Raw genomic sequence first — 57,452 nt, 5'->3', positions numbered from 1 at the left:
GCCGCGGAATCGGCCAGTATCTCGAAGGATCGAGTGACGTCGGAAAACAGACGGTTCCCGGCATTGGTTAGGGTGATCTTGCGATGATCGCGCCGGAACAGGATTACCCCCAGCGATGTCTCCAGTTGTTTGATCGAGGCGCTGACCGCCGGTTGCTGAACGTTCAACTCATCTGCAGCTTTGGTGAAAGACCCTGTGCGTGCGGCGGCCTCGAAGACCACAAGATGACGGGGGGATGCGAGCAGAGACCAGAGTTTTAGCATAATTTCAGATTATGCAAAACATCACTATTTTCAACCGTCACAGAATACCAGATCATTATTATGACTATGCGCGGAACATTGGGGGAAAGGGTCAGCAATGGCACGTCGCGCGCGGAATTCCAGAAACCGTCAGAACACGCAAACAGCGGCCCCCTATATCCAACGTCAGGCTGCGTATTATGATCTGTTGGACGAAGAGCAACTGGTTCGCCTGGAACAGCAGGTGGACTGGATATTGCAGGATATCGGCATCGCGTTTCGCGACGATCCCGAAGCGCTGGACCTTTGGCGGCGCGAGGGTGCCCGGATCGAAGGTGACATCGTGCGCGCGCCTGCGGACTGGATTCGCAACCTGTGCGCCAAGGCTCCGTCTGGATTCACGCAGCTGGCCCGCAACCCCGAGCGGTCGGTTCGGATTGGCGGGCGAAATCAGGTCTTCGCGCCCATCTACGGCGCTCCTTTTGTGCGCGATCTGGAAGGCGGGCGGCGCTACGGCGACATCGCGGCGTTTCAGGATCTTGTCCGCCTGACCTATCTGCACCCAAATCTGCATCACGGTGGCTTTGTCACCTGCGAGCCCTGCGATATTCCGGTCAGCAAGCGGCATCTGGATATGCTGTTGGCCCATATGACCCTCAGTGACAAACCGCATCTGGGCGCCATCACCGAGATGAGCCGGGCGCAGGACAGTGTCGACATGGCCGAGATCGTGTTTGGGGCCGATGTGATGGCGGAAAACTGTGTCATCATGGGCAATGTGAACACCAATTCTCCGCTGCTGGTGGACAAGGTCGTGACCGAGGCGGCACGGGTCTACAGCAGCCGGGGGCAGGGCATGGTCGTGGTGCCGTTTATCCTGTCTGGCGCGATGGGGCCTGTGTCGACGGCGGCCTCGGTGGCGCAGGCGATGGCCGAAGCGATGATGGTCTGTGCATATATTCAACTTATCCGACCCGGTGCGCCATTCGTTCTGGGAAATTTCCTGTCGTCGATGTCGCTCAAGTCCGGCGCACCGACATTTGGGATGCCCGAGCCTGTGATCTCGAACTATGCAATCGGCCAACTGGCGCGCCGCGCGGGTCTGCCCCTTCGCTGCGGCGGCTCGCTCACGGCGTCAAAGATCGAAGATGCGCAGGCCGCCTATGAAAGTGCGGACTCGATGCATTCGACCATGCTGGCAGGCGCGAATTTCGTGCTGCATTCGGCAGGCTGGCTTGAGGGCGGGCTGTGCACTGGTTTTGAAAAGCTGATCATGGATGCAGATCGGCTTGGTTCCTATCAGAAGGTGCTGAGCCTCGGGCTGGATACCTCGGACGAAGCGCTGGCCCGCGATGCCTATGCCGAGGTAGGCGCGGGAGGTCACTTCCTGGGCTGCGGTCACACCATGCGCCATTATCAGGACGCGTTCTACGAACCCGCGCTGAGCCACAGTGAGAATGTCGAAAGTTGGGAAGACGAAGGGGCCAAAGACATGCGCACCCGGGCGTATGAGCGCTGGAACAAAATGCTCAGCGAATACGAAGAACCGCCGATGGACATAGCGCTGCGCGAAGCGTTGGAGGAGTTCGTCGCCAAACGCAAAGAAAGCCTGCCCGACGCTTGGTACTGACCGAAATCGTATGTGCGAAGCATGGGCTAAATGCCTTTGACCTAGGGCGGATGAGCGTCGCCTTGTAGCAGTTATTGCGCAACTCAGTGATTCTACTTTAGGAAGAAACGCTCCGCCCGCATCAACGCCTAATTGTTGCCGTATTTCTTTGCCAATCAAATCTGAATTGATTGATTTGAGGGAGTTTTCGCATGCCCAAGCCAAACAAGGGTGGAGACAGCAATTACATTTCCGGCAACAAGCGTGACAATGTTCTGACCGGCACCAATGCTGACGAGGTTCTGGACGGAAAGGGCGGCGATGACCGCCTGATCGGTGGCGGCGGCGACGATACTATTTTGGGTGGATCTGGCTTTGATACGGCCGTGTTCGCGTATACCCGCGACGCCTATGACGTTACTTTGCTCAGCGATGGGCGCATTCAGATTTCAGGCCCCGAGGGGACCGACACGATCTCGGATGTGGAACAGTTTGAGTTTGCCGATATGACCCAATCTGCGGCTGAGGTCATTCAGCCTCGGCTGGCCAATCTGACCGTTGAAAGCCTGATGGTAGATGACACTATCCTGTCACCCGGAGAAACGACCGCGATCAATGTGAACATCACATCGGACGGCGTGATCGACGCGCCCGAGGCTACGGTCGATCTTTTGATCGCATCCGCCCCGGATGACGGCGCGGTTATTGGTACCTTAGACACTGCTATGCTGGGGTCGACCGCCACTGGCAGTACAGGCGCAGTTTCATTCTCATTTGACCCTGGGACGCTGGAGCCGGGGACTTACTGGGTTGCGGCGCGTGTGGACAGCGCCAACGATCTGGACGAAGAAAACGAAGCGGACAATCAAACCGAATGGGTACAGATCACCGTCGAAGCGCCGAAGGCCGATCTGCAACTTGTGTCCGCAACTGTTAACGGCAGTTCTGATTTAGAGCTGGAAGGCGGTGCCAGAATTCAGATGGATTACGTCATCCATGATGCCTCAAATATGGATGTCGCGGGCTATACCGTCTCAACCTATGTGTCTGCCGATGCCACCCTTTCCGCCGATGATCAGCAGATCGCGGTTGTCACGGGCGGCAGTGATCCCGGAATGACAACAAGCCCCTCCGCAACGCATTGGCTGCCCGAGGATTACGCGCCGGGCGACTACTATTTGATCAGCGTTGTGGAATGGCACGACGGCACCGCGGATACACACCCCGACAACAACACGATCGTGCAAACAATCACTCTGACGCCGCCGCCCGAACCTGTGGTGGACATCGCCGTCAATTCGGTCAGCATCGGCAACTCATCCGATCTCGATCTGGGGCCGGATGGCGATTTCTGGGGGCCGACCGGAGCGCAGCTTGATCTGAGTGTTGAGGTGTCCAACCTGGGCAGCGATCCGGTGTTCAACGCCGGGTTCACCGCTTACCTCTCGACAGACGGAACCCTGTCGGCTGATGACATCGCTATCTGGAGCGGGTCTACAACCTTGCATATCGGCGGAACCGCAACACTCACAGCGGCCGTCAATATCGACGGCAACGTCCCGGCCGGAGATTATCAGGTCATTCTGGTGTCAGATACGGAACCGGACATTGATCCCAGCAACAACAGCGCCAGTGCCGGTGTGACCTTGGTAGGCGGTGTCGCAACCGGGACTGAAGCAAACGACATTTGGACCAGCAGCCCGGGCGGAGACACCTTGGACCTGCTGGGCGGCGACGACATTGCCTTTGCCGGGCCGGGCTTTGACAGGGTAGATGGCGGCGCAGGTTACGACACGCTCGACTTTTCTTCCAGCAGTCAGGGTGTGGGGCTGTATTTTGCCGAATTCAATTCGCAGGAACTGATCGAATATTCAATCGACCTTGGTCCAACGCTCTCGACCTATTCAAATTTTGAGCAGATTGTCCTGAGCGATCATGATGATCAGGTGGATCTGTCTGGCAGTGCCGTGCGCGATCTGGATGCTGGAACCGGCAACGACCTGATCATCGGAAGTTACGGGAATGACATCATCGACGCCGGTGCGGGTGATGACTTTGTTTTCGGGAATGCCGGGGATGATTTGTTGATCCTGGGCGAAGGAAACGATCAGGTCGGGATCATTCGGCACACGTCCGGCGACGGGGTCTCGGGCTTTGGGCATGACGTTGTCGACGACTTCGATTTCAACTTTGACACGGTGGTCATTCAGGTTGATTTCGGGGAAACATATGACCCCATGCTGGACCTCGTTCAGACGGATGAGGGCGCATTGCTGCAATATGCAGACGACTCCAGCCTGTTGCTCAGCGGCGTTGATGTTGACGATCTGGACATCAGCGATTTCCTGATCATCGAAGAACAGGGGCCGGTTTCTGTCGGTGGTTTCCTCTGATCAGGCCACGCCGCGCGTGACCCGGAACCGGTTATGGGCCTGGCGGTCATTGCGCGGCGTCGACCCGAATTGCTCGGCATAACGTCGCGACATGGCGGCTGCATTGGCATAGCCGACCGCATAGGCAATCGAGGTGAGCGTTTCCTGTGTGTGGATCACAAGCTGCCGCGCCGTACGCAGGCGAAGCTGGCGATAGTATTCGGCGGGGCTTTGGCCCAAAGTCTGACGGAAACTGCGTTCCAGGTGGCGGGCCGACACACCCACCTGACGCGCAACCTCGCGGGTTGTCAGGGGGAAGGCAAGGTTTTCGGAAAACAGAGCAATTGCGCCCGAGACGATGTTTGGCAGATGATCTGCCGTATCGTCAGTCTGGAAGGTCGGCGTCTTTTGCGGAATGTCCGGGTTGCGGATCGCGGAATGCTGAAACCAGCAGGCGACTTCTGTCATGATGGCGCTGCCAAGGGTGGCCTCGACCATATGCAGGGCAAGATCAAACGCCGAAGCCGCGCCCGAGGCGGTACAGCATCTGTCAGTAATGGCGATCACATCATCCGTGATGTCAATCTGTGGAAACTCAATCTCGAACGTGGTGCGATACAGCCAGTGAACCGAGCAGGTCTGACCATCCAGAACACCCGATCGTGCCAAAGGAAACACGCCGCCGCTGACCGCGCAGAGCGTGGTGCCATGCCGAGACAAGTACCGTAGCTTGCCGGTTGCGGCCTTGAGATCAGACAACACTCCGTCGGGTTCCGACAGGATAACCAGAAAATCAACCTGCGGCAGGTCAGACAGGGCGGCATCCACGTCGAACTCAATTCGGGCGCTGGAGCAGACCCGCGCGCCATTCTCTGAAACCAGTGTCCAGGAGAACATGTCCCGCCCCGAGATCTCGTTAGCAGCCCTCAGCGGTTCGATCACCGAGGACAAGCAGGCCATCGGGAACCCGGGCAGCAGAAGAAAGCCAATGGAAATCGGCGCGCGACCGTTGTCTTTCAGGGGTATTGAGATCTGGTGCATGCCAGCCTCTGAAATATGCGGGTTGCAGATATATGGTCATCGAAGCCCGCGCTCTTCAAGAGTTTATCTGCAAAGCAGGTTAGTGGTCTTTCAAAATGGCCGCGATTTTTTCGAGTGTGGCTGTGCTCACCGCCACGCCGTTGTCCTGCGCTGCTCGACGTTTTGCGCTGCGGCCATCTCCGGGCAGGTGCGCGTTTTCCTGCGCACGAATGACCTCGACGAGGCTGGTTATATTGGAGGCGAACCCGTCCGACGCTGTTGCGTTCGGGTCAATGGCAAGGAAGAATTGACCGGTTCTGGGCGGTCCTCCGGCAGTGCCGGAAAAAGGTGAGGCATAAGCGCCCAGCGTTGCCCCGGTCAGGGCCGCGGCCATGACCTCGGTCAACAGGGCAACGCCAACGCCTTTATACCCGCCAGAGGGTGCCATTGATCCCTTCAGCCCGACCTCGGGGTCGGTTGTAGGGTTTCCGTCCGGGTCCAACGCCCATCCTTGGGGGATTGGTTTGCCTTCGCGCGCGTGTTTCATCACCTCGCTTTTTGCGATGGTACTGGCGCTTTGGTCGATCAGCAGAGCAGGTGTGCCGTCGGTGCCGGGAACGGCAAGCGAAAATGGATTGGTGCCGACCACGGGTTTCGACCCGCCTGACGGCGCGATCGAGGCTGGAGCGTTGGTAAAGCCCATTCCGACCAGTCCAGCCTGTGCCAGACGGTGGGTATGATAGCCCAGAACACCGCAGTTATAGCTGTTCCTGATGGCCAGAGCCGCAACCCCCTGCGCCTTTGCAGCGGGGATCAGGGCATCAAATCCGATGTCGATTGCGGGGTGGGCAAAACCGGTGGCCGCGTCCACTGTCACAACACCCGGACGGGGCGTCGCCAGAGCTGGCATTGCCTGACCGTCAACCTTACCGCAAAGCACATGTTCGCAATAAATCGGGATATAGGCCAGTCCATGGCTGGCCACCCCATCCGCCTCGGTCGCTGCGGTCCCGCGGGCAAGAGGGCGGGCATTGGCCTCGGACGTGCCAACGGCGAAGAGGGCGCGAAAGGACAGGTCCTCGATTTCCTCCAGCGAAAGTGTTTGTGTCTGGCTCACAGCCGCGTCTCCTTAGTCATTGTCGGTTTTGCCGCTGCCCGCCCCCAAACGGCGGGACTCTTCTGTGGCGGGGGCATAGGTGCGATGGGCAAATCGATTCAGCGTTTCCCAATGTACGGGATCGGGCGTAGCGCGTGTGTGGTGGGGCAAAGCAGAAGCCACGGTGTCGCAGGGTTCAACGTGAAGATCACTGACCGGGTCCGTGGGACTGCCGGTTATGTTCAGATTGTGGCCATCCGTCTCCGCCGTCCATGTGCGGGCAGTGATGCGCAAGGGGGCTCTCATCCTGCGGGCGGCCATTGCGGCAAAGGGCAGGATCAGTGCCGGCTGTGACACGTTCAGCATCTCGGCACTTGGTCGCGTCATGTGATTGGCGCTGTCCGACAACCCCGACCCAGCCAGCAACGGGCAGCGCGGCCCTTGGCCATCATGGGAGCCGTTCGGGCTTTCGTTTGTCGTGAGCCCCTTCTCAAGTAGCAAAGCCAGTTCTGCCACACCGTCCAGACCTTGCATGCAAAGCCAACGCGTGGCTTTGCCAGCCTCTTCGGCCAGCCCCCAGCTATAGCCACCGCCGCGTGCAGCACGTTTGGCGGTCGCTTCGACCTCGTTCAGCGAGAAACTCATTGCGGCAGCTCCGGGTAGACCCACAGGTCCGCGTTCTCCGGCGTCAGTTCTTCGGGGTAGGGCGCACCGGCATACATGCAGATCCGCACCCAACGGTCCGAGCGCGGATCGAAATGCGTTGCACCGAAGAACGACAGCTTGGCGCGCAACATGTCGATAGGCAGAACTGAAGCGCTAATCGTGTTGTCGCGCACCTCGCCATAGGGCGCGATGCGGGACATCTGGGCGCGACGGATGGTGTGTCGATGTTCGGGGTGGTGCCGCAGGAACTCCGCCACCGAGTCGCCCGCAAAATCCGACAAAGCCCCGTATGCAGCGGCAGCATCCCGGGCCGGGGCCAGCGGTTGTTCATAATCGGCGATGGGTTCTTCGAACCGTTCGCCCATCCGGGGTTCCAGCTTTTCCTCAGACACATACCACGCCCGCGCGCAATTTTCCGGGGCTGACCAGTCGAGGCTCAGCGCCCAGCCAAAGCTGTCTTCGATCAAAGCACACGCGTCGCGCACCGGCATGGAGCCGTCGATCACAAAGGCATCGCCGTTGCTGTCGGCCATGCAGCAGGCCAGCCCGTCGACATCCTCCGGGAAGGGTTCAAGCATCAGTGAGGCGATCAATTCCTGACCCTCTTCGCTGAGTGCGGTTTCTGACCAGTGCCACAGATGGTCCCACGGGGTGTCCTGTTGCAAAACACCGGTCCCGAGGTGGGCGCGGATCGCGTTCAAATCTGCCTTCAGGTGCTTCAGTTTCTCAATCTGGATGGGATGAGCTGACTGCCAGCGCTCAACAGAGATCGCGCTGCGCTCGAAGAGGTCGCGAAAGGCTTTAATTTGTGTCTCTGTCGCTGCGGGGTGGTTACGCACACGGGCGATGGCCTCTTCCCTGGCCATGATCCAGTTGTTCAGCAGGATCGGGTGGTTGATGATAAACGGAGCCATGCCCAGACCCGTGGAATTGCCGATGCCCAGTTGGCGCGAGGTGGCTGTGTCGAGACGCGCGGCCTGATCTCCGCCCTTGACCCGCGCCATGTGTTCAACGAGATCGCGGACGAAGGCGCGGGTGAGGTAGACCGACAGCATCTCGACCTGAAACGGAACCTGCAATTCGGGTCGGTCGGCCAGCGTTTCCCGATCCGCCGCCCCGAATTTGCCCGAGCCATAAACCGCAGTGGTCCGCATCAGGTAACCGACGGCCCCGATCTGTTCCGAGTCAGGTTGGCGACCGGATGCCAGCTGCTCGACCACATGCGACCAAAGGCGAACCGAGCGATTTGCCCGTGACAGGGACAGCTCTTGCTCGGTAATCCGACCGGCCTCTTGCAGCGGCACGTTTTGCGCAAGACGGTCGAGGTCGGCTTCGGTCGGGACGCCGTCAAACAACGTAAAGGTCGCGTCCCAGGCTTCGGCAATTACTCGATCTGACCGCAGCTCATCGGGCAGGTCATGGGCAAAGGCCACCAGTGAATATGCCCGATCCGGCCCTTGCGCTGTATAGACCGCGCGGCCCACGCCAGCTTCGCTGATATCAAAAACCGGCCGTGTGAACTGCCAGCTATCCTGCGCCATACGTCGCGTCAGGATCCGCATGAAGCTTAACCGGCATTGATGCAAAGACCCCAGCCGTTTCAGCCTCATCACCTGTGCCGGATCGCGGCGGGGGATATATGCGCCGGTTTCGGTCATGCGGAGGCCGACCCAAAGTTATCGGCAAAAAAGCGTCGCCAGTTGCCGCCCATGATCCCAGTGACTTCTTCATCTGACAGGCCTGTCGCGCGCAATCCGTTCTCGATCTGACCAAAGTCCCGGTTATCGCGGAACCAATCCGGCATGGGCGGGAAACCGGGCGCTGCCGCCGACCCCTCGCCATAGTCGATCTCTTTGCTCCACCGTCCCACGCGCATCCATTCCACCACGCTGTCCGGCTGATCCTGACACAGATCGGTGCCAATCCCGAGGTGTTCGGGCCCGAATGTCTCAGCCGTTCGGGCAATCATCTCGCAGAAGCTTTGCAAGGTGCAGTCGGATTTGTCCTTCAGATGATGCGGATAGACCGAAAAGCCGAACATACCGCCATTCTGTGTGACCGCCCGGATCACATCGTCGCGTTTGTTACGCAGGGCAGGGGCCCATTCATGTGGATTGGCATGCGTTATCGCGATAGGGCGTTCCGAAATTTCGGCGGCTTCGATGGTGGACCTGTCGGCCGAGTGGCTCATGTCCACGACCAGACCCACGCGGTTCATCTCTTTGATGACCTGCCGCCCCATGCGTGTGATGCCGGTGTCTTCGGCCTCGTAACATCCGGTCGCCAGCAGGGACTGGTTGTTATAGGTCAGCTGCATGAAACGCGCGCCGAGCGTATGGACGATCTCGACCAGCCCAATGTCATCTTCGATGGGGGAAGGGTTTTGAAAGCCAAAGAAGATCGCGGTGCGCCCGGTTTCGCGGGCGATGTCGATATCGCTGGCCCATTGACCCTTCATGATCAGATCTGGGAACTGCTCGAACCAGCGGTTCCATTGCTCAAAGTTCAGCACCGTTTCACGGAAATTCTCGTGATACGCGATGGTGACGTGAACCGCGTCGACGCCACCTTCGCGCATTTGCCGAAAAATCTTTTCCGACCAGTTGGCATATTGCAGCCCGTCTATTCTGGGGTCGGGCCGCATCAGTCAGGGACCCCTGCGCTGATATAGGCGGTTTTGACCGTGGTATAGAACTCAGCCGCCGCCTTGCCCTGTTCGCGCGGCCCGTAGGAGCTATCGCCTCGCCCACCGAACGGCACGTGATAGTCGGTTCCTGCGGTGGGCAGGTTGACAGTCACAACCCCGGTGCGGGCATTGCGTCGGAAATGGGTGGCACGGGCGAGCGATTGCGTGACGATACCCGATGTCAGGCCAAAGTTCGTGTCGTTGACGACGCTCAACGCCTCGTCATAGCTGCCCACCTTGATGACGCTGGTGAGTGGGGCAAACATCTCTTCCCGGTTGATCCGCATATCATTTGTCGTGTTCAGGAACACACCCGGAGACATATAGTACCCCTCATGCGGCATCTCCAGGCGTTCGCCCCCACAAGCCAGGTCAGCACCTTCGGACTTGCCCAGATCAACATAGGCGAGGTTCTCTGCAAGCTGCTGCGCACTGACCACTGGTCCCATCTGTGTGGCTTCATCCAAAGCGTGTCCGACCTTCATCGCCTGCGCGCCCTGCACCAGCTTTTCGACAAACGCATCGTGGATCGCGTGATGCACCACAAGCCGAGAGGAGGCAGTGCATTTTTGTCCCGACCCGCCAAACGCTCCACCAAGCGCCAGTGTGACGGCAAGATCGAGATCAGCGTCATCCATCACCGCCAGCGCGTTTTTCGAGCCCATCTCCATTTGAACCTTTGTCAAATTGCCGATCGCTGCCGTGGCGATTTTCTTGCCGACAGGCACCGACCCAGTGAACGAGATCGCGTTGACCTTCGGGCTTTCGGCAAGCCGCTGACCAACAGAGCCGCCTGACCCCATCACAAGGCTGAACAGACCTTTCGGAATATCCTGTTTGGCGATGATTTCGGTCAGGGCCACCGCTGATGCCGGAGTAATATTGGCCGGTTTCCACACCACCGCGTTGCCATAGCAAAGCGCCGGAGCGATCTTCCACGAAGCGGTCGCAGTGGGGAAGTTCCACGGGCTGATCACGGCCACAACGCCAACTGGTTCGCGCCGCACGTCAACCTCGATCCCATCGCGCACGCTGTCGGCATTCTTTCCGATCTGGCGCAAGCATTCGGCGGCGTAATAGGTGAAGAACTGCCCGGCACGATAAACTTCGCCCTTGCCCTCGGCCAGCGGTTTGCCTTCTTCGCGGCTCAGTAGGGTGCCGAGTTCTTCGGCGCGGGTCATCAGTTCGGTGCCGATATTCATCAGGACGCTTTGCTTGCGTTCAATCCCGTACCGCGCCCATTCAGCCTGAGCGGTCCGGGCCTGATCCAGCGTCGTCTCAAGTTGATCGGCACTGGCTTGGGCAAATGTCCCGACAAGATCGCTCAGATCCGATGGGTTGCGATTTTCGATCTCGCTCTCTCCGGCACACCAATCACCGGCAATGAAGTTCAGTTTGGTCAAGACACGCCCCGCAGCCAAATTCAGATTGCGATGAGAATGGACTTCGGCGATTGCATCAGTCAAACTCAAACAACTGAAGTGCGTTTCAGGAATTCTGAAGTATGGCCATCAAGATCGAAATGCTGCGCAGCTTTTGCGCTGTGGCCCAAAGCGGCAGCCTGTCTGCGGCGGCTGACCGGCTGGGCCGGACGCAATCCGCGTTATCCATGACGCTCAAACAGTTAGAGGATCATCTGGGCAAACCGCTTTTTGCGGGTGAGCGGAAGAACCAGCTGTCACCGCTGGGCGAGCAGGTCTATGTACTGGCCGCCACTCAGGTGCGCCAGTTCGATGAAACCCTTCGAACAATTGACGACGTGGCCAAAGCCGATCACGGCCTGATCCGCATCGTGTCCGTTCCGTCCGTCGCAGCAATGATCTTTCCGCAGATCCTTGAACATATGACCAATCGTTTCCCCGACCTCAAAATTGAGATGCGTGACACGGACAGTCAGCAAGTGCTGGAGGCTTTGGTGTTGGGCAAAGCCGAGATCGGAATCGCCTCGGGTCTTCATGCGCTGAACGGGATCGAGGCCGAAACCCTGTTCGACGACAGCTTTGGTCTTGTCTGTGCAGCTGACCACCCCCTGAATCTGCAAGACCCCCTACCAACGATTGATGAGGTGGTTGAGGGCAAGTTCATTCGGAACGCCTTGTGTGACCTGATTGAAACGCCGCACTTCCGCTCTGCTGCGGACGGGGTGAATGTCACCATTCACAATACGCATTCGCTGCTGTCGATGATCCGCACCGGGAATTGGGTGACGGTTCTGCCGCAATCGGTTGTGAGTTTTTCCCCGGACGCCATCGCGTTTCGTCCCATCGCCGGGCTGCCTGACAAACGTCGTGCCTGTCTGTATGTCAAAAAGGAGCCGAGGTTTCCGCGCATGGTTGAGGAATGTTGCCGGTTCATCCGATCCTGCGACATCGGTTGATCTCAGGTAACGTCGTGGCTCAGAAACTATAGATCGCAGCTCGTGCCGGGTGGTGCAATGTAGCCCGACACGCGGGTTGTCTTATGCCTCGGCTCATCGCGCGTATCTGCGTTGTGACCCCTGTCCAATCAGCTTGCCCGTACTATTCAGCCGGAATGATCGCCCCGGAGTGGCCGACAATCCGGCAGGCCAGTTCGTGGCCGCGCGCCAGCGCCTCAGATTGCGTACTGCCGGTCAATATTGCAGCCAGATAACCGCCGTTAAAGCCATCACCGGCGGCTGTGGTATCAACCACGTTCTTGGCTGGGTCGAACTTCTGTTCCGGGGAACTCAGATTGATCGAGACAGGTCCTAAAAACCCGCGTTTCAAAGCGCCGGAGCAGTTTTCATAGGTGCGAAATCTCTCGAGAACATCTTGATCGGATTGCTCACCAAACAGCGCTAATTCATCATCGACTGAGGGCAGGGCGATATCGCAAAGCTGCCAACAGGCCGAGATGGTCTCGCGTGCCGCTTCGGGGGACTCCCAAAGTTTGGGGCGGTAGTTGGAATCGAAAACGAATGTGCCTCCTGCCTTGCGAAAGCCCTCAACCCAATTCAAGAACCCGTGCCGCACTTCTGCTGGCAGAATTGCGAGAGAGATGGCCGAGATATAGACGACGTCGAAGCCAGAGAGAGAATCGAAGGACAGCCCGGCCCCGTCCTGAAACTGCAATCTGGCTGCCGACGCTTGGCGCCAATACTGGAAGCTACGTTCGCCTGCGCTGTCCGTCGTGATCGCATAGACACCCGGCAGCCGGTCTTCGATCTGACCAAGACATGCAGTGTCGATGCCTTGAGAGGCGATGTATCTTGTCATGTCGTCCGACAATCGGTCCTGCCCCAGCAAGCTGACGAAACTGACGCCATGCTCTGGCGGCAACATGCGGCGCAGGTAGATGGCTGTATTCAGAACATCCCCGGCAACGCCTACCTCGGCCGGGCCGGGAACGGATGAGACCCGCAGCTCCAGCATGGCCTCGCCGATACATGCAATGCGCAGACCGCTCATGCGGTTTGGCTTTCGTCAAAAGTCAGGTGTACTTTGATCGCCTGCGTCCTGTCGCCTGCCAAGTCAAATGCGGTCACGGCTTCGTCGACGCTGAAGGAGTGGCTGACCACGGGCGAGACGTCGATTTCCCCGCTGTCAATCAGGCGGACGGCCTCGGCGAATTCGGGGTGAAAGCGGTGGGTTCCGACCATGCGGATTTCCTTGCTGACGATGACGTTCAGCGCCAAGGTAATGTCTCCGGCGACGCCCACAAGCACCATGGTGCCACCTGGGCGCAGCATCTCTAACGCGTCGCGAATGGCGGGGGCTGCGCCGGTGCATTCGAACACGATATCGAACCCGCCCTTGTTTTCGCGGAAACGGTCCAGCTGTTCGGGGTTTTGGGCCACGTTCACGGTTTCGCTGGCACCCATCTTTCGCGCCGCTGACAACGGGTAGTCGTTCAGGTCCGTCACCACCAATTCGGCGGGGTTCTCTTTGGCTGCGACCGCAGTCATCAGCGATCCGATGGGACCCGCACCCGTGACAAGGATGCGGGCCCCAGTCATGTCCGTCGCGTGGGAGGCCGCGTGAAGGCAGACGGCGAGGGGTTCAGAGCACGCTGCCTTCTGGACAGGAATTGGGTTGGTGAATTTATGCGCGCGGATGGCGGGAATATTCACGATATCGCGGAACATGCCCTGTTCATGCGGCATCCGGTAGGCCGAGCCCATGAACCGCATGTTGACGCAGTGGTTGAACGCGCCCCGCTCGCAGAATGAGCAGTTGCCGCAGGGCAGGCTGGGGTTGATCGCAACCAGATCGCCTTCGGCGAGACCCGAGACTTCGGCACCGGTTCTGACGACACGACCAGCCGCTTCGTGGCCAACGATGATCGGTTCACGCACGCGGATCTGGCCGATTCCGCCGTCGTGGTAGTAGTGCAGGTCCGAGCCGCAAATCCCGCCTGCGCCGATGGCGACTTGCACCTCATCCGGGGCAAGTTCGGGAACTGGTTGTGTTTCGACTCTCAGGTCGTGGGCCGCATGCAGGCGGCAGATGCGAGTGTCCATGTTTTTGGTCCTAGGGCAGGATTTTGTTCGGCAGCCAGGTGGCCAGCGCCGGGATGTAAGATACCATGAGCAGCACGATCAGGTTGCTCAGCAGGAAGGGGAAGATCGCGCGGACAACGGGTGTCAGGGGCAGTTTGGCAATGCCTGCGCAGACAAACAGACAGACCCCGACCGGAGGCGTCGTCAGTCCGATCATCAGGTTCAACACGGCGAAGGTCGCAAAATGTAGCGGCTCGATCCCGACGGCGGTTGCCAGTGACAGCAGTGGCACAAACAGGATGATCAATGCGGCGATGGTCTCCATAAACATGCCGATGAACAGCAGCAGGATGTTGATGATCAGGATCACCAGAATGGGGTTGTCGGTGATGGTCAGTACACCGTCAGCGATGGCCTGCGGGATGCGTTCAGAGACCAGAATCCAGCCGAACACATTGGCGAACCCGACCAGAGCCAGAATTGCAGCGGCAGAGACCGCACTGTCGGTGATCACCTTGGGCACCAGTTTCAGCGGCAGTTCACGGTAGACGAACGCGCCGACGATGAAGGCATAGACGCTGGCCACGATGGCTGTTTCCGTCGGTGTGGCAATACCGCTGAGCAGGCCGTAGAGGATGATCCCGGTCATCGCCAGCGCCCAGAACGCCCCGGCAAAAGCGCGTCCGATTTCTCCGACGCCGCGCCATTCCTGCTTGGGAAAGTTCTTGCGGACCGAGACGACATAGCAGGTCACCATCATGGCGACACCCATGAGGATGCCGGGGATGGCCCCGGCAAGGAACATTTTCCCGACCGAGATGCCGGACAGCGCGCCAACGATAATCATCGGAACGCTGGGCGGAATGATTGGCCCAACGGTTGAAGAGGCCGCCGTGACTGCAGCCGAGAAATCCGCCGGGTAGCCTGCCTTTTTCATGCCGGGGATCATGACGCCGCCGATCGAGGCCGCATCCGCCACCGCCGTACCGGTGATCCCACCAAACAGCATCGAGGCTCCGATATTCGTCAGGCCCAAACCGCCACGAATCCAGCCAACGAGAGCGTTTGCAAAGCGGATGATCCGTTCGGTGATCCCGCCGTTGTTCATCAGGTTGCCGGCCAGAATGAAGCCGGGAATGCTGAGCAGGACAAACACGTCCATACCCGCATAGATTTTCTGCGGCATCACTACCAACGGGATATCGGACAGCAGCAGATAGGCCATCGACGACAGGCCAAGCGTGATCGCCACCGGGATGCCGATGATCAGGCCGATGATGAAGACCGCAAAAAGGACGACGACTTCCATTTACTCAGCCTCGTTTGTAGTCGGTTCGCGATAGGGGATGCGCGCCAGGTCGAGAAAAAACCGCAGCACGGCGAAGATGGCCAAAAGGCATAGAAACAGCATGACGCTGAAATGGACGAACTCCATCGGCATCGCCATGGCCGGAGAGTTCTGGAACGTGCCGATCTGCACGTATTTTGAGGCACCGGGGATCAGCGCGATGCACAGGATCGCCGTGGCCGCCGAGGCAACCATGCGCAGCTTGCGGGGCAGGTCGCCGGGCAACTGATCGCAGACCGCATCCACATTCACCAGATCACCGGTGATCAGAGCGACGCCGACGCCGAAGGCTGTCAGGTAGATCAACGCAAACCGTGTCAGTTCTTCGGTCCAGACCGGAGAGCTTCCGATTGTGCGACCGATAACTTGCGTAAGGACGGCCAGGATCAGCACACCAAAGGCCATAAAGGCTCCGGTTCTGCAAATTATGGTCATGAAGTGATGAGCGCGCACCAGCACCGGTCGTCCTCCCGTTGTAGTGGCATCTGCCGCCGGGTTCAGCGGCAGATGATCAGAGCGATTTAGTTCTGGCTTGCGAACAGGTCTTCGACGATGGGTTTGATTTCGTCGTTGACGTTGGCAAGAACCGCATCCTTGGCTTTGGCGGCATAGGCTGCGCCGTCAACTTCGACGAAGGTCATGCCTTTTTCTTCAAGATAGGCACGGTCTTCGGCAAGGCTGGCGTCCAGCAGGCCACGTTCGTATTCCTGTGCGCGGGCGGCGGCTTCCATCACGTGGGCCTTGTCTTCGTCGCTGAGCGACTGCCAGGTCGATTCGGCAATCGTCAGGTAGATCCAGGACCGCACGTGCTGGGTCAGGTTCACGTGGCTTTGCACTTCGTTGAAATTGGCCGAGCGGATCAGAGCCAGCGGGTTTTCCTGCGAACCGATGGTGCCATTTTGCAGCGAGGTGAATACCTCAGAGAACGCCATCGGGGTCGGGTTCGCGCCCAGTGCGCTCCAGACATCAACGAACAGCGGCACGTTCGGGACGCGCATTTTCTGGCCGTCCAGATCATCAGGATGCGCAATCGGACGGTTCGAGGTCAGGTTGCGAGGGCCGCGCGCGAAATATGCGATGGGGCGGATCTGAGCCTTTTCAACGATCTGAGCTTCGATCTGGTCGCCGATCTCACCACCGGCCACTTCGTCCATATGCTCAGTCGAGGCATAGGCGTAAGGAACGGCCAGCAGTGCGGCCATCGGCGCCCAGTTCTGAAGGCTTTCGCCGGTGATGGTCATGTCAACCGTGCCAAGCTGCATGCCGTTGATCAGGTCGATTTCCTTGCCCAGCGATTCATTGGGGAAAATCTCGACCGCGACGCGGCCATCGGTCAGGGCGTTCAGCTCTTCGGCGAATTTGACCGAGGCCAGATGCCAGGCGTTTTGTTCATTGGCGAGGTGGCCCAGTTTCAAGGTGACCTCTTGCGCGAACGCAACGCCGCCGATCAGCTGGGAAAGAACCCCTGCAACTACCAGATTTTTAAGCTTGAACACCGTCTTTTCCTCCATGTTGGTGGTTAGCTGTCGATCAGTTCGGGATCGTACCGATCGAAAAATTCTGCGTTTTCACGTATGATTTGAGGCAGGTCGCGGATCAGACGCTGAAGATGTTTGCGCATGGCGGCTGATGCCTGCGCTGCATCCTGATTTTCGATCTGATCCACAACCCGCGTATGTTCTTCGACCAGTTTTTCGGCCGGGAACTGCCCCAGACTCAGGAACCGCACCCGGTCCATCTGACTGTTGAGGCTTTCGATAAACTTCCACGCCACATCTTTGCCTGCGGCCTCGGCGAGGGTGCGATGGAATTTCAGGTCTTCATTGATGAAGTCCAGAGGCGATGTTTTTGCGACCTTAGTCTGACTTTTCAACTGACCCCGAAGCTCGCGGATCAGAGCCGTGTCGCCATCAGTGGCCAGCAGTGCCACAATATCCGCCTCGACCGCTTCGCGCACGAAGCGTGATTGCAGGACGACCTCAAAGTCGATCTTTGTCACCAGCGTCGCGCGCTGTGGCCGGATGTTCACCAGCCCTTCTTCCGCAAGCTTGATAAAGGTCTCGCGCACAGGCTGCCGGCTAACCTCGTAGTGCCGCGCCAGTTCGGGTTCTGACAGTTTGGAGCCGGGGGGCAGGTCGTTCTTGATGATCCGCTCGCGCAATATCCGATGGATTTGCGGCGTTATCGCTGCATTCCGATCAAAAGCATCATCAATGACGATATGGTGTCCCATACTTGTCCTCCCACAAGTTTTCTCTTACATTCTTCCATACAAGTCAACAAGATTATTGACAGGCGGCCCGCGATGGCCGAGATATTGACCCACAAAACCGGGAGTGAGACGCGATGCAAGAGACTTGGAGATGGTTTGGCCCAAAGGATCAGGTCTCAATCCCAGATGTGGTACAAGCAGGTGCCCGTGGCATCGTAACCGCCCTGCATCATCAACCGCCGGGCGCGGTCTGGCCTTTGCGGGAAATTCGTGAGCGTCAGGAGGAAATCCGCACCGGATCACGCTCTCTGCCAACTCCGATCGAGTGGAGCGTAGTCGAAAGCCTGCCCGTGTCCGAGGACATCAAGCGGCAGACCGGAGACTGGCGCGCGCATATCGAGAATTACAAGATCAGCCTGAAGAACCTGTTTGAGGCCGGGATCGAGGTTATCTGCTACAATTTCATGCCCTTGCTCGATTGGACCAGAACCGATCTGAGCCATGAGATTGAAACCGGCGCCACTTGTATGCGGTTCGATCTGATCGACTTCATCATGTTCGATGTGTTCATTCTGGAACGCAAAGGTGCGGCGGAGGAGCACGACGCGGCTTTGGTTTCCGAGGCGCAGCTGAGGTTCCAATCGGCCAGCGATAGTTTCAAGGCGCGGTTGGTCAACAACATCATCTGCGGCCTGCCCGGAGCAGCAGATCATTTCAGCCTTGAGGATATCAAGGAACACCTGAAGATCTACGAGCCCTATGACCACCAGAGCCTGTCCCAGAATCATGCGGACTTCATGGAGATGGTCGCACCGTTTGCTCAGGAATTGGGCCTGCGCCTATGCTGCCATCCCGACGATCCGCCGGTCCCGCTGCTGGGCTTGCCCCGGATTATGTCGACCGAGGCCGATTATCAGCGCCTGATCGACGCCGTGGACCTGCCCGCGAATGGCATCACCCTGTGCTCCGGGTCCTTGGGCGCGCGGTCCGATAATGACCTTCCCGGTATGATGGACCGTCTGGGCGATAGGGTGCATTTCCTGCATCTCAGAAACGTGCGCCGCGAACATGAGGATATTTTTGGCTCTTTCCACGAAGCTGAACATCTGGGCGGAGACACCGATATGGCGGCATTGGTCGCTGCTGTACTGCGGGAAGAAAAACGGCGGCGTGAGGCCGGGCGGGCCGATCATTCGATCCCGTTCCGTCCCGATCACGGACAGGATATTCTCGATGACCTGACCCGCAAAGCGCAACCGGGTTACCCTGCAATTGGCCGTCTGAAAGGTCTGGCTGAACTGCGCGGTCTGATCAGCGGAATTCAACATGTCACAGAAAATGCCTGAGACTCTCTGCTCAGAAACGCTGAAGTCGCTCAACGCTGGCGTGGACCGACCGGGATATGATGCCTCCGCCCACGGGATCGGTATCGTTCACTTGGGTCTAGGCGCATTCCACCGCGCACATCAGGCGGTCTACACCGACGACGCGCTGGCGCAGAATGGCGGCGATTGGCGTATCATGGGCGTCAGTATGCGTTCGGCAGGTACGGCCAATGCGCTGACGGCTCAGGATGGCCTGTATACCTTGCTGCAACGCGGGGCATCGGGGACTTCAGCACGGATCATTGCCAGCGTCGCGCAGGCCCTGTCGCTGAAACAGGACCGTGACCGGATCGTGCAACAACTCTGTGCGCCAGCGACCAAAATCATCAGTCTGACTGTGACCGAGAAAGCCTATTGCTTTGATCCACAAACCGGCGCGCTGGATTTCGAAAACGCTGATGTTGTGCAGGATCTCAAGACCCCGGACCAGGCCGGAACCGTTCCGGGATTGCTTGCTCAGATCCTCAAGCATCGGCGGGACAACAGCATTGGTGGTCTGGCGATCATGAGTTGTGACAACCTGCCCAATAACGGGCAGGTGGTGCGCCAAGTCGTTATGGATTTCGCCAAATCGGTGGATGCCGGTCTTGCAAACTGGATTGATGAGAATGTGACCTTCCCATCGACCATGGTCGACCGGATCACCCCACAAACCACGCCCGACAACGTCGCCGAGGCGCAAACGTTGACCGGACTAACCGATGCCGCCCCGGTCCAGTGCGAAGAATTCAACCAATGGGTGATTGAAGATAATTTCCCCCATGGTCGACCTGCTTGGGAAAACGCGGGCGCGATTTTTGTGCACGACGTTACGCCCTACGAGAAGATGAAGCTGCGGATGCTGAACGGTTCGCATTCTTTGCTGGCGTATGCCGGGCATGTATCCGGCTTGCCGACCATTGGCGATTGCATGAAACCCGAAGCATTGCGCGCGGTTCTTTGCCAACATCTGACGCAGGTCAGCGCCGGACTCACGCCGCTTTCTGGTGTGGATTATGCGACCTATGCCGATCAGTTGATCGCGCGTTTTGACAACCCCAGCATTGCACATGCGACGTATCAGATTGCTATGGATGGCAGTCAGAAAATGGCACAACGCATCTTCGAGCCCGCCGAAGAAGCGCTTGATCACGGGTTGCCAGTGGAAACCTTTGCCTTCGCTACCGCTGTTTGGCTGCGATACCTGCTGGGCCGAACCGAGGCGGGTGAGGACTATGCGTTGAGGGATCCCAAGGACGGCGCGATCTCGGACGCACTGGCAGGCGCAGATGGTGCGCCTGAGATCCTCGCAGCCTTGAACGGTGTGAATGGTCTGCTGCCGGGCTCACTGTTCCAGCGCCCGGATTGGAATGTGCTGGTCACAGAATGTCTTTCTGACATTTTGGAGAACGGGGTCGCGAACACAGCTTCGGCTCTGGTGTCATCGGCGCGCTGAACGCCCGAACAATGCTGACCCAAGTAAGTGCCTCTGGTTAGACCCAAAGCGCTTACTGGGGTTGGCATTCGAAAACCGACGCCGGGACGAATTGCCGACGAAGCTGCTACGCCCTGCGCTTTTTGAAGGCGGCTGTTCCCATGGCAGTCAGATTCTGAAAAACCGTGTGCCACGCTGACAATCCCGGCTTTGGTTCCCGGCCCTTGGCCATGCGCCTGATCTGAGTTTCATAGTAGGTGATCGCAAGCATGAACATGCGGTCAATCCCTCGCAGGCCTGTACTGGGTCGACCAACGTTGCAGACATAGTCCGGATCGACCGCTGCATGTTTTGGCAATTCCGGATCCAGCGTCAAAGCACGCGCAACGCCAACAAAATCTGTGGCCCCGGTGGCCAAAGCGGTCTCCATCGCCCGAACTGAGCGGAAGCCTCCGGTCACAGCAATCGCGACGTCAGTCAGCGTGCGCGCCTTGGCCGCAAACTCCAAAAAGTAAGCTTCGCGTTCGCCGGTTGATCGCCGTGCTCCGGTCATTGCGGGGCTTTCGTAATTGCCGCCCGATATCTCAATCAGGTCAATTCCTTCTGAAGACAGAGCCTTGATGAGTTCAAAGGCATCTTCTCCTTCAAAACCGCCCTTTTGGAAGTCGGCGCTGTTCATCTTGATCGAAACGGGAAAGTCCGATCCGACTTCATTCCTGATGGCTCGGTACACTTCCATAGCAAACCTGCGCCGGTTTTCGGGTGATCCGCCCCATTTATCGTTGCGGCGATTATGGTGCGGCGACAGAAACTGACTCACAAGATATCCATGGGCACCGTGTATCTGGACACCATCGAACCCCGCCTGTTTGGCCAGTCGCGCGGTCGTGGCAAAGCGGCCAATCAGGTCTGTGATCTCATCTGCGCGCAGTTCACGCGGTGTCGCGAAGGTTTTCTCAAGTTCCGCGCGCAGTGGGATTGCACTCGGGGCAACGGGATGCTGCGACAGAAACTTGGGGCTTTGCTTGCCGGGGTGGTTGATCTGCATCCAGAACTGCGTATCAGGGTTTGCGTCGTGGACCGCTTTGGTCCACGTCATAAAGCGATCAAGATGTTGCTCATCTTCTAAGACGACATTCCCCGGCTCACCCAATGCGGTTCGGTCAATCATGACGTTCCCGCTGACCAAGATACCCGTTCCCCCCTTGGCCCAACGTTTGTAGACCCGCAGATGGCCGTCGGTTGGAAGGTGTTCCCCTTGGACCGCAAGGACTTCACTCATCGCCGATTTCAGAAATCTGTTTGGTGAAGTCACTTTGTTGGCCAGACGTATCGGGCTGAACAGAATTGGTGCGTGATCAGGAGCGTCCGCTGTCACATCGAATTTCTCGGGCTTGGTCATCATCACATCATTGCAAGTTAGGGTCGTTACATGGTCTCTGCAGGACCCGGTTACAAACCCTAACTTCATAACGCCGGTAGGGCAGGGATGCCCACATTCCTTTGGGTCAAGCGCGGCAACAGGCTCATCATCGCATTACCGGCACGGCCGTTTTCAGGGTCTTCTGTCTTCCTACCGCAGTCACCTGAAACAAATCCGCCGGGTCGCGCAGAGTTCAACCTGTGCGCGACCCAGCCCCGGCTTTCCAAAAACAGGCGTCGCCGGATGTACCCATGTTTCAGTTTCTCATGGTCGTTTCACCCCGCGAAAGGTATTCAGTAGAAGGGAGGAGAAACGTGGAGCGCAAGCTGGCCGCAATACTCGTGGCCGATATGGTCGGCTATACCGCCCGAATGGAGCGGGACGAATTCGGCACGCTTGAAACTCTGTCTACGATCATGGCGGAGCTTTTCATCCCGCTTGTCGAACGAAATCAGGGCACGGTCATAAAACTGCTTGGCGATGGCCTTTTGGCCAGTTTCGAAAGCGCCGCAGATGCTGTTGCCTGCGCCTATGAATGGCAAAAACTGCCGCCGGACGGGGCTGATCCGATCCGCTTTCGCATCGGCATCAATCTTGGCGATATTATTCTGCGCGACGGGGACGTCTTTGGCTCAGGTGTAAATCTGGCGTCTCGGCTGGAGCAACTTGCAGCGCCAGGCGGCGTGCTTGTGTCCGATGCAGTGTATCGCATTGTCGGTAATCGACTGCCAATCGCTTGGGAAGACGCGGGAACACTAACCTTTAAGAACATCGCCGAACCTGTTCGCGCCTGGCGGTTTGGCGGATCGAAAGCGGAAAATACCCGGCGAGCCCAATCAGAGGCAAATCTAAAACCCACTATCGCCGTATTGCCTTTTCACAACCTGAGCGATGATCCAGAGCAGGTCTTTTTCACTGATGGCATAGCGGAAGACATAATCACTGGCCTGTCTCGGTTTCGTACGCTGCAACTGGTCTCGAGAAACGCCTCATTTCGCTTCAGAGGGCAAGAGGTGGATCCGGCTGAAATCGCGACGGCTTTGGGTGCAGATTATCTTGTTGAAGGCAGCGTACGGAAAGCGGGAAGCCGGGTCAGGATCTCGGTACAGCTATCCGATGCAGGTTCGGGATCACAATTGTGGTCGGATCGGTACGACCGGGAATTGGAGGATGTCCTAGAGGTTCAGGATGACGTGGCACGTAGCATCGTGGCAGTCCTTCCTGGGCGCGTTCAGCATGATGTAGCGGATCGTTCGGCCCGAAAGCCAGAGGATGAAATGAAGGCTTACGAGCTGATGCTAAAGGGCAAAGCCCTTCGCGACGGCCTGAATGCGCGTGACACGGCAAAAGCGCGGGCGTTGTTGGAACGGGCGGTCGCGCTCGATCCGTCACTTGCACGATCGTTCATGTACCTCTCAGATACATATGTAATTGATCTTTGGCTTGGGCTGGCAGATTCCGAAGCGGCCGGCCATGTATTGCACATTGCCCGAAAAGGCGCGGCCTTGGACAATCAGGATGTCTACATTCAGGACCAACTCGGTTTCGCATATCTATGCGCAGGTCATTGGCAAGAAGCCGAGGCTCAGTTCGCCAAAACCTTGTCTCTGATCCAAAACGAAGCAGAGTCCATGGCCTGGTGCGGATATGCATTTCTTCTGCTGGGACGGCGTGAGAAAGCGCACTGTATCGTCTCCGAGGCCATGCGATTGGACCCACTGCATCCTCCGGCCATCGACTGGATCATGGGGCAGATAGAATTTTTCCGCGAAGACTTTGAAGCGGCACTGGGCTTGCTGATGGGAGAGGCCCGGCTCAATTCCCTTGCAACGGCTTTCGTGGCGGCGTCTTACGCGCAGCTTGGCCGTCAGACCGAAGCCGAGGCAGCATTGATTGATTTCAAAACTGAACGGCGCGACGAGCTCATGAGCCGAGGTATTCAACTGGGTGAAGAAACCGTTTCCAGCCTCGCTCGTGGCTACCGGACTATGTGGCGGCGGCCAGAGGATTTCGAGCGTCTCGCCGCGGGCCTGCGCGCAGCGGGACTGCCCGACTAGCCATTAAAGCTGAGCTGTCCAAGGTTGAATGCCCAAGAAAAACCTCAACCCGGGCACCTGTGATAGACTGAAGACATCAGCGGCAAAATGGGGGAGAAAAAGATGTCTGATGTTGAATCTGTAAAGGCACTCGACGCGTCCATCATTGAAGGGATCAATGCAAAAGACGCAAGTATGGCAACAGCAGCTTATGCCCAAGATGGCGCCGTCATGCCGCCGGGCGCCCCGACAATGTCCGGTCGTACAGCCATCCAAGAGTATTGGCAGGCGGCAATTGACGGGGGTCTTGAGAATGTCGTGGCCAACCCGACCGCGGCACATGTCAGCGGAGATTTTGCAGTGACGATGGGTACTCTGACTGGCTCAATGGGTGGGCAAGACCTTTCCGGGAAGTACATTCTATTCTTTCACAAAGGCGATGACGGCTGGAAGGTTCAGCGCGACATATGGAATTTCGACGCCTAAAGTGAACAACGCAACCTAGCGGTCCGAACGCCCTAATCGTTTTTGCAAATCGCCTCTGCGCGCAGAGGCGACTATGTCAGGACATCTAAGGGTAAGTGTGTTGCACAGGTTTTAGCAGGCGGTCAGGAGCGTCTCACACGAGGCAAAATCATGCCGACCATCGTTGTCGAACATGCCGCTACATCGTCGGTCAAAACAAGCCTTTCACGGCCAACGAGGGTCAGCCTCTCAATCAAGGGGCGTCGTCGCAATACTCTGCTCTCATACGTTTGCTTTGCATAGCTTTTGTACCCTGTCTATTGTCGCTCAAAACAAAAAGCCCCGGATTGCAGGGCGCTTCGAACTCGGGCGATATCTCAGCATGAAGAAGACAAGCGTGGAGTCTGACATCCAGTCCTGGAATGTTCCGGGCTTTGGTGTGCATCACATTGCTAAGCTTCTGCAAAACCGTGGCTTGGATGTTGTTGCGCTGCTCAGATCGGCCAACCTACCGATAGATATTCACGAAACCCCGCCGAATTTTGTGGACGTCCGGAATGAGCTGCGCCTTCTGGAACTTGCTCATGAACAAACCAATGATCCCTTGTTTGCAATCTCGGCGGGAAAAACATTCAACCCCAGACGGACAACCCTTCTCAGCTATGTCGTGTTGAACTCTCCAACCGTTGGGGAGGCCATTGAAAAGGCGGTAAACTATGCTCGTTTGGCGCGGGGCTTTGCCAAACTGTCATTCTACAATGAAGAACGTGGCATGTTCCTGGAGATAGACTCCATCGCCCAGCTTATGCGTGCTGACGGTGCGCATAACGAGTTTCGAATTTCCGCTCTTTTAACCAGCCTTCAAATCGCAGCCGAGACGCGGTTGCCAGTCCTTGAGATACGCTTTCCGCATGAAATGACCGAGGAAAAGCGGGCGCGGATCTCAGGCGCTTTGTCAGTCAACGTGAGACAGAGCCAAAGAGTTCCGGGTATCCTGTTTGATATGTCAGTGTTGGATATTCCGATCAAAGATACCGACCCTGGATTGCTGTCGCATCTTGAAGCCCATGTGCAAAGCCTGATGAAGGATTTGGCACCGGTGATTGGTGAAACAAGCTCTTTAGTGCAGAGCGAAATCACATCACGCCTGTCATTTAGTGCTCCGACGCAAGATGAAATAGCGAAGACACTCGGGATGAGTATCAGTACCCTTGGACGCAAACTTGCCAAGGAAGGCACAACCTACAAACAGCTCCTAAAGGACACTCGAAAAAGGCTGGCAGAGCAGTATCTTGACGATCCCAAGCTGAGCCTATCCGAGATTGCGTTTGCGCTGGGTTATTCCGATCAGGCTGCGTTTACGAACGCCTACAAGACTTGGACTGGCCGGTCTCCGGGTAGTGTTCGAGCTTGCTAGGGGGGGAGGGCTCCTAACCCCGGTGAAAGATGAACTTGGCAACTCATGAACCACAGTCCCAGTGCCCGGCAATTTCAAAAAGTTGTCACAACTTGTTTATGGATGCCTGTCGACTGACCCGCCGCCTCAAGCATCCACCGAAAAAGCTGCGGCGCGTTTATGACAATGCATCCGTGCACGCATCTGTACAATTTTCGTCAACCTCCTTTTCTGAGGTCAAGCCGGAGCCTCGACCAGATCTTTTGGAGGATTGGTGGCTTTTGGACTTTGTGTCGGTATAGCCGCGGGCTTGCGAAATTGATGAGTGAACATCATGCGCGTTCGCGCGATGTCCATGACCACGCGACGGGCCGGCCATGGATATTCCAGCACCTGCAATAATTGCAAACACTGTTGCAGAAGTAATCAGGACCTTTTTCATCTGATAGCTCCTTTCAGTTAAGACCAGGCATCTGTGCATGAGTCACAATCGTCCGAACTCCACTGTTCCTGATTCAAATGAAAGCCAGAGCCAGACGTTTGGAGGTTTGTTGGGCTTGGCCGCCCAGAGGATGCGCTGTGGACATTCCGGCACTTGCAACAAGCGCGAACACAGTGGCGGAAGCGATCAGGACCTTTTTCATCTTAAATCTCCTTTCAGTGAAGCGTGTTTGAAACGCTGGGTGTGCAATAAACTTGGCAAGTTTCGGCCCTGATTTATTGCGCTGACACGTCAGGATTTTGAGAAAAGGCATCATGTTGACGACCGTGTTGCACAGCAATGCGCCTACAAGCCCGCGTGCGTTCCTGAACGTCTGAATATCTTCACCTGTCAGTGCGCTCGGCTCGCTGGTGATTGGGTAAGGTCCATTAGATGAAAACCGAGCACCAACGGCACGGGTTCAATGCGCCGGACAAGGGCGACAAGTGTTTACACGAAGTCCCGATTTTCTTTGCGCCTACGCAACAAAGTCATGAGCCAAGAATTTTCCCAAACAAAAACTCACTATGATATAGAGAAATATGAATATTAATTTGTCGTGATGTAGTTCATCGAAATCGCCGAGCAAAAGCTGAATTGGGAGGTCACAATGTTTCGTATGTTGTTATGCTTTTGGGCAGTAGGGGTGATGCCAACCCATGTCTTCGCCGACGCTGTCCCAAGTAAAGAGGCTGCCGAAGGCTTGTTTTCAGAGCAACCTTACTCTCCCTATGCCGACCGGTCCTTTCCTGAACGACCATTATGGGGGGACACTCACCTTCATACCGGGCTGTCATTGGACGCCGGCGCCTTTGGGAACACCTTGCTGCCGGATGAGGCCTGGCGTTTTGCAAAGGGTGAGCAGGTTATTTCTTCGACGGGCCAACCTGTCAGACTGGCGCGGCCTTTGGATTGGATGGTCCTTACGGACCACACCGACCTGATGGGATTTGCCCCTGATCTGCAAGCGGGTAAGCCGGGTGTTATTGGCGATCCAAAAGGTTTGGAATGGTACGAGGGTTACAAAGCGGGCGGCGAAGAGGCGGGTAAGACCGCGTTCGACATTATTACCAACTTTTCGCAAATGACGCTGCCGGAAATCCTTCTGGAGTCTTACAGTCCGGGCGCCGACGCATTTGCCTTTACGTGGGAGCATATTGTGCTTGCGGCAGAGCGGAACAACGACCCGGGTAATTTTACCGCTTTTATCGGGTTTGAGTGGACCTCAGTACCGAAAGGTTTCAACCTTCACCGGAACGTAATGCTGCGCGACGGACCCATCCGGGCGCTTCAAATGGTGCCTCCGGTCACGCAGCCTCCGTTCGGAGATACCGATCCAAAGACGCTTTATTCCTGGCTTGAAACGTATCAGGAAAAAACCGGCGGGCGCGCGATTGCATTTGCTCACAACGGTAACCTGTCAAATGGATGGATGTTCCCAACCGAAGACACGTATCACGGCGGAAAGGTTGATGAGGAATACGTCGCAGCTCGTGCGAAATGGGAGCCCCACTATGAGGTGACTCAGATCAAGGGGGACGGCGAAACACATCCCTTCCTGAGCCCAGATGATGAATTTGCGGATTACGAAAACTGGGACGTCGGCAATCTCGACATTACGGAACTCAAAACCGAAGATATGTTGGCCGGCGAATACGCCCGTGAGGCCCTGAAGCGTGGTTTGATGTTGGAAGAAAAATTCGGCGTGAACCCCTATAAGTTCGGCATGGGCGGCGCGACGGACAGCCATACGTCTCTGGCGACAGCCGAAGAGGACAACTTTTTTGGGAAATCCGTTAGTGTTGAACCTTCGGCTACAAGGGTCCAGCATCCGTTCATCGCAAATGAACTTGGCGAAATCCCCGGCGACCTTCTGGTTGCGTCTGGGTACACAGCTGTTTGGGCGACCGAGAATACACGTTCTGCAATTTTCGATGCGTTCAAGCGGCGCGAAACCTATGCGACCACCGGGCCGCGGATTGGCCTGCGGTTCTTTGGCGGATGGGATTTCAACGATGCCGATGTTGAAACTCGGTTCCTTGCAAATGTGGGCTACACAAAGGGTGTTCCAATGGGTTCAGACTTGCGTCCTCGCGAGGGAGACGGTGCACCGTCGTTCCTGATCGCTGCGCTGCGCGATCCGGTTGGTGCAAATTTGGACCGCGTGCAGGTGATTAAGGGGTGGCTCGATGCCGAAGGGGCGTTGAAGGAAAAGGTCTACGATGTGGCGTGGTCAGATGACCGTGTTGCTGACCAGAGCGGCAAAGTTCCTGCGGTTGGAGACACTGTTGATCTGGAAACCGCAAGTTGGACCAACACAATCGGAACCGCCGAATTGGTGACCGTTTGGACCGATCCCGATTTCGATCCGAATGCTCGGGCGTTTTACTATGTACGCGCCCTCGAAATCCCCACCCCGCGTTGGGTGTTGTACGACAAAGTGAGATTTGGCGCCGAGCTGCCGGAAAACGCGGTGCTCACGCATCAGGAACGAGCGTATTCCTCACCGATTTGGTACACGCCAGCAGAATGATCTTTCCGCCGTATGGATTTGGAGCGCGGCCCATGGCCGCCTTCATTAAGAATGGGTTAACGTTGTTTAACACAGGGGGTTGAAGCCTTGTACGGTGCCCAAGCACGAACCACTTAATTTGCTAACTCATTTGGCAAATTCAGAGGCAATCAAAATGAAGAAGATAGTGCTGACCAGCATCTTTGGTGGTTCGTTGCTTTTGGCTGCATGCGGGGCACCAACGACACCGACCCAGGCACAGGTGCAACATGATGCACGGTGTGCGGCGGGTGTTCTGGGCGGAGCTGCCCTTGGCGGCGTAGTCGGAAACCGGTTTGGTGGGGGAACAGGCAAGACCCTCTCTACAGCGGCCGGCGCTGGCCTTGGAATGTATGCAGGTCAATCAGTCTGTAACTGACGACTTTCGACCAGCGGCATCGTCCGCAAACCGAAAGCTTTCCAAATGTCCAAGTACACAACTGCTTCCGATGTTTTATGTGACAAGCTTCGACGTAGAAATGGTCGTTGTTGTCGACCGGCAGTTCTGAGCCGGGCAGATAATCAATGCAAGCCCGCCACCGGCTAAACTCGGTGGCGGGTGCTTTTCGCGTCTGCGTTCGGTCAGAGCTTGATCCGGAATGCTGCGAAGCCGTCCGCGCCTTCTCCGGCGTCCTCGATTGAGACACCTGTGACATCGTTCATATAGTCGCGGGCCTTGGGGCCTGTTTCGAACAATACCGTTGTGTCCTCAAGCGGAGCGAACGACCAGTTGGCGTCTGCCTTGGGGTCAATTGTGCCCTGTTCGACGATATAACGGACGATGACGTCGCGATTGGTGTCTGGTGCTTCGAATACGACCGTATCTCCCAACGCACCGGGGAAAGATCCGCCGCCCGAGGCACGATAGTTGTTGGTCGCGATGATGAACTCCATGTCATCGGTGACCGGCTCGCCGTTGAAAGACAGGTTCACGATCCGTGCCGCATCGGGGTTGATCTCTTCTCCCTTCGGTCCAAAGCGCGACGGCTGCGACAGGTCGATCTGATAGGTCACGCCGTCCATCACATCGAAGTTGTAGGACGGGAATTCCGGGTTCAGAAGAACTGCGTCTGTCGAGCCCGCTTCGACCTGATTGAACATGCCGGCGGACCGTTCCAGCCAGCCCCGCACCTGCGCCCCGTTCACGCGCACCGCGCGCACCGTGTTCGGGTAGAGATACAGGTCGGCAACGTTTTTGATGGCGACATCGCCCACGGGCACATCGGTGTAGTAATCCGGGCCACCGCGACCACCGGCCTTGAATGGAGCCGCCGCAGACAGAATGGGCAGACCTTCGTGCTCGGTGCCTTTCATCATCTCTTCGACATACCATTTCTGGGCGATTGAGACGATCTGCACCGATGGGTCATCCGCGACCAGTGCGAAGTAGCTGTGCAACGGGGCCGAGGTTTTGCCGACGGCACGGCGCACATAGGCCAACGTTTCATCATGGTCTTTGGCAACCGAGTCGAGAACGCTCTGATCATCGCCGACCAGTGCAGTGATCGAGCGGTCTTCGTTGCGCTTGGAAATCGGGCGCGCCTCGGAGGTGGTGGTCACCACGCGCCATTCATTGCCGTCGCGTTCCAATAGCAGATCGAGCAGGCCAAGATGCGACCCCCAGAACCCGCCCATGACCGCCGGTTTGCCCATCAAGGTGCCTTTTTCAATATCGATACCGGGGCGGTCGGCAAAGGTGGATGATGGGAAGACCAGATGGTTGTGTCCGGTGACAAGTGCATCGATACCGTCGACACCGGCCAGAACGACCGATGCGTTTTCCATGCCGTCCGCGTGATTGGCATCGCCAATTCCGGAATGCGACAGGGCGATGATCAGGTCACAACCCTGTTCCTTCATCTCTGGCACGTAAGCTTGCGCGGTCTCGACGATGTCACGGGCTTCGACGTTGCCCTCAAGATGCTTCCGATCCCAGTTCATGACCTGCGGCGGTGTAAAGCCGATCACACCGATCTTGATCGGATGCTTTGCGCCGTCGCCCATTTCAATCTCGCGGTCGAGAATTGCGTAGGGCTGCACCAGAGTCTTGTCGTCGCGCGGGTTTGCACCTTTTTCTTTCGCCACGTTGGCCAGAACAACCGGGAATTCAGCCCCGGCCAAGGCCTTGTCCAGGAACTCCAGACCGTAGTTGAATTCGTGATTGCCCAGCGTGGCGGCATCGTAGCCAACCGTGTTGAAGGCAGTGATAATCGGATGGCTGTCGCCTTCTTTCATTCCACGCTCATAGGCGATGTAGTCTCCCATCGGATTGCCTTGCAGAAAGTCGCCATTGTCGACCAACAGCGAGTTTGTCGCCTCGGACCGGATTTCATTGATGATCGAGGCCGTGCGCGACAGGCCAACCGTGTCGCGGGGTTTGTCGGCATAATAGTCGTACGGGAAGACATGCACGTGGATGTCCGTCGTTTCCATGATCCGCAGATGCGCCTGATTATTGGCCGCAGAGGCCGAGAACGGGTGCAACGTGATCATCGCGGCGCTAGCGGTTGTCGTGGCAAGAAACTGACGACGGGACACATTAAGACGGCTTGAAAAGGACATAGGACACCTTTCGAGTGTGTAGGACGACGCGCCTTATGATGGGCTTTCACAACAATCGTATGACACAGGTTACCAGCACATTTGACGCGCTAATCATTGAAAGAGGTATCAGTACCATACTAAAAGTTCTTGGGTTTGCCAGGGTGCGGTGCGTGTGAATTCGGGCTTTCGACCGTCCGATCAACCAGAAGCAACCTCTCTCTCTTGTCCGCTCAGCAGCGCTTCGCGCCCGACTCTTCGTTCAAACGATGATAGCGCGCTGAGTTTTAGCCATTCCGGGAATGCCTTCTTAAGATCACGCGGACCTTCAAGACGAATGTGGCCAGACATAATCTCTTGGTTCAGGTCGCGAAACCCGCGCCACGCTTCGATGAACCGCCGAATGTCGGCATGCACGACAAGGTCTGAGTCGTAGCCCGGGTATTTCAAGCACATGTCGGCTTGGCCTTGCTCCACAACAAGCCAAAAGCGGAAGATGCCCTTGTCATAACCGGTGAATGCAAACTCCATCACGGTTCGGTTTTTCGGCATCGCGACGATGTTCAATCGCGTATGCATGCTCCAGGCCAAAAAGGCCGGATCAAGGTCCTCATGTTCCATATCGCGCGACCATTTCTGCCCCCAGACCGCAAGGCTCATGATGATCGGGTCCAGATCGCGCCCAGCCTCGGTCAACGCATAGGAATGGCCGCGTTCGTTCGGCAGCTTTTGCCGCGTGATCAACCCGGCGTGCTCCAATTGCTTGAGCCGCTGGCTCAGCAACGTGGCGGAAATCTTGGGGACGCCGCGATGGATCTCGTTAAAGCGCGAACACCCGTCGATGACGCGGCTGATCACCAAAAGAGTCCAACGCTCGCACAGCAACTCGGCGGCCAGCGCAAAGGGGCAATATTGCCCGTATCCCTTGTAAGGCATCGGTCCATCCAATCTGTATGTGCGTCGCATCCCCTCATGGTTCGGCGGCACATGCGTTGGTTCAACTACAGAATCTGTAGCACTCCAGATTTCTTAGTATCTTTCATGTGCCGATTTGCGATCCTGTGGGCGAGTGTAACACAAATAAGACAGCATCATGGCCCCGCATGTTCCCACAACCCTGCCCACCTCGCTGAGGGATATCGCGTTATCACCCGCAGATGACGGATACGACGCACGTCGAGCTGTGTGGAACGCCACAATCGACCGGCATCCGGCGCTCATCTGTCAATGCACGACCTCGAAGGATGTGCAAAACGCCATTGCACACGCCGCGCAACGGGGGTGCAAAGTCTCTGTGCGGGGCGGGGGGCACAACATCGCGGGCACTGCCGTGGCTGACGGCGCGGTGATGCTCGACCTTTCCGGGATGAACCGGGTAGAAGTGGAAGCGGCGACGGCCCGCGTCCGCGTCGGCGGAGGCGCAACCTTTGCCGAGATTGACGCGGCGACGCAAGCGCACGGGCTTGTCGTGCCCGGCGGAGTTGTCTCTTCCACAGGCGTGGGCGGGCTTACGCTTGGCGGTGGCATTGGGTGGCTCGCGCGGCGGCATGGGCTGAGTATAGACAGCCTGGTCTCAGCTGAAGTTGTTCTTGCGGACGGCACCTGCCTGCACGCGTCCGAGAGCCAACATCCCGACCTGTTCTGGGCCTTGCGCGGCGGGGGTGGGAATTTTGGTGTCGTAACCTCATTCGAGTTCCGTGCATATCCAATGCGGCCGCAAGTCTCATTCGGCCCGACCTTCTTTGCACTGGAGGACGCCGCACACGTCCTGACCGCGTACGCGCAGCATTCCGAACACCTGACCCGAGACGCCTGCGTGTGGGCCAACCTGATGACTGCGCCGCCTGCTCCCGCGCTGCCCGAGCGCTGGCATGGGCAAAAGGTACTGACCTTGATGCAGTTCCATGCCGCGCCACAAGATGAGGCAGCGCAGGATCTTATGCCCCTTTACGGTGGCGTCGCGCCCCTGGGCAGCGCCTTTGCGCCGCGCCCCTACATCGAAGCGCAGAGCTTTCTTGACGAGGCTTATGCCTTCGGCGCGCGCAACTACTGGCGTAGCCACAATCACCTGTCACTGAGCGAGGCGCTGATCACCGATCTGGTCGATCTGGCATATGATCTTCCCACGCCGGCCTCTGAGTTGCTTATCTGTCAGCTTGGTGGTGCAGTGGGCGATGTTGGGGCTGACGCCACCGCCTTTGCGCACCGGCATGTGCCCTTTTTGTCTACGCCGGGCGTGCGCTGGGACAATACCAAGGACGATGCTGAGATGATCGGTTGGCTCAAAAATGCTTCACGTCGCATTGCTGCCCACGCTGCGCCCGGTGCTTACGTCAACTTCATTGCCGAGTCGGGGAGTGCGGACAAAGCATATCAACAGCACCTCGACCGGCTCTGCGCTATCAAGCACCAATACGACCCAGGCAATATGTTCTGCGTCAACCAGAACATTACGCCCATACCACCGCCGGGTGCGCCCATGCTTGACTGAAGTCCCGAACCGCGCGCGAAACTGACCCGATTTTTGGCAATCCTGTTTTCAATTGAGGTGCCCGGGCGATTTTGCATGACACTAATTTCTTCCAACGGGCATGCTTATAAAAAAGCATTGCGAAACATGCGCGCACTGTTCGTGGAAAATCTGTGCTATCAGTAAATCTATGTAACCAATTGCAAAGCAAATCGTTTTGGAAATAGTTCTTATTGAAGGTGGAAGAGATGTCTGGACAATCCACTCCATCGCAAACTGAAGACCCGGGTCTTGAGAAGGCCAATCTGGAGACCGTATTTAAGGATCTCCAAACAACCGATGGCGGCCTTACTTCGACTGAGGCTTCGGATCGACTGGCTAAGTACGGTCGCAACGAGTTGGCAGAAAAACGCGTCAGTGATCTACAGCGGTTGCTTGGATATCTGTGGGGGCCGATCCCTTGGATGATCGAGGCTGCTGCCGTCCTTTCGGCAATGATTGGACATTGGTCTGACTTCTTCATCATCATGGTTTTGCTGACCTACAATGCTGCTTCAGGCTTTTGGCAAGAACGTAAGGCTGCGGACGCGCTGGCGGCGTTGAAGGCGGGGATGGCCCCCAAAGCTATGGTCTTACGGGACCGGCAATTCTCGCAAATTGATGCGGCTAGGGTTGTCCCCGGCGACGTGGTGCGCATTAAGTTGGGTGATGTCGTACCGGCCGACGTGCGGTTCATTTCCGGCGATTATGTCAGTATCGATCAAGCCGCGCTGACAGGTGAATCCCTTCCGGTCTCAAAGGCGATAGGCGACGTCGGGTATTCCGGAAGCATCGCGAAAAAAGGCGAAATGACAGCTGTTGTGATCGCCACGGGCGCCGATACCTTTTTCGGGCGAACCGCAAGCCTTGTGGCGGGTGCCGGCAAAGGCGCATCGCATTCCCAGATCGCGGTCACGCATATTGGTGACTTCCTGATTATCCTATCAATTGCACTGGCCTTCCTTCTGGTCGGAACCGAGCTTTATCGCGATATGGTTGTTGATCATTCGTGGCAATGGTCTTCAGCGGCGGACATCCTCAGAACAGTTCTGGCGCTGCTTGTTGCATCAATTCCTGTCGCAATGCCGACGGTAATGACAGTAACCAACGCTTTGGGCGCGATGAACCTGTCCAAGAAGAAAGCAATCGTTTCACGATTAGAAGCTATCGAGGAACTGGCCGGGGTCGACGTGTTATGCTCGGACAAGACCGGGACCCTGACGAAAAACCAGCTGAGCTTGGGTGATCCCGTTTTGTTTGGCGAAGATGATGTGAACGAGCTTATCCTCGCGGGTTCTCTGGCTTCGCAGTTCGATGGCGATGACCCAATTGATGCGGCGGTGATTGCCGGGCTGCCGGGGTCGGACGCATTGTCGAAATACTCGCAAACCAAATTTGTTCCATTCGATCCCGTTTCCAAACGGACACAGGCGACGGTAATAAATCCGAACGGCAAATCTGCGGACTATACCAAAGGGGCGCCGCAGGTCATTTTGGACCTGTGCAAGCCAGAGCCAGCAACGCTCAGGAAAGCACAGGATGACGTCGAAGGCCTCGCGTCTAATGGGATGCGCGCTCTTGGCGTCGCCCGCTCGGATGACGATGGAAACACTTGGACTTTTATGGGTATTCTGTCGCTTTTCGATCCGCCGCGCGACGACTCCAAAGAAACGATCCAGCGCGCCAAGGAACACGGGCTTTCCGTTAAAATGGTAACCGGCGATGACGTGGCAATCGGCGATCAGATCGCTGCCCAACTGGGTATGAGCGCGCATCTTCAGGCCGCTTCGGACCTGTTCACATCCGACATGGACATGAGCCACCTACCGGAACAAATCGCCCAAAACGTGGAGCGGGCGGACGGGTTCGCTCGGGTCTTTCCCGAGCACAAATACGCCATCGTAAAGGCGCTGCAAGATCGTGGTCATGTCGTGGCGATGACGGGTGATGGTGTGAACGATGCCCCCGCGCTAAAGCAAGCCGATTGCGGAGTGGCGGTCAGCGGGGCGACGGACGCAGCGCGCGCCGCCGCTGCTCTGGTTTTGACCGCGCCCGGGCTGTCGACCATCATTGATGCCATCGAAGAGGCACGGCGCATTTTTGAGAGGATTCTGAACTATATCGTCTACCGGGTCGCCATGACGCTGGACATCATGTTTGTGGTTGTGATGGCGACGATACTATTCGGCTTTTCTCCTTTGACGCCCATCATGATCATCATGCTGGCACTGCTTGATGACGTGCCAATCATGACAATCGCTTACGACAACACCTACCTGCCCAAGAAACCCATCCGATGGGACATGCGGCGCATTCTGCTTGGTGCCAGCCTGATGGGGCTGCTTTCAATCGTTCAAACTTTTGGCCTTTTGCTGATTGGGATGCATTGGATTAACAGCACATCTCTACAGGCTTGGATTTCGCTAACACAGGAACAGGTTCAGACGGTTTTGTTTCTGCAACTAGCAGCGGGCGGGCATCTTTTGTTGTTCGTTGTCCGATCAAGAGGGGCTTTCTTTGCTCGACCTTGGCCCGCGCGCCCATTGCTGATTGCGATCATAGGCACGCAGGCGATAGCCGTCGCGTTGTGCGGTTTCGGATGGTTTGTCGAACAAATCCCGTGGACAGTGATCGGTCTGGTTTGGGTCTATATGCTGATCTGGCTGGTTATTCTTGATCTGACAAAGCTGGGTATGATGCGCAGGTTACAGAATCCTCATAATGCGGCGCATCGGATAGCATGAAACGCTTAGGAAGGTTGCCTCATGCATTGTTCCAAGTAATTTCGCGTCAAGCCGATCGTTGTTATCGCAGAATTTCGTTAGAGATTATTTGCCGCCGCAAAACGCGCGATCACGAGACGTAGACTCCGCCAAGGAATAGCGACCTGTCCAATTTGAAAGTGCAGCATTTGAATGCCTGACAAAACATCTCACATTCGCGGTTTTTCCCTTCCGGTCTTGCAGGGTATCCTGCCGGTAGTTCCAACCAAGCTTCCGATGGAAATACTTGCTGGCGTGACGTTTGCGTGCCTCGCGATACCCGAAGTCATGGGGTACACAAAAATTGCGGGAACCCCGGTTGTTACCGGGCTCTACACGATCCTGATTCCGATGACCCTGTTCGCGATATTCGGATCCTCGCGCCACCTTGTTGTCGGGGCGGATTCGGCAACGGCCGCCATCACCGCATCGGCCTTGGCCGCAATGGCGGTGAGTGGCCCTTCCGAATACATGGCGCTGGCGTCACTATTGGCGCTGATTGCTGGCGTTCTGTTGATTGCAGCCCGGATCGTCGGCCTGGGATTTCTGGCGGATTTTCTGTCACGAACAGTGCTGGTCGGTTTCCTGACCGGCGTCGGTATTCAGGTCTCTCTGGGTGAGTTACCCGGGTTGTTCGGCATTGAAACGAGTGGTCATGGCACGATCCAAAAACTATCAAGCGCCTATCAGAATCTGGATCAGGTCAGTTGGGCCACGTTTCTGATTGTGGCCGCAGTCCTAGTAATCGTTATCGGGGCAAAGCGTCTGTCCCCAAAAATCCCGGGGCCCTTGATTGCCGTGATCGGGGCAATTGGGCTCAGTTGGTACTATGACTTCGAAGGAAGTGGTATTGCCCTGCTTGGCCCTGTACCAAGTGGTTTGCCATCGCTTTCAATCCCGGATGTCAGCTGGACCTGGACGACGTTCAAACAATTGCTGCCAACAGCGCTGGCGATACTGGTTGTCATCCTCGCGCAGAGTGCCGCCACATCCCGCGCCTATGCGGTGCGATACGGCGATAAATTCAGCGAAAATACTGATCTTGTCGGGCTGGGTATCGCCAATATCGGCGCGGCACTGAGCGCGACATTCGTCGTCAATGGCAGCCCAACCAAGACCGAGATGGTTGCCGGTGCCGGAGGTCAAAGCCAGATCGCCCAACTAACCACAGCGCTTGTCGTGCTCCTGGTTCTACTATTCTTGACCCAGCCGCTGGCGTTTTTGCCGAACGCTGTGCTTTCTGCTGTCGTTTTCCTGATTGGCTTAAAGCTGATCGACCTCCAGGGCTTGCGGGTTATCTTGGCTCAGGCGCCAACCGAGTTCTGGATCGCGATGGGGACCGCCGCAATTGTCGTCGTTATCGGAGTTGAACAAGGCATCATCGTTGCCATGGCTCTTTCTCTGATCGATCACACGCGCAAAGGTTATCGGCCAAAGAACTCCGTCATCATCAAAGCGTCGGACGGGGAATGGCTGACGCAATCTCTGGAAAGGCCCGGTCAATTTCAACCCGGACTGATTATCTACCGCTTCTCGCATGGGATGTACTATGCAAACGCGCAGCGGTTTTCGAATGAGGTCACAGGCGTCATCGCCGCCACCAAGGACAAGACGAATTGGCTCTGCATCGACGCTTCTGCAATCGACGACATTGATTTTACGGCCGGGTATGCTTTGAAATCAATTGTTCAAACTCTCAGTACCCACGGCACCAAGGTTGTGTTTCTCTTCGCCGAACCAGCGCTAAAGGCGGAACTCAAACGCTACGGAGTAACTGATCTTATCCCCGAGTCTCTCTTTTTCACCACAGGTCATGAGATGATCGAAGCGTACGAAGCTGAAGTCGCGAAAAGTTAAGAATTCACCCCACTCCTCGTGCGTTCCAACAGTCCCTTCTAGCGCAACTGAAACGTGAAGGTTGCGCATCTGTTATGAATTTCTGGAATGCAGATTGCCGCTCCGGCGTTTCGTTCTAACCCAGTGACTGCTTTGGGGCGTCGCTCTATTTTTGGCAGAGTTAAGGCCGAGGAGCGGTGATGTAGCCTGGCGACATGTCATTGCATTGCAAACAGCCTGATTCATGCGGAGCAGAATACTTTGTTGAGTATCTTAACCTTTTATTTCAAAGACAATTTTGCCTCTGCGCAGCCGATCATTACGGCCAGAGTCTGATCGTCGGAAACGTACAGGTGGTCAATAGTATGACTCACGTCACCCTTGTTGGCGGAGACAAATTCGAAAAATCCCCGCGGCCCCGCCAGCCCCTGAAGCACAGGTTTTCCGTGTTCTATCCCAAGCGAGCCATTGTTCCTGCAATACCTGTCCCTTGCAGTTTGTCTTTGCCGTCATCGATGTGGCCGTGTTGACCATTTATGCCGGGCTGGGGAACAAGGCAGTCGAGGTCCTAACCAATCGTAGAGCCATATGGGCTGACCGGGGGGCGTCGTCTCTTGGCCGCGTTCGGCGTCGCACTGACATTGGTTAAACGGGGCGGGATGAAAGTCCTCGTTAACCTGATGCTTTAACGTGGTGTGGTGAAAACGGGCATTGGCGCAACCGATGCTCTTTGAGGCAATAACCGTCACCCCGGATAGGGTAGAAGCATAGAGCGCTTCACCACGCCATATGCGAAGCCGGTATCAATCGACCCGATGGCCTTTACCTTGTGCAGGCGTTGGCGCACGAAACGCTCATAGCTTTGTAAATCGGGGGCCATAACCCGCAGCAAATAGTCCGACCCTCCAGTCATAACGTAGCAATCCAGGATTTCATCTATGCTGCGTATGCTCTCTTCGAACTCGCGGGTGGTCTCTTCTGTGTGGCGTTCAAGTGTGACGCGGACAAAGGCCGTCACGGCGAGGCCAAGGCTGGCCTCATCCACAATTGCGGTATAGCCGCGGATCACGCCTTCTTTCTCGAGGTTCCTGACACGACGCAAGCATGGCGATGGCGACAGGCTCACCTTTTCAGACAATTCCTGATTGCTCAGCCGACCATCCCGCTGCAGGGCCCGAATGATTTGAAAGTCTTTGCTATCCATCGGTCCAGTTTTGGAAGTTTCTGCTAAAAATTACACAAATCGAGCATGATAACGCAATTCCCAAGATTTTGTTTTGCGCATATTGCGCGGCGAAACTCTTGGAGACGAATATGACGTATCAATCATCTATCACCCATGGCTTTGGGCTGCGGTCGCAGAGGTTAGACGCGCTGCCCGGCTTTGTTGCGATGGGTGTGACGGTTTTGATTTGGGCCAGCTTTGCGCTGAGCGCCCGGGCGACCAACGGGTCTGCACTGGGGTTTGCGGATGTTGGCGTGATCCGCGCGCTGGTACCTATGATTGTCTTCTTGCCGTTTTTACCATCAAGGATCGACATGATCCGCAAGGCGGGTCTGCCGCACTGCGCGACCATCGGCATCGGTGCCGGAATTCCGTTTTTCGCATTGGCCGTAAATGGTGGAAGCCTTACATCCGCAGCGCATGTTGGCGCGTTGATACCCGGCATCATGCCTGTTTTTGTGGCCCTTATCCTTTGGCGGCTCACGGGCGCAAAGCCGGGGCTGCGTGGGCTGAGTGCATTGGCAGGGATTATCGCAGGGGCGGTTCTGTTGGCTATGGACCAGAGCGAAGTTTCCGATTGGCGCGGTATCGGCCTGCTGTTGTGCGGAAGCCTATTTTGGGCCTCTTATTCTGTCGCGGCTGCACGTTCAGGTCTGGATCCAGTGGGTTGTGCGCTGGTGATATCGCTCAGCTCCTGCTTGGTCATGGTTCTATTGCTAGCATCAGGCACCGTAACTTTGCAGTTTGGCAGCTACAGCCCTAAAGAAGCGCTGCCATTTGTCCTGACGCAAGGTTTAGGCGCCGGTGTAGTCGCCAGCCTGACGTTTGCATTTGCTGTGACGCGGATTGGCCCCACGACCTGCGCTACGATTGGTGCGCTGACACCGGTTTTGACGGCGCTTCTCGCCGTTCCGGTGTTGCACGAAACTCTGCCTCCAATGACATTATTGGCCGTTGTTGTCATCTGCGTGGGCGTCATCCTCTTCAATCGACAGTAAGGATCATGGCAATGCTTGATTTTCCCGTTGCTGAAAAAGACCCTTTGTTTGCTCTGTCTCATCGTTTTCGCGCTGACCCGCGCCCGGAAAAGCTTGACCTTGTGCTGGGGGTGTATCGCGATGAACAGGGGCAGACGCCGGTCATGGATGTGGTGTGTCAGGCCGAGCTGGAGCTGGCTGAACAGCGGCTGTCGAAATCATATCGTTCGCTGTCCGGGCACACCCGTTTTAACGCGGGCATGGTGCAGCTCTTGCTGGGTGACGCATTGCCTCGCGCGCGTCAGATCGCAGCATTGCAGACGGTTGGCGGAACCGGAGCGCTAAGCCTTCTTGCGGGAATGATCGCCGTAAGTTCTCCGGGAACAATGGTTTGGTCTTCGGACCCGGGCTATGTGAACCATCGCCCAATCTGTGAAGGCGCAGGCTTGCCCATACGCCCATACCGTTTGCGATCAAAGGCGGGCATGGCCGATATCGCGCTGATCCTAGAAGATCTCGAAGCCGCTCAAAGCGGTGATGTGGTGCTGTTGCACGGGTGCTGTCACAACCCTACAGGGTTGGAAATGGACCTGAATTCTTGGTCAGCGGTTGCAGATTTATGTGAACGCAAAGCACTGATCCCATTTGTAGATATGGCTTATCAGGGTTTTGGGCTCGGGTTAGAGGAGGACGCCATTGGGCTACGTCTTTTGGTGGAGCGTCTCGAAACCGTGCTCGTCGCGGCGAGTTGTTCTAAAAATATGGGGCTTTATTGTGAACGCACGGGGGCAGCATTGGTGATTGCCAGTTCCACACGGGAGGCGAGTAACGCTACTGCTGTTCTGGAAAACCTGGCGTGGACGAATTATTCCATGCCGCCTGATCATGGTGCTTCCGTCGCCTCGCTGGTCTTTCAACGCTACGACCTTTGGAAAAGCGAACTCGAAGCAATGCGGCAGCGGATCGTTGCTCTGCGCGGCCAACTTGTGGACTGCCTTCGGCAAACTGGCGTCTCGCGTCGTTTGCTGGACATTCACCATCACAGCGGGATGTTTTCGGTGCTGCCCTTCAATGCAAAGCAAATGGAGTTTTTGCGCCAAGAATACAGCATCTATGGAACGGACGGGGCACGAATAAACGTGGCGGGCCTTTCTACCGCCGACGTCCCATACCTAGTCCGGGCGCTCAAGGAAACCAGCGGTATCCTGCGGACCTAAATGGGCTGCATGGGCAGAAACGGTTATGCGCAATGAGTAGGTTTGCCAGTCTCGGTCGCGGGCTATTTGGAAATGACGGCACTTAGGTGATCTTGTCTTGTGTGGCCATCTGCACCGGAATAGGCGCGGGTTTGTGAATGGCCACGCCGATCATCACCAGCGCCACGCCCAGAATATCCATTACGCTGGGAATCTGGCGCAGCACGATCAATCCAATGATGGTGGCCGTTGCGGGCAAGAGGGAAAGCAGGAGCGCAAAGCTGGCGCGAGGAAGACAGGCCATCGCAAGCTGATCGCAGACATAGGGGATGACGGATGAGCAGATGCCGACGCCCATCCCTGCCAGCACCAGCAATGGCGCACCAAAGGCGTCGAGAGCTTGCAGGAACCCTATGGGCATCACGAAGATGAACGCCGCCATCATAGCCGCGCCGAGACGCTCCACACCGCCTGACGCACCCGCCTCAGAGATCTTGTGGCCCAGAATGATGTAGAGGACGAACAGCAACCCGTTCAGGGCCGCCCAAAACAGGCCCAGAAGGTCAGCGTTTAGCGCGGGTCCGTCCGCCGCCAGCAGGGAGGGCACGTCTATCAGGAGGGCTACGCCAATGATGGCGCAGGCAAAGGCCAGACTGTTGCGCCCAGTGCGCAGGCCCCAAAGCGCGAGCCCGATGGTGCCAACAAACTCGATTGCAGCCACCAGAGAGATCGGCAATTGGTCCAAAGCCAGGTAGAATGCGCTGTTCATCACTGCGAGACAGGCGCCAAGCGTGGCAAGAAGGATGCGTTCGCGGACAGTTGACCGTTTGAACGTGTGCCAGGGTTTAGTGAACGGCGCGAAGACACAGGCGGCTGAAGCAATGCGGAACCACGCAACGCCGAGTACGCCTACAACCGGAAACAGCAGCACGGCGAAGGCTGGGCCGAGGTAGTGGAAGATGGCGGACACACCAAACCAAGCATGAGGCGGAACAGCCTCGGACAAGCGCGACATGGCTCTGGGAGCGTCGGTGGGAGCTTGATTATTCATACGGTCATGATGCAAGGTGAAAGCGAGCGTTGATATGCGCCGTGGATAGTTGATATGAGAAAACTGGTCACAGAAAGAAGGTGAATATGAGAAACAACCTTCGATCCGAAGAAGCCTGCATCGACAAAATCGACGCAACGATTCTGCGTGAGCTTTGTGCCGATGCCCGCATTTCCCGGGCGGAACTGTCTCGCCGTGTCGGCCTATCCGCCCCAAGTGTGGCGGATCGCGTCAGGCGTCTTGAGGACTTGGGCATTATCACCGGGTACGGCGCGCGCATCGATCCGTCCCGCCTTGGCTACGGTTTGACAATCCTGATCCGGGCGAGACCACTACCGGGCGCAATGCAGAACATGGTCAAAGCGATCCAGGAGACGCCGCAGATCGTTGCCTGCGATCGCGTATCCGGCGAAGACTGCTTTGTCGCACGGGCGCATGTCCGCGACGTAGCGGAGATGGAAACGGTCATCGATCGGATCGTCCCATTCGGTGCGACGAACTCGTCTATTGTTCAGTCCTCGCCGGTTGAAGAGCGTTTGGTTGAGCTCTAAGCCCGTGCAGAGAAGGCGGGCTTCATCAAATGGCAGCCTTAGCCCGCACCTGCCGGAAGTTGCAACCTGCGCCGACCGTAAGCAAACGTGTCCAAGGCCGACACTGAACGTTGTGAGGACAGGCCGATCCGGCCGTACATCAGAGGCCCGGGCGCGAAAATGCAGCTTGCGCAGTCCTGTTATTCGTGCGCTTTCTAACACCAGTCCAATTCGGATACCGCCTCCACACGACTTGCCAGCTTCGACCAAAGTTGTGTTGTCGACGTTGGGCTTGAGCCAAGCATCAATCGCGCACAAGGTGGCCTCCGTCCACATCCAGAACGGCACCGGTCAAAAACCCGTTTGTCATCGCCATGATCACGGCTTGCGCGATGTCCTCGGCCTCTCCGACCCGTCCCACGGGCAGGCTGCAACCAACCCTCGCATACATGCCTTCACGCGCCTCTTTCGTCATTGCGGCATAGGCTTCGGTTGCGACCATGCCGGGGCTGATGCAATTCACCCGCGCCCGACCGGCCAGCTCCAACGCCAGCCCTTTCGCCAGCGCTTCGACCGCGGCATTCACCGCGCCGAGGCCTGTGGCCCCAATGGATGGGCGACGGCTGAGCACGCCGGAAAAGAACGTGATGGAGCCGCCTTTAGCCAACACCGGCAACACTTCACGCGCAATCATACAGGGGCCGATAAACTTGGCCTCAAACATGGCGCGCAGATCGTCTGTGGGTAGTTCGGTGAATGCACCATGCGCCGCACTTGAGGCTGAGATCACCAAGTGATCCACCGGGCCAAGGGCCCCGACCCATGATCTCACACCAGCCTCATCAGTTGTATCGACCGGTGCAATCTGCACCTCGCCGCCGATTTCGTTTGCCGCCGCATGCAACTTGGCAGCGCTGCGGCTGGCAATTGTGATTTTTGCCCCGAGAGCGGCTGCCATCTTTGCCGTTGCCTTCCCCATGCCACTGCTGCCGCCGACGATGACAATGTGCTTGCCTTTCAGGGCGGTTTCGAAAACCGTACTCATTGCAAGGGCTCCTTTTGTTGATTTGTCAGTCGATGCTCAGCACCAGCTTGCCTGTGGTTTCACCGGCTTCCAGACGACGGTGTGCTTCGGCGGCTTTGGCAATGGGGAGGGCGGTGACCTGCGGGCGCAGAACGCGCGTCTCAAGCAGATCAAACACTGTTGCCATATCCGCGCTAAACTGATCGGGGTAATTGACGAAATATGTGTATATGTCGCTGACCCGGACCGAGACGGATTTCTGGAAATGCTTCGCCAAGTCGTCGGCAAAGCTGCCCGCTGGCGGACCGGCAAGGAACCCGAACAGAACCGAGGTGCCCAGTGGCGCCAGCATGTTGAGATCTGATTTCAGGGACTCGCCCGAGATTGGGTTCAGCGTCAGATCCACGCCGCGCCCGCCGGTGAGTTCCAACACCCGCGCAGTAACGTCCTCGGTGCGATAGTCGATGACGTGATCGGCACCTTGATTTTTGGCATACCCAACTTTGTCGGTGCTGGTCGAGGCAATCACCGTCATGCTCAGATGCTTTGCGATCTGTAGGGCCATGGTGCCGACGCCCCCGGCTGCCGCGTGAACCAGTACGGATTTGCCCGCCGCAGCGCCGCCCAGATTGACCAGCATGTGATAGGCGGTCATCCCGTTGACGGGGATTGCTGCGGCGGTTTCGAAGTCCACGGTATCGCCCAACCGGGTGACATAGGGTGCTGCGATCACCGAATGTGTACCATATCCACTGGCACCAATCGGTCCCATCCACGCCACGCGGTCGCCGACAGAGAACCCTTCGACCCCGGCACCCAGCGCTTCGACCACTCCGGCCCCTTCGACCCCGGGTACATGAGGCAGCTCGGGCATCATCCCCTCGGGCATTTCACCGCGACGGATGATCGTGTCGATAAAGTTGACCGCCCCGGTTTTGTTGCGGATCAGGATTTCCCCGGCATCGGGGGTCGGGGTCGCTTGGTTAGTTTTGCGTAGAACGTCCGGTTTGCCGGTCTGGCTGATTTCAATTGCGAAAGGCATGAACTGTCTCCTTCTGTTGCGCAGAAGGTAGAGGTCACGTCTTTGAATGATAATAGTTGATATCGGGAGATATAATCCCAAAAATAGGATAATGATCTACAACGACCTTGCCCTGTTTACTATCGTCGCCAACCATCTCAGCTTTTCCAAAGCTGCGGAGCGCCTGGGGATACCGCTCAGCCGGGTCAGCCGCAGGATTGCCGAGCTAGAGGACCATCTTGGAACCAAACTGTTTGAGCGGACAACCCGTCAGGTTCGCCTGACGGAAGAAGGTCGTCGGCTTCTGGACCGATGTCAGAACCCGATTGAGGCGCTGCAAGGTGTTGCGGGCTTTACCGACGACACGAGACGCCAGAGCATCCGCATCACGGCGCCTCCGCTGGCGGCGCGCACGACCATTGGCCCACGGCTGCTGGATTTTGCGGAACAGAACCCGGATGTGGCGCTTGAGATGACGACCACAAATGTCATGCTGGACTTCTTTCGCGACAATATTGATCTGGCCTTTCGGGTTGGCCCGCTGACAGATTCCAGCCTTGTCGCAAAACGGCTCTGGTCGGTCCCTTACTGCTTTTGCGCCGGTTTGGGTTTCATCCAGAAGCGGGAGTTGGGCGGGCCGATATCCAGACCGGACTTTCTTGCGTTGCCCGCCCTGACAGCTGGTCAGCCCTGGGTGCTTGAGAACGGGGAAACATTGCATCCGAAGCACACCGCGCACAGTTTAACCGACCTTGATGTCATTGCGCAGGCAGCCCGCCGAAACCTGGGTGTGGCGATGCTACCTTTGGATATGGTGGACGCTGAGTTGCAACAGCTTGAGGTCACAGACGCCACACCATTGACGCGGGACATGTTCGCCGTCTATCCAAGCCGCCGCCTTTTACCCGCGCGGGTCAGGAAGCTGATTGATTTCATGACACCCAGCTAAACTTACCAATCAATCGCAACTCCATCGCGAAAGAACCCTCCGGTCGGGCCGCCTTTCGGCAACGTCGCTGCCCAGACAACGCCCTTGGCGCCCTCGGAAACCGGACGCCCACCGCCGCCCATATCCGTCGCAACCCAGCCGGGACATACAGCGTTCACGAGAATGCCATGTGGTTTCAAGGCGGCCGCGGTCTTGAGGGTGAGCGCGTTGAGAGCCGCTTTGGACACACCATAGCCGGGTGTGCCGGCGGACATGCTGGCCAACGAACCTGCACCAGACGTCACGTTGACGATCCGGGCATCCATGCCTTGTTGCAACAGTGGCACCGCCGCAATCGTGGTGTCCCAAGGGCCGAAGAGGTTCGTATCAAACGCTCGGCGGACCCGGTCCAGATCGGCGAGGTGGACCTGTTGATCGGTGTCGTAATCAACGCCTGCGTTGTTCACCAGAACATCGAGGCGACCATAGACCGATTCAATCATCAAAAAGAAGGCGGCGGCTACAGAGTCCGAATTCGAGACATCAAGTTGCAAGGCCTCCGCCCCATATCCGATCTCATCCGCAGCAGCCTGCCCTTTTGCCAGATCGCGCGCACCCACCAAAACCTTCATCCCGTGGTCTCGGGCCAATTGCCGGGACACTTCTTTACCAATACCGCGATTGGCTCCGGTCACGAGTGCGATGCGCTGACTGGTCATGGCCCTCTCCTTCAATTCGCCTCGGCAGCGCGCTGGCCAGCAAGAGCCACAAGACCACGGTTACCGGTTTCCCAGAGTGCCGTCATGGTCATCGCTGTGACAACCCAGCGGTTGTTTGATTTCTCGAGCTCATAATCATAGCGACCACCCAGCACCCACAAGCCGTCATCAAGACGATGGGTTGCAGTGAAATCTGCCTGTGCTGTGGCCGAAGTATCGGACAAAGAGGTGACAGTATGGTTGGCCACCATATGGTGCGTTGAGTCGAAACCGGGCAGAAAAGCGGACCATCCCGCGACAAGCTCATCAGCGGGTTGCGTGACCGGGTCTCCGCCCCAGAGGCTGGTGTAGTCTGTCGTGACGGTATCGGCAAACGCGCTACGCACGCGGGTCCAGTCGTGGCGGTCGGCACCAGCCGCGATATCGGTGATTGCGGTCGAGATGCCTGCCTGTTGCTCGGCGAAAGCTGCGGTCCTGATCATGGAAATGGCAGCAAGGGTGGAAGTGAGTTTTCTGTGCATGAGGATGCTCCGAGTAAGTTAGGGGGGACGCCGAAAGATCATTCGGCGTCCCAACAGGGCTTAGTCGCTCGAACCGGCGCGGAAGTGTTCGGCGACGGTATCGGCCGCGCGGGTCACATCCTCGGGGTTGTCATAGAAGTCGAACTGCGAGACATCTTCCAGCCATTGCGCCGTCGCCTCTCCTGCGAAACCGGCAAGGAAAGTCTGTACGCCTTGTGGGATCGCCGCGCTTTCCGAATGGACGATTGCCAGCGGCTTGTCCAAACGCTGCGGATTGTCGGCAGGATGATAGGTTAGCCAGCCTTCCCAGCCAGCATTGTTCCATTTGTCATCATATTCCGGAATCGCGCCACGGTCGGCCTCATAGTAATATCCGCCGATCGGCATCAGCACCCCTTCGGCACCCTCGGGACCTGCGGCAGGAATGATCTGTCCTCCAGCGGCTTCGGCGGCATGAGATACCTCGATCAACCCGGCAACACCTTCTGCGCCGCCATAGACCGCCTCGACGATCTCTGAGTTCTGCAACCACGGTGCAACCAGGCCCAGTCGCTGAACCAGTGGATTGCCGGAGACCGCATCCACCATGTACCCGGCCGACGCGCAGATCCCCAGACCGTTGATGTGGTCTGCATCCACTTCGGGCAGGGTCGCGACGAACGCGATGGCGGCTTCGATGTCTGATGTTTTGGCTTCGGGGCTTTCAACAAAGCGCACGTTGTTCGGCAGGTCGCCCGATTTGCCCCAACCACGGAAATCGAAGGTGAAGGCAGCAAAGCCGCGCTCGGCCATTTCTCGGGCATAGTTTGCGGGCATCTGCTCCTGAACCGAGGTCCAGGCACCGGTCACAACAACAGTGGGCAGCGGTTCAGCTCCGCGCTCTTCAGGCAGGTACAGAGTGCCCGACAACGTGGCACCTTCGTTTTCGAACGTAACGGTGCGGGTTTCAACCTGCGCAACGGCAGCTGTTGATGCCATAAGCGCTGCGGCAGTGTTCAGAGCGAGGGTATTCATAGCGGTATCTCCCAAAATCTGTCTGGATGGGCACAAGCCCGATGACATCTGAGATACGCTGTCGGCAGTAATGATACTTGCACCGAACTGCTGCGTTTTTGAAAGATCCTGCTTCAGACGGCATTCGCTGCGCGGAACGCGCGCGGGGTCTGGCCCACCACCTGCTTGAAACTGCGCGTGAAATGCGCCTGATCCGAAAACCCGCAGGCCAAAGCGATATCGCCCAGAGGGCGCGCTGCGTCCTCCATCATCTTCATTGCCTGTTCGACCCGGTAGGCCATCACATATTGCATGGGCGTCGAGCCTAGCGTTTCTTTGAAAACCCGCGCAAAATGCGAGGGGCTCATGCCCGACTCAGCGGCCAGTTGGTCGACGGTGATTGTCTGTTCCAAACGGTTCTGTACATAGGCCAGCACCCGTTGATAGTGCTGAGACGTAAAGCGCGCGGACAGCTCAATCTCTTCAGCGCGACGTTTGCCGTATTTCTGAAGCAGTTTGACCAGAAACACCCGGCTCATGGCTTCGAACATCACCGCTGAAGACATATCATCAGTAGCAAGCGCGTCGCGCAGAATGACGCCAGCAGTACATAAGTCGGGATCAGAAAACTGCGGCTGGTCGTGAAACTGCTCCGGAGCCAGCAGCATCCCAAGCTCGGACTGCGCAAAGTGCTGAACCTTGTCCGGATGCAGGGTAATCACAATCACGTCGGACTGTCCGTACCACCGCCAGCCTGACCGCATGCCCGCAGGGGTCACGATCACCTCGTCCTTGCAAAAGGTGAAATCCCGCAGCGTCCCATCCCGCCAATTCTGAACGCGATGCCCCTTTTCCTGTAAGTTCAGAAGGACATGATGCTCCGCAAACACCTCCTCGGGCATCCGATCAGGTTCGGCCCGAAAATACCGCACTGACATCAAACCAGCCGCTGAAGGGCGCTGCATCGCATCACTGTTCAGCAACGGTTCTGACGGGTAGATATCGGCGTATTTTAGGGGCAATGAGCGGCTCCGGCTGGAAATATTCGATATGTGGGGTCTGCGCGTGCAGGGTCAAACGCCTTGCTGTTGCTTTATATGGTCGACGAATAGCCTCAGCGGCATCATGGATTTATACTCGCGTGGGAAATACATGAAAAAACCAGGTGTCAGACCCAAGTGGTCGTCAAGAACTGGCGTTAAGACTCTGTTATCAATCAGCGGGGCGACATAAGCCCTGAAGGTATAGGCTAACCCTAACCCCCTTTTCGCCATGTCGATGGTAGCAGGAAGAGTGTTCGCGATCAGATTGCCCTGCACATCTACGGAGTACTCCCCCTCATTCGATTGAAAGCTCCATGGCGCAATATGGCCCGAAGACTGAAACCTGTAGCGAATGCAGTTATGCAGCAGCAAATCACGCGGCGTTTCCGGGATGCCCCGTGCCGCCAGGTAGTCCGGGCTTGCAACGACGACCACCGGCAGTGGCTGTGTCAGTCGCACCGCCACCATGTCCTGCGCCACACGATCCCCCAGGCGGAATCCAGCATGAAGTTCTTCACCCAGAATATCGGATAGCGCATCGGTCAGAGACAGCTCCAACTCGATCTCGGGATATTCGGCGCAAAAGCTTTTGAGGATTGGACCAACATACAGGTGATAGGCAAACTCGGGCATCGCCAGTTTCAACGTGCCCCGCGCGGCGTGACCGGTGCTGCGCGCGCTTTCGACGGCCTCTGACAATTGATCAAAGGCGGGTCCCGCGCCGCGGATCAGGGCCCGCCCAGCCTCGGTCAGGCTGATCGAGCGCGTTGTCCGAATGAAAAGCGCGGTTCCCAGTTGTTCTTCCAGAGCTTTCAATTGATGGCTGACGGTCGACGGTTTGATGCCAAGCGCATCAGCCGCAGCACGTAGCGATCCGTGGCGCGCGATGGCGGTGAAAATTTCCAGCGTGGCAAGTGGCAGGCGCATTGTGTCCCCGAGAAGCTCGATTATTAGATACTATACATGAAAGAAGTGTTTCCAGAGGGAGTTATCGCGGATCGGCGAGATTATTAACTTTAGGCCACCTCAGCCCGGAAGGCTGTCACCACGTATTCAGGAGGACACAAGATGAACACTCTGACCAAAGTTGCTGCCCTCACCGCTACTCTGATCACAGGAGAGACCGCCATGGCCGCTTCCCCCGAAGACAATATCAAGGTCGTACAGGATTTCTTTGCCGCCTATGGCGCCAATGATCTGGACGGTATCGCAGCCGTGATGGACGAGAACGTCAAATGGCACATCCCGGGCCGCCACCCCTTGTCTGGAACCAAGACCGGTAGGGACGAGGTGCTGGCCTTTTTCGAACAACTGGGCACCGCCGGTTTTCAGGCCGAACCCATCTATTTCGGCGCAGACGAGACCCACGTGGTCGATATTCACCGTGGCTGGTCGAACGCTGAAGGCAAACCGAATGTCGATACGACATGGGCTCTCGTCTATCGGATCGAAAACGGCAAGATCGTCGAAGCAACCAACCTGTCCGCCGATCAGGACGCGGCCAACACGTTTTTCTGGTCTCAATACACGCTGGCCCCAGTCCCCGAACGACTGGCTAAATAATCCATTGGCTGGTGAAACAAATGACCGATTACCCCGAAATACGCAGGTTCATCGCTGACTGGTTTGTCCATTTTGACAGGCTGGATCCGATTGAGGCGCTCCTGCCTGATCTCCATCCCGACGTAACCTGGGACATGCCTGACGTCGACACCACGCTCAGCGGACATGAGCGCGTGCGGGCCTGGTATCGTGGCGTGCTTGAAACCTTGCAACGCCCGACCGAGCACCACGTCAGCAATGTCGCGATCACACCCGGCGCAGCACGGTTCGAGGTTCTGTTTCGCGCCAAGACAATTGGGGGCGAGTGTCTCGAAGCGCGGGTTCAGGAAAACTGGCGCTTTGAAACCCGGCCCGATGGCCGCCCGCTGATCACGCATTATTCCGCAAAATTCCTGCAAGAGGCTGACACATGAAAACCCTCGTTCTCACCGCCCACCCGGACCTGAGCAAATCGCGCATCAACCGCGCATGGTACGACGCTCTCTCTGATGCATCCAATGTTACGACCCGCGATCTGACCACCGTTGGCGGTGCCGAGATGCGCTTTGACATCGAAGTCGAACAGACCATGCTGCTGGCTCATGACCGGATCGTGTTTCAATTTCCATTCTATTGGTACTCAGCGCCACCGGTCATGAAAGCCTGGATGGATCAGGTGCTGAACTATGGCTTCGCTTATGGGCCGGGTGGTGACCGATTGAAGGGGCGCGAGTTGCTGATCCTTGTCTCGACCGGAGGTCCCGAGCACAGCTATCACGCAGGCGGGTACAACAACTTTTCCATGGCTGAGTTTCTGAAACCGTTCCAACAAACAGCAATTCTGGCGGGCATGACTTATCTGCGACCGTTCGTGGCCCACGGCATGGCTGTGGCCACTCAGGAACAGATTGACGAAAACGTACCTCATATGCTGGCCTATTTGAATGACCCCGAACTGGACCCCAAGGTCAGACAGGCCCGTTTGCTCAAGCAGTTGGAGGACGACCCCTCTCTGGCGGCGGCTGTAAGCTGACGTCGGCCGATCCCGCGTCTGCTGGAAAATCACGAAATTTCCAACCGGCGCGGGTTCTTTCACAACCAATGACAGGTAGACTATCGGCGCGGACCAAGATTGTGAGACCACAATGACCGAGACTGATCACCTGAACCATTGGTTGATTTCCGAAGGCCGCCTACTGGGGGACGAGAAACTCATCGTCAAAGGCTATTGCGAAGGATTGACCGCCCTGGGCGTACCCTTGGCTCGCGCGCGGATCGCGCAGAACTACTCCAACCCTTTGCTCAGCGCGTGGGGGATCATCTGGACACCCGAAGAAACTCGCCGCTACACCGTACCGACCACGGTTCTGGCAACCAGCGCGTGGCACGGCAGCCCGTTTGAATACGTCGTCACGCAGCGGCGCCCACTGCGCAAACGCCTGACCGATCTGGACGTTCTGGAAGAACATCCGGTCTATGCCGAGTTGGCTGAAACAGGTGCCACCGATTTTCTGGCCATCCCGCTGGAGCATGGCAACGGATCAGTTCAGGGCACCAGTTTCACCTCGAATGCGGAAGCAGGGTTCTCGGACGAGCACATCCGATACATTGAAGGCACTCGCTATGCGCTTGCCGCTGCTTTGGAACCCATTGCGATGCGCCATTCACAGAAGAGTCTTCTTCAAACTTATCTGGGTCACGGACCTGCGGAAGAAATCGACCAGGGCCACATAAAGCGCGGAGAACACAAAACAGTGTCTGCCGCTATCTTATTTGCGGATCTGCGTGGATTTACCGAGAAAGCCTCATCCTGGTCCGAAAACGACTTGCTTTGCATGATGGGTGAATACTTCGAGATGGTGGTATCGCCTATCCAAGAAAAGGGCGGTGACGTTCTCAAATTCATGGGTGACGGCATACTTGCTGTTTTTGACATTGATGACAGCTCGGAACTTTCCTGCCTCTCTGCTGTTCAAGCGGGTCAACAAGCACTGAGCAACCTGAATGACTACAACGATACAGCTGCTGACAATGGCAAAGAGGCGATCGAATTCGTCATCGGCATTGATTTCGGTCGCGTCACCTTTGGCAACATCGGCAGCCCCGGTCGCTTGGATTTTACGGTTGTCGGTCAGGCTGTGAACGTTGCCAGTCGCATTCAGGAATTGTGTAAGAAACTGGACGAAAAGATACTTGTGACACAGAGCGTCGCAGAGCACATAACACATAGTATGCAGTCAGTAGGCTCTCATTCTATCCGCGGTTTGTCCGAGGAAATCGAGGCTTTTAAAGTCCGGGAATAACTCGTCGTTAGTCTACTGTTCGCCGACCAAGGTAGTTGGTAGTCGGGCGCATAAATTACATCTGAGGTTCCGACAAAAAACTGTGTCATTTGCTGCGTTGAAGTAGAATGTCTTCGTCGCATCGCGAGAAGACCGGATTTCAACAGTTCTGTTAACACTGTCACTTGAGGCGCGATGGGCCTAAGTCCTGTTCGGTGGCTTGGGTTGAAACTGGAGAATCAATGGGCTGCACCCACCTCGCGTCGACCGCCTATATTCACCTTTTGGAGGTTGGAAAGCCTTGGAACCTGTTCCTTCCTCAGGGTTTTGACATCTAATATGTGCTTTCGTAAGCAGCGCAGCGCTCCGTTGTGTCCATCTCAGCGACATGGACAATTTCGCTTGTTTTGTGAGCGCGGTAAATCTCGGCGAAGGGTTCGGGAAACCAGTTTTTGGCGGTTTCGTTCTGCATGAACCTGTCCAACGCGGCCTCCAACGTTTCGGGCAGGCGGACCAAGCCCCTGGAGTTCAAATCCGCCGGAGACAGCAGCGACAGATCCTCTTCCGTGGGTTCGGGTGCGGACAAGCCGTCTTCGATGCCTTGGCATCCTGCGTGTACGATAGCCGCCAGTGCCAAATGCGGGCAGGCGGCTGCATCTGCTGCGCGGTACTCGATATTGAACTGACTTGCGATATCAGAGGGGTCTTTCGAAGTAACCGGGCAGACCCGAAGCGAGGCTTCTCGGTCGCGGAAGCCGAGGTTGTTGTAGGCTGTCGACCAGCGATGCGGTGTCAACCGCAGATAGGATATGACCGATGGTGCGGTCAGCGCCAGAATGGCATCGAGATATTTCAGAACTCCGGCCACAAAGGCGCCGGTCAGCTTCGACATTCCGCAAGGTCCGTCGGGGTCATAGGTGGCCGGGGTTCCGTCGGGGTGCAGAAAGCTCATATGAATGTGGACGCCATTCCCAACGCTGTTTGGGTCGCGGATCGGTGTGAACGTTGCCGCTTCACCATGGGCGCGCGCGACCGAACGCGTGAGTTCACGCAGAATGACGGCGGCGTCGGCAGCGCGGACGCCTTTTTCAGGCCCGATCACCACCTCGTACTGATTGGCACCGTATTCCTTCATGATGCTGTCGGGGTAGAACCCGGCCGCCTCGACTTGCGCCATAAGGGCCTCGCAAAGCGCACGCTGCTCTTCGAAACCCCCACGACCGTAACCTTCGCCAACAAGGGCGCTTGTGCCCTTCAACTGAAACTCATGCTCGAAAGCGGCCAGAAGCTGCACGCCACCCACAGCTTCCAACCGCGCCAGCGCCGTCTTCAGGAGCGCGCGGGTGCAAAGCTCCCATGGAGTTCCGTCCAAGGTGACAATATCCCCCAGCATGAACCGTTCAGTATGTGTATCAAATTCGGCGGTCACACTTGCGGCCTGATCAGGGATCAGAAGCAGATCACCAAGGGCGCCAAAGGGACTGTCGGCGATGGCGTCGAAACAATTGATTTGCACATTGGTCGGGGTCCAGCCAACACCTCTTTGCTGGCGTTTGTCTAATTGCGCAGAAGGGAAGGCCTTGCCGCGGACCTTGCCCGCCAGGTCGCATGTCGCTGCGAAGATCAGATCGCTCATTCCTCATCCTTCCACGTTTTCGCGCGCACTGCATCCCAGGCTTCGATTCTGGCACGCGTCCTGTCCCATGTTTGCTCGGCCACCCGCGTAACCAGTGCCTCGGTCACAGCCAGCGCCGCCGAGTAGCTGTCCCAGACGGTGCCGGTATCTATGGGCACTGCCAGCACCTCAGCCGCGTGACGGGTGGCCGGGGACAGGCCCTTGTCGGTCATCAATATCACCTGCACCTTCTGTTTGCTGGCCTGTTCCGCCAACTGGCACAGATTACGCTGATAGCGGCGGAAATCGACCAGAAAGAATATATCCCCCGCCTTCATCCTCAGCAGGTATTCGGGCCATGTTTCCGGGTCCCGTGGCAGGTGATAGGCGCTTTCGCGTGACAGGCGCAGGTGAAAGGTTAGATGACGGGCAATCGTGTCGCTGATCCGGCCACCCACAGCAAAGACACTGCGCTTGGGTTCGGAAATTAGATCGACGATCCGATTGAATTGCCCTTCGGTAACGGCCTCTCCTGCCGACTGGACCTGCTCGGCGGCGCGGGCCAGAAACCCGCTTAGATAGCCGCCTTCGATCTGCCGGGCATTGGCCTGCAGATCCACAGGCGATTGGTCGCCAGCGCGCAGTTCGGCCAGAAGGCGGCGCTGCATCTCAGCATAGCCGGACAGGCCAATCTTGGCCACGAAGCGCGAGATTGACGGGGGCGAGACCTCGGCCCGCTCGGCCAGTTCCTGAATTGGGATCAGCCCGGCATAAGGGTAGTCTGACAACAAGGCAGCTGCCAGTTTGCGCTCAGATTGGGTCAGCTTGGCCGAAGTCGCCTCGATTTGTGCGCGGATGTTCATTGGTTCATCGTTTATGAAAGAAAATTTTCAGTCAATGGCATTTTTATTGACTCTGGAGTTTTGCTTTCCTTAACCTTCAAGCATGCATCCCATTTCTGCCAAAGCCCTAATCGGCCCTGACGATCCTGCGCCCGTTGACGTGGTGCATGGCGACAGTGCGTCCGATCTGGTGCTGTTATGCGAGCATGCAGGACGTGCGATCCCGGCGTCGCTAGGCGATCTTGGGGTGAGTCAGGCCGTTCTGCTTAGTCATCGCGGCTGGGATATCGGGGCCGAGGATGTGGCTCGCGGTCTGGCGAGTGCTTTGCAGGCGCCGCTGGTTCTGCAACGCTATTCGCGGCTGGTTGTCGACTGCAATCGCCCGCCCAGAAGCCCTACATTTATGCCCGTTATCAGCGATCATCAGGAGGTTCCTGGCAACAGTTCGGCCACCAAGGCCGACCGGACGGCGCGGGAGCGCGAGATATTTGCCCCGATGAACCAGCAGCTTAATCGCCTGTTCCAGGCGCATGACCGCCGCGCCGCGTTCTCGATTCACTCCTATACGCCAAGTATGGATGGGCAGGACCGTCCTTGGCACGCGGGGTTTCTGACGCGGAAATCGAAGGGTACCGCCAGGGCGCTGATGGCCGCGATTGCCGAAATACGCCCCGATCTGACGCTGGCCCTGAACCAGCCCTACCAGATCGATGACGCGACCGACTGGTTCATCCCGCAATACCCCGAGGTCCTGGGGTTGCCGCATTGCCTGATCGAGATTCGTAACGACCAGATCGACCACCCCGAAGGTGTCGCCCTCTGGATCGACCTTTTGTCTCACGCCATCAATGCCTTCATGGAGAATTTGCCATGACCTTGACCCGCGAAGTCCCTCTGACTCCCGAACACGCGGCATTGCTGTTCATCGATGTGCAGAATTTCTCGGCACATCGGGACGGGGCCGAATTCAAGGATCTGTCTGACCATGAGTTCAACGAGAAATACGCTTGGTTCTTTGATCAGTTGAACAGCCGCGTCATCCCAAACATGCAGGCCATTCAATCCGCCTGCCGCGCGGCGGGGATCGAGGTGATGTATACCACCATCGAAAGTTTGACGTTGGATGGGCGCGACCGGTCTCTGGACTACAAGATCACCGGGTTTCATGTGCCCAAAGGCTCGTGGGACGGGCGGGTGATCGACCAGATCGCACCGCAAGGGGATGAGATCGTGCTGCCCAAGACCTCGTCTTCGGTATTTGTGTCGACCCATATCGATTACATCCTGCGAAATTTAGGCGTGAAGCAGATCGTGTTGTCGGGGCTGATCACCGATCAATGCGTTGAAAGCGCCATTCGCGATGCCTGTGATCTGGGCTACTTAGTCACGCAGGTCACAGACGCCTGCCTGACCTACAGTCAAAAACGTCATGAC

52 protein-coding genes and 1 pseudogene (2 of these 53 running past the window's edge) are annotated in these 57,452 nt (G+C 57.1%); 23 read left to right on the top strand and 30 right to left on the bottom strand.

The genetic code is table 11. From position 1 onward, the window contains the following. A protein-coding gene (locus ACOQOY_RS02525) for a LysR substrate-binding domain-containing protein (protein ID WP_420583913.1) crosses the window boundary here: on the bottom strand, positions 1-263 show its beginning. Its footprint begins 637 nt before the window's first position; only the first 263 of its 900 coding nucleotides appear in the window; it begins with the start codon at positions 261-263; the stop codon falls past the left edge of the window. 97 nt (positions 264-360) lie between these two features. On the opposite strand from ACOQOY_RS02525, the gene ACOQOY_RS02520 reads away from it, so the two are divergent. Together ACOQOY_RS02520 and ACOQOY_RS02515 are read left to right on the top strand one after the other, a co-directional pair. Continuing rightward, complete coding sequence (locus tag ACOQOY_RS02520; protein ID WP_420583912.1) at positions 361-1,872, top strand: trimethylamine methyltransferase family protein; 1,512 nt, start codon at positions 361-363, stop codon at positions 1,870-1,872. 191 nt (positions 1,873-2,063) lie between these two features. Next, on the top strand, positions 2,064-4,244 hold the full coding sequence (locus ACOQOY_RS02515) for a CARDB domain-containing protein (protein WP_420583911.1): 2,181 nt from the start codon (positions 2,064-2,066) through the stop codon (positions 4,242-4,244). Here the strand turns inward: ACOQOY_RS02515 and ACOQOY_RS02510 are convergent, their stop codons facing one another. The 6 genes from ACOQOY_RS02510 to ACOQOY_RS02485 form a co-directional block, all read right to left on the bottom strand. Further along, positions 4,245-5,264: a GlxA family transcriptional regulator gene (locus ACOQOY_RS02510; protein WP_420583910.1), complete on the bottom strand. Its 1,020-nt coding sequence runs from the start codon at positions 5,262-5,264 to the stop codon at positions 4,245-4,247. A 79-nt stretch (positions 5,265-5,343) separates the two neighbouring features. After that, positions 5,344-6,360 (bottom strand): Ldh family oxidoreductase, encoded by a 1,017-nt coding sequence (locus tag ACOQOY_RS02505; RefSeq protein WP_420583909.1) that lies wholly within the window; start codon positions 6,358-6,360, stop codon positions 5,344-5,346. Between the two features lie 12 nt (positions 6,361-6,372). After that, positions 6,373-6,984, bottom strand: a complete 612-nt coding sequence (locus ACOQOY_RS02500) for a DUF3726 domain-containing protein (RefSeq protein WP_420583908.1) — start codon at positions 6,982-6,984, stop codon at positions 6,373-6,375. Next, positions 6,981-8,663: a hypothetical protein gene (locus ACOQOY_RS02495; protein WP_420583907.1), complete on the bottom strand. Its 1,683-nt coding sequence runs from the start codon at positions 8,661-8,663 to the stop codon at positions 6,981-6,983. Before ACOQOY_RS02495 ends, ACOQOY_RS02500 begins: the two co-directional genes overlap by 4 nt. Next, positions 8,660-9,649 carry a membrane dipeptidase gene (locus tag ACOQOY_RS02490; RefSeq protein ID WP_420583906.1) on the bottom strand — a complete coding sequence of 330 codons (990 nt, stop codon included), beginning with the start codon at positions 9,647-9,649 and terminating at the stop codon, positions 8,660-8,662. Before ACOQOY_RS02490 ends, ACOQOY_RS02495 begins: the two co-directional genes overlap by 4 nt. Further along, a complete protein-coding gene (locus tag ACOQOY_RS02485; protein ID WP_420583905.1) occupies positions 9,649-11,094 on the bottom strand; it encodes an aldehyde dehydrogenase family protein in 1,446 nt (481 codons plus the stop codon). Before ACOQOY_RS02485 ends, ACOQOY_RS02490 begins: the two co-directional genes overlap by 1 nt. Positions 11,095-11,195: 101 nt before the next feature. Between ACOQOY_RS02485 and ACOQOY_RS02480 the strand changes: the two genes are divergently transcribed. Further along, positions 11,196-12,068 (top strand): LysR family transcriptional regulator, encoded by an 873-nt coding sequence (locus ACOQOY_RS02480; protein WP_420583904.1) that lies wholly within the window; start codon positions 11,196-11,198, stop codon positions 12,066-12,068. Between the two features lie 142 nt (positions 12,069-12,210). On the opposite strand, the gene ACOQOY_RS02475 is transcribed toward ACOQOY_RS02480, so the two are convergent. The 6 genes from ACOQOY_RS02475 to ACOQOY_RS02450 form a co-directional block, all read right to left on the bottom strand. Next, a complete protein-coding gene (locus ACOQOY_RS02475) occupies positions 12,211-13,119 on the bottom strand; it encodes a sugar kinase (protein WP_420583903.1) in 909 nt (302 codons plus the stop codon). After that, a complete protein-coding gene (locus tag ACOQOY_RS02470; protein ID WP_420583902.1) occupies positions 13,116-14,171 on the bottom strand; it encodes an L-idonate 5-dehydrogenase in 1,056 nt (351 codons plus the stop codon). Before ACOQOY_RS02470 ends, ACOQOY_RS02475 begins: the two co-directional genes overlap by 4 nt. Before the next feature lie 10 nt (positions 14,172-14,181). Further along, on the bottom strand, positions 14,182-15,459 hold the full coding sequence (locus ACOQOY_RS02465) for a TRAP transporter large permease (protein ID WP_420583901.1): 1,278 nt from the start codon (positions 15,457-15,459) through the stop codon (positions 14,182-14,184). Next, positions 15,460-15,957, bottom strand: coding sequence for a TRAP transporter small permease (locus ACOQOY_RS02460; RefSeq protein ID WP_420583900.1), 498 nt, complete (start codon positions 15,955-15,957; stop codon positions 15,460-15,462). Between the two features lie 62 nt (positions 15,958-16,019). Then, positions 16,020-17,009 (bottom strand): TRAP transporter substrate-binding protein, encoded by a 990-nt coding sequence (locus ACOQOY_RS02455; RefSeq protein ID WP_420583899.1) that lies wholly within the window; start codon positions 17,007-17,009, stop codon positions 16,020-16,022. Between the two features lie 8 nt (positions 17,010-17,017). Further along, on the bottom strand, positions 17,018-17,731 hold the full coding sequence (locus ACOQOY_RS02450; protein WP_420583898.1) for a GntR family transcriptional regulator: 714 nt from the start codon (positions 17,729-17,731) through the stop codon (positions 17,018-17,020). 113 nt (positions 17,732-17,844) lie between these two features. Between ACOQOY_RS02450 and uxuA the strand changes: the two genes are divergently transcribed. Both uxuA and ACOQOY_RS02440 read left to right on the top strand, forming a co-directional pair. Next, a complete protein-coding gene (gene uxuA / locus ACOQOY_RS02445; RefSeq protein ID WP_420583897.1) occupies positions 17,845-19,056 on the top strand; it encodes a mannonate dehydratase in 1,212 nt (403 codons plus the stop codon). Continuing rightward, positions 19,037-20,530, top strand: a complete 1,494-nt coding sequence (locus ACOQOY_RS02440; protein ID WP_420583896.1) for a mannitol dehydrogenase family protein — start codon at positions 19,037-19,039, stop codon at positions 20,528-20,530. Before uxuA ends, ACOQOY_RS02440 begins: the two co-directional genes overlap by 20 nt. Positions 20,531-20,636: 106 nt before the next feature. On the opposite strand, the gene ACOQOY_RS02435 is transcribed toward ACOQOY_RS02440, so the two are convergent. Further along, the gene (locus ACOQOY_RS02435; protein WP_420583895.1) at positions 20,637-21,911 is read right to left on the bottom strand and encodes an NADH:flavin oxidoreductase/NADH oxidase family protein; all 1,275 of its coding nucleotides are present in this window, start codon (positions 21,909-21,911) and stop codon (positions 20,637-20,639) included. A gap of 335 nt (positions 21,912-22,246) precedes the next feature. On the opposite strand from ACOQOY_RS02435, the gene ACOQOY_RS02430 reads away from it, so the two are divergent. The 3 genes from ACOQOY_RS02430 to ACOQOY_RS02420 all read left to right on the top strand — a co-directional run bounded on the left by ACOQOY_RS02430 (position 22,247) and on the right by ACOQOY_RS02420 (position 25,850). Further along, positions 22,247-23,989 (top strand): adenylate/guanylate cyclase domain-containing protein, encoded by a 1,743-nt coding sequence (locus tag ACOQOY_RS02430; RefSeq protein ID WP_420583894.1) that lies wholly within the window; start codon positions 22,247-22,249, stop codon positions 23,987-23,989. Positions 23,990-24,091: 102 nt separating this feature from the next. Beyond that, entirely contained in the window at positions 24,092-24,454 is a 363-nt protein-coding gene (locus tag ACOQOY_RS02425) for a YybH family protein (protein WP_420583893.1), read from the top strand. Between the two features lie 361 nt (positions 24,455-24,815). After that, positions 24,816-25,850 (top strand): helix-turn-helix domain-containing protein, encoded by a 1,035-nt coding sequence (locus tag ACOQOY_RS02420; RefSeq protein ID WP_420583892.1) that lies wholly within the window; start codon positions 24,816-24,818, stop codon positions 25,848-25,850. Between the two features lie 157 nt (positions 25,851-26,007). On the opposite strand, the gene ACOQOY_RS02415 is transcribed toward ACOQOY_RS02420, so the two are convergent. Continuing rightward, a complete protein-coding gene (locus ACOQOY_RS02415; RefSeq protein ID WP_420583891.1) occupies positions 26,008-26,271 on the bottom strand; it encodes a hypothetical protein in 264 nt (87 codons plus the stop codon). Between the two features lie 73 nt (positions 26,272-26,344). Beyond that, positions 26,345-26,473 carry a hypothetical protein gene (locus tag ACOQOY_RS02410; protein WP_420583890.1) on the bottom strand — a complete coding sequence of 43 codons (129 nt, stop codon included), beginning with the start codon at positions 26,471-26,473 and terminating at the stop codon, positions 26,345-26,347. A 447-nt stretch (positions 26,474-26,920) separates the two neighbouring features. On the opposite strand from ACOQOY_RS02410, the gene ACOQOY_RS02405 reads away from it, so the two are divergent. Continuing rightward, positions 26,921-28,843, top strand: a complete 1,923-nt coding sequence (locus ACOQOY_RS02405) for a DUF3604 domain-containing protein (RefSeq protein ID WP_420583889.1) — start codon at positions 26,921-26,923, stop codon at positions 28,841-28,843. Between the two features lie 154 nt (positions 28,844-28,997). Beyond that, the gene (locus tag ACOQOY_RS02400; protein WP_420583888.1) at positions 28,998-29,240 is read left to right on the top strand and encodes a glycine zipper 2TM domain-containing protein; all 243 of its coding nucleotides are present in this window, start codon (positions 28,998-29,000) and stop codon (positions 29,238-29,240) included. A 203-nt stretch (positions 29,241-29,443) separates the two neighbouring features. On the opposite strand, the gene ACOQOY_RS02395 is transcribed toward ACOQOY_RS02400, so the two are convergent. Then, on the bottom strand, positions 29,444-31,423 hold the full coding sequence (locus ACOQOY_RS02395) for a bifunctional 2',3'-cyclic-nucleotide 2'-phosphodiesterase/3'-nucleotidase (RefSeq protein ID WP_420583887.1): 1,980 nt from the start codon (positions 31,421-31,423) through the stop codon (positions 29,444-29,446). Positions 31,424-31,603: 180 nt separating this feature from the next. Further along, a complete protein-coding gene (locus tag ACOQOY_RS02390; protein ID WP_420583886.1) occupies positions 31,604-32,338 on the bottom strand; it encodes a winged helix-turn-helix transcriptional regulator in 735 nt (244 codons plus the stop codon). Positions 32,339-32,495: 157 nt separating this feature from the next. Here ACOQOY_RS02390 and ACOQOY_RS02385 point away from each other — a divergent pair, with 157 nt between their 5' ends. The 3 genes from ACOQOY_RS02385 to ACOQOY_RS02375 all read left to right on the top strand — a co-directional run bounded on the left by ACOQOY_RS02385 (position 32,496) and on the right by ACOQOY_RS02375 (position 38,530). After that, a complete protein-coding gene (locus ACOQOY_RS02385) occupies positions 32,496-33,893 on the top strand; it encodes an FAD-binding oxidoreductase (protein ID WP_420583885.1) in 1,398 nt (465 codons plus the stop codon). 227 nt (positions 33,894-34,120) lie between these two features. After that, positions 34,121-36,655 (top strand): plasma-membrane proton-efflux P-type ATPase, encoded by a 2,535-nt coding sequence (locus ACOQOY_RS02380; protein WP_420583884.1) that lies wholly within the window; start codon positions 34,121-34,123, stop codon positions 36,653-36,655. Positions 36,656-36,826: 171 nt separating this feature from the next. After that, complete coding sequence (locus ACOQOY_RS02375) at positions 36,827-38,530, top strand: SulP family inorganic anion transporter (RefSeq protein WP_420583883.1); 1,704 nt, start codon at positions 36,827-36,829, stop codon at positions 38,528-38,530. Positions 38,531-39,254: 724 nt separating this feature from the next. On the opposite strand, the gene ACOQOY_RS02370 is transcribed toward ACOQOY_RS02375, so the two are convergent. Both ACOQOY_RS02370 and ACOQOY_RS02365 read right to left on the bottom strand, forming a co-directional pair. Beyond that, the gene (locus ACOQOY_RS02370) at positions 39,255-39,578 is read right to left on the bottom strand and encodes an Lrp/AsnC family transcriptional regulator (protein ID WP_420584023.1); all 324 of its coding nucleotides are present in this window, start codon (positions 39,576-39,578) and stop codon (positions 39,255-39,257) included. A 3-nt stretch (positions 39,579-39,581) separates the two neighbouring features. Continuing rightward, positions 39,582-39,713: pseudogene (locus ACOQOY_RS02365) on the bottom strand (Lrp/AsnC family transcriptional regulator); the annotation flags it as partial. Positions 39,714-39,823: 110 nt separating this feature from the next. On the opposite strand from ACOQOY_RS02365, the gene ACOQOY_RS02360 reads away from it, so the two are divergent. Further along, positions 39,824-40,732 (top strand): DMT family transporter, encoded by a 909-nt coding sequence (locus tag ACOQOY_RS02360; RefSeq protein ID WP_420583882.1) that lies wholly within the window; start codon positions 39,824-39,826, stop codon positions 40,730-40,732. A 5-nt stretch (positions 40,733-40,737) separates the two neighbouring features. After that, positions 40,738-41,928, top strand: a complete 1,191-nt coding sequence (locus ACOQOY_RS02355) for an aromatic amino acid transaminase (RefSeq protein WP_420583881.1) — start codon at positions 40,738-40,740, stop codon at positions 41,926-41,928. Between the two features lie 82 nt (positions 41,929-42,010). Here the strand turns inward: ACOQOY_RS02355 and ACOQOY_RS02350 are convergent, their stop codons facing one another. Then, entirely contained in the window at positions 42,011-42,958 is a 948-nt protein-coding gene (locus ACOQOY_RS02350; RefSeq protein WP_420583880.1) for an EamA family transporter, read from the bottom strand. A gap of 86 nt (positions 42,959-43,044) precedes the next feature. On the opposite strand from ACOQOY_RS02350, the gene ACOQOY_RS02345 reads away from it, so the two are divergent. Further along, positions 43,045-43,509 (top strand): Lrp/AsnC family transcriptional regulator, encoded by a 465-nt coding sequence (locus tag ACOQOY_RS02345; protein WP_420583879.1) that lies wholly within the window; start codon positions 43,045-43,047, stop codon positions 43,507-43,509. Between the two features lie 283 nt (positions 43,510-43,792). Here ACOQOY_RS02345 and ACOQOY_RS02340 read toward each other — a convergent pair whose 3' ends face one another. After that, positions 43,793-44,533 (bottom strand): SDR family oxidoreductase, encoded by a 741-nt coding sequence (locus ACOQOY_RS02340; RefSeq protein WP_420583878.1) that lies wholly within the window; start codon positions 44,531-44,533, stop codon positions 43,793-43,795. A gap of 25 nt (positions 44,534-44,558) precedes the next feature. After that, positions 44,559-45,554 carry a quinone oxidoreductase family protein gene (locus tag ACOQOY_RS02335; RefSeq protein WP_420583877.1) on the bottom strand — a complete coding sequence of 332 codons (996 nt, stop codon included), beginning with the start codon at positions 45,552-45,554 and terminating at the stop codon, positions 44,559-44,561. A 91-nt stretch (positions 45,555-45,645) separates the two neighbouring features. Here ACOQOY_RS02335 and ACOQOY_RS02330 point away from each other — a divergent pair, with 91 nt between their 5' ends. Further along, complete coding sequence (locus ACOQOY_RS02330; RefSeq protein WP_420583876.1) at positions 45,646-46,482, top strand: LysR family transcriptional regulator; 837 nt, start codon at positions 45,646-45,648, stop codon at positions 46,480-46,482. A 2-nt stretch (positions 46,483-46,484) separates the two neighbouring features. On the opposite strand, the gene ACOQOY_RS02325 is transcribed toward ACOQOY_RS02330, so the two are convergent. The 5 genes from ACOQOY_RS02325 to ACOQOY_RS02305 all read right to left on the bottom strand — a co-directional run bounded on the left by ACOQOY_RS02325 (position 46,485) and on the right by ACOQOY_RS02305 (position 50,664). After that, positions 46,485-47,180 (bottom strand): SDR family oxidoreductase, encoded by a 696-nt coding sequence (locus ACOQOY_RS02325; RefSeq protein WP_420583875.1) that lies wholly within the window; start codon positions 47,178-47,180, stop codon positions 46,485-46,487. Between the two features lie 11 nt (positions 47,181-47,191). Continuing rightward, the gene (locus ACOQOY_RS02320) at positions 47,192-47,701 is read right to left on the bottom strand and encodes a nuclear transport factor 2 family protein (protein WP_420583874.1); all 510 of its coding nucleotides are present in this window, start codon (positions 47,699-47,701) and stop codon (positions 47,192-47,194) included. 60 nt (positions 47,702-47,761) lie between these two features. Continuing rightward, positions 47,762-48,715, bottom strand: coding sequence for an alpha/beta hydrolase (locus ACOQOY_RS02315; RefSeq protein WP_420583873.1), 954 nt, complete (start codon positions 48,713-48,715; stop codon positions 47,762-47,764). Positions 48,716-48,828: 113 nt separating this feature from the next. Then, positions 48,829-49,716, bottom strand: coding sequence for a helix-turn-helix domain-containing protein (locus tag ACOQOY_RS02310; RefSeq protein WP_420583872.1), 888 nt, complete (start codon positions 49,714-49,716; stop codon positions 48,829-48,831). Positions 49,717-49,767: 51 nt separating this feature from the next. Continuing rightward, positions 49,768-50,664, bottom strand: coding sequence for a LysR family transcriptional regulator (locus ACOQOY_RS02305; protein ID WP_420583871.1), 897 nt, complete (start codon positions 50,662-50,664; stop codon positions 49,768-49,770). Between the two features lie 141 nt (positions 50,665-50,805). Between ACOQOY_RS02305 and ACOQOY_RS02300 the strand changes: the two genes are divergently transcribed. The 4 genes from ACOQOY_RS02300 to ACOQOY_RS02285 all read left to right on the top strand — a co-directional run bounded on the left by ACOQOY_RS02300 (position 50,806) and on the right by ACOQOY_RS02285 (position 53,582). After that, positions 50,806-51,300 (top strand): nuclear transport factor 2 family protein, encoded by a 495-nt coding sequence (locus ACOQOY_RS02300; protein WP_420583870.1) that lies wholly within the window; start codon positions 50,806-50,808, stop codon positions 51,298-51,300. A 20-nt stretch (positions 51,301-51,320) separates the two neighbouring features. Then, on the top strand, positions 51,321-51,713 hold the full coding sequence (locus ACOQOY_RS02295; RefSeq protein ID WP_420583869.1) for a nuclear transport factor 2 family protein: 393 nt from the start codon (positions 51,321-51,323) through the stop codon (positions 51,711-51,713). Next, positions 51,710-52,312, top strand: coding sequence for an NAD(P)H-dependent oxidoreductase (locus ACOQOY_RS02290; RefSeq protein WP_420583868.1), 603 nt, complete (start codon positions 51,710-51,712; stop codon positions 52,310-52,312). The genes ACOQOY_RS02295 and ACOQOY_RS02290 overlap by 4 nt, the downstream gene beginning before the upstream one ends. 112 nt (positions 52,313-52,424) lie before the next feature. Continuing rightward, positions 52,425-53,582, top strand: a complete 1,158-nt coding sequence (locus tag ACOQOY_RS02285) for an adenylate/guanylate cyclase domain-containing protein (protein WP_420583867.1) — start codon at positions 52,425-52,427, stop codon at positions 53,580-53,582. Between the two features lie 313 nt (positions 53,583-53,895). On the opposite strand, the gene ACOQOY_RS02280 is transcribed toward ACOQOY_RS02285, so the two are convergent. Together ACOQOY_RS02280 and ACOQOY_RS02275 are read right to left on the bottom strand one after the other, a co-directional pair. Beyond that, a complete protein-coding gene (locus tag ACOQOY_RS02280) occupies positions 53,896-55,197 on the bottom strand; it encodes a glutamine synthetase (protein ID WP_420583866.1) in 1,302 nt (433 codons plus the stop codon). Then, on the bottom strand, positions 55,194-56,039 hold the full coding sequence (locus ACOQOY_RS02275) for a MurR/RpiR family transcriptional regulator (RefSeq protein ID WP_420583865.1): 846 nt from the start codon (positions 56,037-56,039) through the stop codon (positions 55,194-55,196). Before ACOQOY_RS02275 ends, ACOQOY_RS02280 begins: the two co-directional genes overlap by 4 nt. 82 nt (positions 56,040-56,121) lie before the next feature. Between ACOQOY_RS02275 and ACOQOY_RS02270 the strand changes: the two genes are divergently transcribed. Both ACOQOY_RS02270 and ACOQOY_RS02265 read left to right on the top strand, forming a co-directional pair. Then, the gene (locus ACOQOY_RS02270) at positions 56,122-56,892 is read left to right on the top strand and encodes an N-formylglutamate amidohydrolase (protein ID WP_420583864.1); all 771 of its coding nucleotides are present in this window, start codon (positions 56,122-56,124) and stop codon (positions 56,890-56,892) included. Continuing rightward, positions 56,889-57,452 carry the 5' portion of an isochorismatase family cysteine hydrolase gene (locus ACOQOY_RS02265; protein WP_420583863.1) on the top strand. The gene runs 81 nt beyond the window's last position, so the window shows 564 of its 645 coding nt (coding positions 1-564); its start codon is at positions 56,889-56,891; its stop codon lies off the right edge, out of view. The genes ACOQOY_RS02270 and ACOQOY_RS02265 overlap by 4 nt, the downstream gene beginning before the upstream one ends.

Origin of the sequence: Ruegeria sp., from assembly GCF_965221235.1 — a bacterium.
Taxonomy (GTDB): Bacteria; Pseudomonadota; Alphaproteobacteria; order Rhodobacterales; family Rhodobacteraceae; genus Ruegeria.
The sequence above is the reverse complement of the archived record's forward strand: the minus strand, read 5'-3'. Positions and strand labels throughout refer to the sequence as shown.

Coding starts and splice junctions, on each gene's coding strand:
- ACOQOY_RS02520 (WP_420583912.1), top strand. CDS start 361: ATGGCACGTCGCGCGCGGAATTCCAGAAACCGTCAGAACACGCAAACA.
- ACOQOY_RS02515 (WP_420583911.1), top strand. CDS start 2,064: ATGCCCAAGCCAAACAAGGGTGGAGACAGCAATTACATTTCCGGCAAC.
- ACOQOY_RS02510 (WP_420583910.1), bottom strand. CDS start 5,264: ATGCACCAGATCTCAATACCCCTGAAAGACAACGGTCGCGCGCCGATT.
- ACOQOY_RS02500 (WP_420583908.1), bottom strand. CDS start 6,984: ATGAGTTTCTCGCTGAACGAGGTCGAAGCGACCGCCAAACGTGCTGCA.
- ACOQOY_RS02495 (WP_420583907.1), bottom strand. CDS start 8,663: ATGACCGAAACCGGCGCATATATCCCCCGCCGCGATCCGGCACAGGTG.
- ACOQOY_RS02490 (WP_420583906.1), bottom strand. CDS start 9,649: ATGCGGCCCGACCCCAGAATAGACGGGCTGCAATATGCCAACTGGTCG.
- ACOQOY_RS02480 (WP_420583904.1), top strand. CDS start 11,196: ATGGCCATCAAGATCGAAATGCTGCGCAGCTTTTGCGCTGTGGCCCAA.
- ACOQOY_RS02475 (WP_420583903.1), bottom strand. CDS start 13,119: ATGAGCGGTCTGCGCATTGCATGTATCGGCGAGGCCATGCTGGAGCTG.
- ACOQOY_RS02470 (WP_420583902.1), bottom strand. CDS start 14,171: ATGGACACTCGCATCTGCCGCCTGCATGCGGCCCACGACCTGAGAGTC.
- ACOQOY_RS02465 (WP_420583901.1), bottom strand. CDS start 15,459: ATGGAAGTCGTCGTCCTTTTTGCGGTCTTCATCATCGGCCTGATCATC.
- ACOQOY_RS02455 (WP_420583899.1), bottom strand. CDS start 17,009: ATGGAGGAAAAGACGGTGTTCAAGCTTAAAAATCTGGTAGTTGCAGGG.
- ACOQOY_RS02450 (WP_420583898.1), bottom strand. CDS start 17,731: ATGGGACACCATATCGTCATTGATGATGCTTTTGATCGGAATGCAGCG.
- uxuA (WP_420583897.1), top strand. CDS start 17,845: ATGCAAGAGACTTGGAGATGGTTTGGCCCAAAGGATCAGGTCTCAATC.
- ACOQOY_RS02440 (WP_420583896.1), top strand. CDS start 19,037: ATGTCACAGAAAATGCCTGAGACTCTCTGCTCAGAAACGCTGAAGTCG.
- ACOQOY_RS02435 (WP_420583895.1), bottom strand. CDS start 21,911: ATGACCAAGCCCGAGAAATTCGATGTGACAGCGGACGCTCCTGATCAC.
- ACOQOY_RS02425 (WP_420583893.1), top strand. CDS start 24,092: ATGTCTGATGTTGAATCTGTAAAGGCACTCGACGCGTCCATCATTGAA.
- ACOQOY_RS02420 (WP_420583892.1), top strand. CDS start 24,816: ATGAAGAAGACAAGCGTGGAGTCTGACATCCAGTCCTGGAATGTTCCG.
- ACOQOY_RS02415 (WP_420583891.1), bottom strand. CDS start 26,271: ATGAAAAAGGTCCTGATTACTTCTGCAACAGTGTTTGCAATTATTGCA.
- ACOQOY_RS02410 (WP_420583890.1), bottom strand. CDS start 26,473: ATGAAAAAGGTCCTGATCGCTTCCGCCACTGTGTTCGCGCTTGTTGCA.
- ACOQOY_RS02405 (WP_420583889.1), top strand. CDS start 26,921: ATGTTTCGTATGTTGTTATGCTTTTGGGCAGTAGGGGTGATGCCAACC.
- ACOQOY_RS02400 (WP_420583888.1), top strand. CDS start 28,998: ATGAAGAAGATAGTGCTGACCAGCATCTTTGGTGGTTCGTTGCTTTTG.
- ACOQOY_RS02395 (WP_420583887.1), bottom strand. CDS start 31,423: ATGTCCTTTTCAAGCCGTCTTAATGTGTCCCGTCGTCAGTTTCTTGCC.
- ACOQOY_RS02390 (WP_420583886.1), bottom strand. CDS start 32,338: ATGCCTTACAAGGGATACGGGCAATATTGCCCCTTTGCGCTGGCCGCC.
- ACOQOY_RS02385 (WP_420583885.1), top strand. CDS start 32,496: ATGGCCCCGCATGTTCCCACAACCCTGCCCACCTCGCTGAGGGATATC.
- ACOQOY_RS02380 (WP_420583884.1), top strand. CDS start 34,121: ATGTCTGGACAATCCACTCCATCGCAAACTGAAGACCCGGGTCTTGAG.
- ACOQOY_RS02375 (WP_420583883.1), top strand. CDS start 36,827: ATGCCTGACAAAACATCTCACATTCGCGGTTTTTCCCTTCCGGTCTTG.
- ACOQOY_RS02360 (WP_420583882.1), top strand. CDS start 39,824: ATGACGTATCAATCATCTATCACCCATGGCTTTGGGCTGCGGTCGCAG.
- ACOQOY_RS02355 (WP_420583881.1), top strand. CDS start 40,738: ATGGCAATGCTTGATTTTCCCGTTGCTGAAAAAGACCCTTTGTTTGCT.
- ACOQOY_RS02350 (WP_420583880.1), bottom strand. CDS start 42,958: ATGAATAATCAAGCTCCCACCGACGCTCCCAGAGCCATGTCGCGCTTG.
- ACOQOY_RS02345 (WP_420583879.1), top strand. CDS start 43,045: ATGAGAAACAACCTTCGATCCGAAGAAGCCTGCATCGACAAAATCGAC.
- ACOQOY_RS02340 (WP_420583878.1), bottom strand. CDS start 44,533: ATGAGTACGGTTTTCGAAACCGCCCTGAAAGGCAAGCACATTGTCATC.
- ACOQOY_RS02335 (WP_420583877.1), bottom strand. CDS start 45,554: ATGCCTTTCGCAATTGAAATCAGCCAGACCGGCAAACCGGACGTTCTA.
- ACOQOY_RS02330 (WP_420583876.1), top strand. CDS start 45,646: ATGATCTACAACGACCTTGCCCTGTTTACTATCGTCGCCAACCATCTC.
- ACOQOY_RS02325 (WP_420583875.1), bottom strand. CDS start 47,180: ATGACCAGTCAGCGCATCGCACTCGTGACCGGAGCCAATCGCGGTATT.
- ACOQOY_RS02320 (WP_420583874.1), bottom strand. CDS start 47,701: ATGCACAGAAAACTCACTTCCACCCTTGCTGCCATTTCCATGATCAGG.
- ACOQOY_RS02315 (WP_420583873.1), bottom strand. CDS start 48,715: ATGAATACCCTCGCTCTGAACACTGCCGCAGCGCTTATGGCATCAACA.
- ACOQOY_RS02305 (WP_420583871.1), bottom strand. CDS start 50,664: ATGCGCCTGCCACTTGCCACGCTGGAAATTTTCACCGCCATCGCGCGC.
- ACOQOY_RS02300 (WP_420583870.1), top strand. CDS start 50,806: ATGAACACTCTGACCAAAGTTGCTGCCCTCACCGCTACTCTGATCACA.
- ACOQOY_RS02295 (WP_420583869.1), top strand. CDS start 51,321: ATGACCGATTACCCCGAAATACGCAGGTTCATCGCTGACTGGTTTGTC.
- ACOQOY_RS02290 (WP_420583868.1), top strand. CDS start 51,710: ATGAAAACCCTCGTTCTCACCGCCCACCCGGACCTGAGCAAATCGCGC.
- ACOQOY_RS02285 (WP_420583867.1), top strand. CDS start 52,425: ATGACCGAGACTGATCACCTGAACCATTGGTTGATTTCCGAAGGCCGC.
- ACOQOY_RS02280 (WP_420583866.1), bottom strand. CDS start 55,197: ATGAGCGATCTGATCTTCGCAGCGACATGCGACCTGGCGGGCAAGGTC.
- ACOQOY_RS02275 (WP_420583865.1), bottom strand. CDS start 56,039: ATGAACATCCGCGCACAAATCGAGGCGACTTCGGCCAAGCTGACCCAA.
- ACOQOY_RS02270 (WP_420583864.1), top strand. CDS start 56,122: ATGCATCCCATTTCTGCCAAAGCCCTAATCGGCCCTGACGATCCTGCG.